The sequence below is a fragment of the Belliella kenyensis genome (genome assembly GCF_022549675.1).
Lineage (GTDB): Bacteria > Bacteroidota > Bacteroidia > Cytophagales > Cyclobacteriaceae > Belliella > Belliella kenyensis.
This window is the reverse complement of record NZ_JAKZGR010000010.1, coordinates 57,672-115,342: the sequence shown is the minus strand read 5'-3', so window position 1 is coordinate 115,342 and position 57,671 is coordinate 57,672. Positions and strand designations below refer to the sequence as shown.

Here is a 57,671-nt window from a genome sequence, read left to right as displayed (position 1 = left end):
AGAAATATACCAGTAGCTATCCCATAGACCAAGAAGCCAACCAGCCAGTATAACCAACCCACAGTAAGGATAGGTAAAACTATGAATAAGCCTAGGTGGATTAGCTTGAAACCCCAAAAAGAAAGGTGATCATAGATGTTCATCTTTTGAATTGGAATTATACCTACTTTACCCGTGATGTATTTCTTATAATCGGTCACAAAAACCCAGTAAAGATACAAAAGTGAATAGACCATTAAAAAGTACCAATGCTGATACTTATGGATTCCATAAAACTTTTGATTAGGACATAACCTTAGAAAAGGTCTTGCATTCATGTCATCATCTATTTCATCTACATTGGTAAACGAATGATGGACCACATTATGCTTTGTTTTCCACATAAATACATTAGCTCCCAGAAAATTGATTGAATGACCAGCAAGTTCATTGACCCACTTCTTTCGACTAAAGCTACCATGTGCACCGTCATGCATCACATTGAAGCCTATAGTCGCTGCAAGTCCTCCTAAAAAGACCGCACCGATCAATGCAATAGCCCAATGTGGTGTGAAGAATAATAAGATGATGTATGTTCCAATATAAAGCGCAACCAGAATGATAGCCTTGAGATAAAGGCCTAGGTTTCCTGTTTGTTTTAAACTTTTTTCGATAAAGTAATTTTTGATTTTTTGCTTCAGATCAGCATGAAATGAAGAAGCGGTGTTGAACCTTGGGGGACGCATGTATACTGACAATTAATGATAAGCTATTCTTATGAAAAATATTTCTGAATTTTTAGAAACAATTTTCCTGCATTAAAGTTACATCAATTTTATTGACTTCAAAGTGATTTATGCTTTAATCACATCAAAAAATGGGCTGTATTAAGAAACCTTAACACTTACAATTTTTAAAACATTGTTCTTATTTTCATCATAGCTTTTGCAAATCTTTCATCATATGAACCACTTATAATCTCAAAAGGCACTCCTGTACTCTTAATTAATTTTAGATAAATATTAAAAAGCTGTTCTCGCATGTTTTGGTCTTTGTGTTCCCTTTGCGGATCTTCTTCCCAAGGCACATCCACATCAGTAAGGAGGTAAAGATCATATTTCCGATCTAGAAGTTGTTCTTCTATCCATGGGTCAGTTATTCCATATTTGATATCGCTCCATACCTTGATAACATGAAGATCAGTATCAATGAATAACATTCTTTTGGCTCTTTTGACCTTTTCATCTTCCTCTCTCAATTGGCCAGCAGCGATCTGTAACAAATCCTCATAAACATAAGGCCTATCTAATCTTTCTAAATAGACGCGAGCAAACTCCCAAACCCATGGTTCGTCAAAGGCTGCTGCCAAAGCTTGGGTAAGTATACTTTTTCCCGTAGACTCGGGGCCTACGACAACTATTTTTTTGATAGGCATATTTTTGAGGCATTAGCGGATCGGATCCATGATAGCAAGCCTAATATAGCCAAAATAGTAAAGAAAAGAAATTGAAATGAGGTCAAAGGTAGTCCTTTGTACCAATAAAGGGGGATAGACACCAAGTCAGTGATGATCCACGCAATCCAACTCTCTACCTTTTTCTTAGCCATCAGCCACATGGCTACAAATGCAGAAGCAGTAGTGAAAGAGTCCCAATATGGAACATCTGAATCTGTAAAGTGCAGGAGCACATAGTATAATACAGCATAACTAAAAATCAACAGAGCCGCCGATTTCAAAACACCATGACTACTTAACCATGTCACAGGAACTTCTCTATCAGAATCCAGCGGGCGACTCCATAGCAACCATCCGTATAGAGACATCCCGGTGTAGTAAGCATTGATCCCCATATCTGCATAAAGCCTGTACTCCAAGCATATATATATGTAAATGATCGTGCTGATGATTCCTGTCGGGAATACAAGAATGTTTCTTCTAATAGAAAAGATCACACTTACAATACCAAAAAATACCGCCACGGCCTCTAACCAAGACATTTGAGCTAATCCATCTATGATTTGTGCTATACCCCATTCAAAATTCATGGAGCGAATTAAAGCAATATTTCTTTGCATGCAAAGTATGTAGCCCTATAGCTTATCAAAACGCAGCATACCAATTGCATAAAGCGGAACATTCACCAACCAATCTTCTTTTCTATAACCTGACATTGAAGTGCGGATAGCTAATGGAAGCTCATACTTCTCTGTAAAAAACTTGAGACTCTTAGCCTTCAAATTTTCTTCGGCTTTAACTTCTATTGGGTAGATGCGACCAGATGATTGGATCAAAAAATCAATTTCTGCAGTGGACCGTTCAGCTGACCAATAATATGGAGAAATATCATTACACAGCAATTGCTGTAGCACGTACTGTTCCGTCAATGAGCCTTTAAATTCCTCAAAAAGTTTATTACCATCCAGCATAGTTTTAGCATCCATCTCTGTCATTGCTCCCATTATTCCGATGTCAAGAAGAAATAATTTGAAAGCATTGAAATCTTCGTATGCTTTTAGTGGCAACCTCGGTTTTGATATCCTATTGACTTTTAGCGCAAGTCCAGAATCTATCAACCAAGCTAATGCCAATTCAAAATCCTTTGCCCTAGCCCCATGCTTTATCTGTCCATAAATAAACTTTTTATTCTCTTTGGTAAGCTGTGAAGGTATAGCGTTCCAGACCATCCTTATTCTAGGCACAATCACTACAGGGGCATGTTTTGAAAAATCCTGTTGATACGCCTCCAAAATCCCAAGCTGAACTTTCCTCACTTCACTGAAGTCCTCAGTTTTTAACAATACAGAAACAGGTTCAGGCATCCCCCCAACAAAATAATATTCCTTTAATAGACTATTGATTTTATCTTTGAAAAGATTCAAAATTTCCCAATCTGCATTTTTTAATAAAGCAATTATTTCATTTTGCCCCTTTGCCAATAGAAATTCCTCAAAATCCAATGGATACAAAGTCAAAAATTCCACTTTCCCAACTGGAAATGAAACTTGCTGATGCAAAACTACTCCTAGTAATGAACCAGCTGCCAAAACATAAATTTCTGGCTCATTTTCATGGAAATATTTCAATGCTGTTATTGCTTTAGGAGACTCCTGGATTTCATCTATGATAAGCAAGGTTTTCCCCTTCTCCACTCTTACCCCAGTAGAGACCTGGATCCCTAATAAGATTCTATTTAGATCAAAAGTGCTTTCAAAAAGCTCCCTAAGCTCTTTACTTGATTCAAGGTTAATATAGGCTACATCTTCAAACTCCGATTTACCAAAAGACTTCATCAACCAGGTTTTCCCAACTTGCCTAGCACCCTGTATCAATAAAGGCTTTCTGTTCTTATTCTCCTTCCATACAAGCAATTTATCAAACAACTTCCTTTTCATTTTCCTTCTTTTCTTAAACTCTTATCAATAGTACATCAAATCCTTTAATTCAGCATCTGAAAACCTCATATCTGTAAATATACATTTTTTCAAACGTAAAAATGTAATTCAACACATTTTTTCAAACGTAAAAATGTAAAAAAACACACTTTTTCAAAGGAAAATGAATTAAGAGTTCAAGAAAAACAAGACATACAAAAAATCCCCTCCTAAATCAATAGAAGGGGATTATATCAGTTTTTACCTAACAAGGTTTATTAGACCGATTCATTATGTGATTCTTGATGATCAAGTTCCTTTTTTTCCTCGTTCTCTTCCTTAAAAAACTTACTCTGGAAGATCAATATGATCGCAACACCTACAAAAATAGATGCATCAGCAATATTGAAAATAGGCCAAAGTGCTGTATAGCTACCGCCCCACAAGGGAACCCAATCAGGAATGTATCCCTCCCAAATATCTATATAAAACATATCCACTACCTGACCATGAAGCCACGGGGTGGGGGCATTGTATGGTGCATTATTCAGCCATACACCATAGAACACTGAATCCACAAGATTACCGATAGCTCCACCTAAAATCATGGCAATGCAGACGATATAGCCTACATGCATTTTTTTTTCAATGATATAATAAAGATAATAACCTATCCCAAACATGGCAATTAGCCTGAAAGAAGTCAGTATCAACTTCCCGTATTCAGAACCTAGTTGCATACCAAAAGCCATTCCTGGATTGGTGGTATAGTGGAGCTTGAACCAGTCACCAAATATCTTGATCTGACCAGGCGTACCAAAATCCATCTGATAGTGAACCAATAACTTGACAATCTGATCGAGTAAGATCACCCCTAGGGCAATCCCGAAATATTTTAGATACTTCATGTATTCATTTTAAAGCCACAGATTTAAGGAAAATTTCTAATTTATCCCTATTGGAGCCGATATAAATTTGATTACTTATGCCTTGGACACTTTGACTGACAATTCAAAATCATCCATGTCTAGCACTGTAGCATCCGCTACTGAGGGCATCACCGTCAACGTAAGTGCCTGTGTTTCTGTTTTGATATAATCTCCAAAATTCTGAAAAGCTGCATTCACTAGCTCTTCTTGCTCGGCTATTTCGATTTGGATTTTATCCTGAACCTCTAGACCCATATCTTTTCTCAAATTCTGAATCCTATTTACCAAGTCTCTAGCTATCCCCTCTTGCTTCAACTCCTCAGTCAAAGTGACATCCAATGCTACTGTCAGCCCCTGATCTGTGGCTACTGACCAGCCTGGAATATCTTGAGAGCTAATCAATACTTCTTCAAGTAGCAATACTACAGGCTCACCTTCCACGGTAACAGTAATCTCTCCATTTCGCTCGATTTCTGCAATTTGTTCCTTGCCCCAGGTATTGATAGCGGCTACTACATGCCTCATTTTTGGCCCTAGCTTTTTGCCTAGCAAAGGTAAGTTTGGTTTCACACTTTTCACCAATACATCTGATGCATCATCGATATATTCTACCGCTTTGATATTGACCTCTGACTTGATCAACTCTTCGACGTGCTCTATTTGAGTCTTTACCTTTTCGTTCAATACAGGTATCAAAATGCGCTGAAGGGGCTGACGCACTTTGATTCCGATCTTTGGATTCTTTCTTAAAGAATGAACTAGTGAAGAGATACGCTGTGCCATGTCCATACTCGCTTCTAAATCCACATTGATCAAGACCTGATCAGCCGAAGTCCAATTCGTCAAGTGAACAGACTCAGAGGCGCCATCAACTGATGCTGTTAGGTTCTTGTACATCCAGTCTGCATAGAAAGGTGCAAAAGAAGACATCAACTGCGACAAAGACATCAAGCATTCATAAAGCGTCTCATAAGCGGCTTGCTTATCTGCATTCATATCACCTCTCCAGAATCTCTTCCTAGCTAACCTCACATACCAATTGGAAAGCTGATCTACAGTGAAATTCATAATGGCACGAGTAGCTTTAGTTGCATCATAATTATCCATAGCTTGCTCCACTTCGGATATCAAAGTCTGAAGCTTAGATATGATCCACTGGTCTAGTTCAGCCCTTTGAGCTACAGGAACAGCTTTTGATTTATCATAAACGAACGCATCTAGGTTCGCATATAGCGCAAAGAAATTATAAGTATTCTGAAGGGTTCCAAAGAACCTTCTTTGTACTTCTGCAACACCGTCTAGGCTGAATTTCAGGTTGTCCCACGGATTGGCATTGCTAAGCATGTACCATCTCAAAGCATCCGGCCCATATTCTTTCAATGTCTTGAACGGATCCACCGCATTGCCTAATCTCTTAGACATCTTGTTACCGTTTTTATCCAATACAAGTCCATTGGCAATTACATTTTTGAACGAAACCGAATCAAAAAGCATCACTGCAATAGCATGCAAAGTAAAGAACCATCCTCTGGTCTGATCTACTCCTTCTGCAATATAATCCGCTGGATAGTTGGCTTTGAATACAGCTTCATTTTCAAAAGGGAAGTGCCACTGAGCATAAGGCATCGCTCCAGAATCAAACCATACATCTATCAAATCTGGCTCACGATACATCGGAGCACCACTGGCTGACACCAATATTACATCATCCACATAGGGTCTATGAAGATCTATATCTTCCTCATTGATAGGAGATGATTCCATCAGCCCTGAAGCTATGGCTTTCTTGATCTCTGATTTCAACTCTTCTATTGACCCAATACAAATCTCCTCCGAACCATCTTTAGTTCTCCAGATTGGCAAAGGCGTACCCCAGAACCTTGACCGACTCAAATTCCAGTCCACCAGGTTCTCTAGCCAATTACCAAAACGTCCAGTTCCAGTCGCTTCAGGCTTCCAGTTGATCGTTTTGTTCAATTCTACCATCCTGTCCTTGTAAGCAGTAGTTTTGATAAACCAGCTTTCCAAAGGATAATATAAGATTGGCTTGTCAGTTCTCCAGCAATGAGGGTAACTGTGTTCGTATTTTTCTACCTTGAAGGCTTTGTTTTCATTCTTTAAGATAATGGAAATGATGATATCAGTATTTTTATACTCTTTATCACTTTCATCATCCCCAGTATAGTTCTTCACATAGAAATCATCCACTCCAAATTCTTTATGAGCAGTGATTGCATGTTCTTTCATTTTATCGAGTAGGTACGTACCTACTACTGGAAGAAACTTCCCTTGTTTATCTACAACTGGTATCTCATTTCCTTTTTCATCTTGGACAAATACGCCTGGTACATTTTGCTGAACCAAAGTCCTAAAATCATCTGCACCGAATGCTTTGGCCAAGTGAACCACACCTGTACCATCTTCGGTAGTCACATAATCTCCAGAAATCACAGTGAATGCAGGATTCGGAAGTGCCAGCTCCGCAATTGGAAACAATTGCTCATACTGTAAACCTAAAAGATCGGCTCCTTTCATCTCAGCTACGACCTCATAAGGGATTAATTTATCCCCTGGATTATAGTCAGCAATTGCAATTTCCTTTGCTTTTGGATTGAAATATGCGCCCATCCTAGATTTGGCAAGGATCACATGCTGTGGCTCAAATGTATAGGGATTGAAGGTCTTTACTTTGACGTAGTCCAGCTTCTCGCCTATTGCCAAGGCAGAGTTGGAAGGCAAAGTCCAAGGCGTGGTGGTCCAAGCCAAAATGTATGTATTATCTTCACCCTTGAGCTTAAACTGAGCGGTGATAGAAGTATCTTTCACATCTCTGTAGCTACCTGGTTGATTGAGTTCATGAGAGCTCAATCCAGTGCCGGCAGCTGGAGAATATGGCTGAATGGTATAGCCTTTGTAAATTAAATCCTTTTCGTAAAGTTTTTTGAGCAAATACCAAAGTGTCTCTATATACTTGGCATCAAAGGTGATATATGGATCATCCAAATCTACCCAATAGCCAATCTTTTCTGTCAAATCATCCCATTCATTTTTGAATCGCATCACTGTCTCACGACATTTTCTATTGTACTCTTCGACAGTTATTTTCTTACCTATATCTTCCTTGGTGATACCAAGCTCTTTCTCTACTTGAAGTTCTACAGGTAGACCGTGTGTATCCCATCCACCCTTACGCTTTACTTGAAAACCTTGAAGTGTCTTGTATCTACAGAAAATATCCTTCAGCGTACGTGCCATCACGTGGTGAATCCCGGGGGTTCCATTAGCAGAAGGAGGCCCTTCAAAGAATGTAAAAGTTTCGGCACCATCTCTTTGTGACACTGATTTCTCAAAAATCTTATTCTCTTTCCAGTATTGCAACACACTATCCCCTATCCCGGGATAATCTACTTGTTTAAACTCTTGATATTTTTTCACGGTTTTTTAAAGATATTTATAAAGGGAAAAACCCGAATTTTATTGATACATTGTTCGAAGAAGCGACCACGCATTCTCTATTAAAACAGAAACTTTCCGAGAAGGAAAGTCTCCACCACTTACAAACAACTTGCTGACAACAAGTGTTAATAAGTAGAATCATTTCAAGGCATATCATTTTTCTTGATAGAATATGAGCACACCTTTTGGAATGAAGTCACAAAGTTAAGATATTTTGCAGGAATAGGGTTAAATTATTATACGATTATATTTGGGAAGATTTTTAACTATGCAATAAGCAAAATGGCAAAAACTATCTATACTTCAGGGACTATAGACGCTTTGATTCAAAGAGTAAGTAGGCTTTCCAAAGATCAAGAGCCTTTTTGGGGGAGTATGAATGCTACAGAAATGCTGCACCACTGTAACCTCGCAAATGATGCTATCCTGAATGCGCCAAAAGCTATTTTGAAACCAACTTTGAAGCAGCGAATGAAGAAGCTGGCATTTTTTCATATCAAAAAAGATTTCCCAAAAGGCGCTCGAGGTGCCAAAAAATTCAACACAAAAGGATTGGTTGATTCAGGAGATTTTGAAAAAGAAAAAGAAAAATTCATAGAAATCCTCAACAAGTTCAAGACACTTGAGCATGAGCTTGGAGGAATTCACCCAGTATTTGGATCACTTGATCATTACTATTGGGGCAGATTTGTATGGAAACATATGGATCACCACATGAAGCAATTCGGAGTTTGAGTTTTTTACCAAACCCCAAACTCATGCACCTGGGAGGGATATCCCTTTCACCCTTCTGTAAAGGTTGAGGGCATATTTATCAGTCATTCCAGCGATAAAATCCATCAAAAAGCGCAGCATAGGATAAGGGTTGATGCTAGAATCCCAACCCTCAAGTGGAAAATCCTCAGGTAATAATCTCAATATGCTTTTATCTTTTCCTGAGTAAAGGTCAGTCTGATAGAATTTATGATTCAGTGCTTTGGAAAAAACTTCCAACAAGCCTTCCAATACTTGATAACCCGCAGCCTCTTTTTCAAGGACTAATTTAGACCTATAAATTTTTCTCACTGACACCTCTGCGATTACATCTAATGCCGTTGCAGAAGGAATCTTGGAAGTCAAAGCTTGATCAAATTCACCTGCTAGCATAGCCTCTTCATTGTCTTCAAATGCACGCACAACTTCTTGAATAAGTTGGTTGATAGCCATTGCTCTCAAAATTGCGAGCTTTTGTGCTTGCTTAGTGTAGGTTTGCAATTTATCTGAATCAAAGCGCTCTTTCAGAATCGGAGCGATCAACTCAACAACCTCTTCGAGAGAAACTAGCCCCAAAGTGCACCCGTCTTCCAAATCGATAATACTATAACAAATATCATCTGCCGCTTCTACCAAGAAAGCTAAAGGATGCCTCAGGTAGCAGCCATTTGGTGCATTTTCTATTCCTAGAATCTGGGCTAACTGTCCATAATCTTGTACTTGATCTGAATAGTAACCAAATTTTTTCTGACTTCTTCGTTGAGGGTCAGCCTCAAAAACATGCGCGAGCCTCGGGTACTTCGTAAACGCCGCCAAAGTTGTATAAGAAAGCTTAAGACCATTGTTTTGTGATACAAGCATCCTAAATCCTTGGGCATTGCCTTCAAAGTGACATAAATCTTCCCATTGATCAGGAGTGACGTATTTTTGCCAAGCTTGGCCATATTCATGGAACCTGAAAAAATCTGATATTGCTGTCTCTCCTGCGTGTCCGAATGGAGGATTCCCGATATCGTGAGCTAAGGATGCTGCAGCTACTATTGCGCCGATCTCCGCTGCTTGCACACCTTGCTGAGAAAGGTCAGGATACTTTCTGAGAAGGTATTCACCTGCTGATTTTCCGAGCGTCCTTCCCACTGAAGAGACCTCCAGACTATGCGTCAATCTGGTATGTACAAAATCATGCTCAGGCAAAGGAAATACTTGCGTCTTATCTTGAAGATTTCTAAATGGCGCAGAAAAAATGATTCGATCATAATCCCTTTCAGACTCTGTTCTTATCTGACTATCTGACGATTGATGAGTTTTTTTCGGGTCGAATCTTCCAGCGGTGAGTAGTTTTTGCCATTGCATCATGTCCAAAATTACAACCTATTTGACAAAATTAGGTAATTCTTATAGGACAATTTAGGAAAAATCAACACACAGCTAATCAGTGGCACAATGATTGGAAATGGGAAAATGAATCAAACCAACTATCCATATGAAATATTTACCAAATAAAATTATTGGTGCTTTGTGGGCTATAGTAGCTACATTCGCCATTTCATGTAGTGTAAATGAAGAAGACGCCAACATTACAGAGGGTATGGCTAAAGTAAATGTGTACCTAATTGATGCCCCAGCTGACTATGATGCCGTATGGGTGGAGGTATTAGGAATAGAAATCCTGCCTAAAGGTGAGCAAGAAGACAATGGGTCTGCTTGGATCAACTTAACCAATGAAGCTTCAGAAGATCGAATGATCAATTTACTAGAACTTAGTGGTGGAGCTTCTGCAAGATTAGGTGAAGTAGAGGTGCCAGCTGGAGAAATCTCCCAAATCAGGCTGTTACTGGGTGAGAACAATTACCTACTTCAAGGTGACAACAGAATAGACCTCACGACACCTAGTGCCCAGCAAAGTGGACTAAAAATCAAAGTCGACAAACCTGTACAAGCTGGGATCTCCTATGATTTGATCATTGACTTTGATGCGGGCAAATCCATCGTCCGAGCAGGGAATTCGGGTCAATATATTCTTAAACCTGTACTTAGAGCTGTTGCAGAAGAATCAGCTACTATCGAAGGTGTGGTACTTCCTCTAGATGCTTATCCAGTGAATGTAGCTGCCATCATTGGAACTGACACAGTCTCCACATTTGCTGCGGATAATGGCAGGTACATGCTCAGAGGTCTCAAATCTGGAAGCTATAAGTTGGTTTTCACACCAAATGCAGCCTTTGAAACGTTAGAATTAGAGGATATTGTAACCTCCTCAGGGGAAGTAACTGAATTAGAAAGTATTGAACTGATCCCCATAGAGGATTAAATCATTCTATTGCTGAGAAGCTAGGTACAAATCAGCTTCACTCTCCTAAATTGCCTCGATATTAGTCGGGGCATTTTTTTATATTTGAAAAAAAGTAAAAATCCGAAATGAAAAAAGTAACTGTCTATTGTGGCTCTAACAAAGGAAAAAACCCAATTTACGCTCAAGCAGCTGAATCACTAGCAGATGAGATGATCAAAAGAAATTTGGGATTGGTGTATGGAGCCGGCAATGTAGGACTCATGGGGGTGATAGCTGACAGGATGCTTGCCGCTGGCCAAAACGTCTATGGGATCATCCCTCAGAAACTCGTAGATATCGAAGTAGCGCATCAAGGCTGCACAGAACTCACTGTAGTAGAAACCATGCGAGACCGCAAATGGCTCATGGCAGAGCGTGGGGATGGTTTTGTGGCCATGCCCGGTGGAATTGGCACTTTTGAGGAACTTTTCGAAATCATGACCTTGAATCAACTTGGATACATTCAAAAACCGCTGGCACTCTATAATGTCCAAGGCTATTATGATAAGCTTCTTGACTTTTTGAAGCACAGCACAAGTGAAGGATTTCTTCATCAAGCACAGCTTGACCTGCTCATCGTCGCTTCAGACCCAATCGAAATGCTTGATAAAATGCAATCCTTCGAGCCAAAATACATTGAAAAGTGGGAGGTGAAATAAAAATCAAAAACTCGAATCCCAATCACCTTTCAAAATGCATATCCAGAGGCCTCTATTGAAATTATCCACAAAGAGAATTTCGAAACCTTTATTATCTAATCGCAAAAATTATACAAAATCAGCGATCGTAATCGCAAAATTTATAGTATTTTTGCGATTATGTTTATAACCAGGCAAATACAGCATAGAATTACTCATAAATTACAGGACGAAAAAGCTGTAATTATATTTGGTCCAAGACAAGTAGGGAAGAGTACTTTGCTAAAAAATCATAGGGACCAATTCAAATCTCCAATTCATTGGTGGAATGGAGATGATGCTGATATCAGAGAAATGCTATCAAATCCTAGCTCAACAAAACTCAAGACTTTGATAGGAAATGCCAAGACGATTGTAATAGATGAAGCACAGCGTATTCAGAATATAGGAATATGCATCAAGATCATCGTAGATAATTTCCCTGATGTGAAGGTTCTAGCAACAGGATCATCTGCATTTGAACTTTCCAACAGTATACGTGAACCTCTCACTGGCAGAAAATGGGAATACTATTTATTTCCATTTTCATTTGCTGAAATGGTGAATCACAGTAGTTTTATTGAGGAGAAAAGAATGATCACACATAGAATGATCTATGGTTATTATCCTGAAATCGTACTAAACCCGAATGATGCAGAAGATAGATTAAAAATGATTTCAGACAGTTATCTTTTCAAAGACGTATTTGCACTCAGCAACCTACGAAAGCCTGATCAAATTTTGAAGTTGCTACAAGCATTGGCCTACCAAGTGGGAAGTGAAGTCTCTTACAATGAACTCGGAATGATCACTGGTCTGGATAATGAAACTGTGGAAAAATACATCACCCTCATGGAACAAACATTCATTATATTCAGAGTTGGGTCCTATAGTAGAAACTTACGAAATGAATTGAAAAAAGCAAAAAAAATCTATTTCATAGACAATGGTATCAGAAATAGCCTGATCAACAATTTTGTACCTCTTGAAAACAGGACAGATGTAGGTGCTCTTTGGGAAAATTTTCTAATGTCTGAAAGATTGAAAAAAAATGCGCTATCTGGAAAGTATAATATTGGGTATTTTTGGAGGACACATGCCCAACAAGAAATCGATTACATTGAAGACAACTTTGGGCAAATTTCTGCATGGGAATTCAAATGGAATCCAAAATCAAAAACTCGAATCCCAATCACCTTTCAAAATGCATATCCAGAGGCCTCTATTGAAATTATCCACAAAGAGAATTTCGAAACCTTTATTAGCTAATCGCAAAATTTATATAAAATCAGCGATCGTAATCGCAAAATTTATATATTTTTTGCGATTACATGCTTTTTTCCAATATACTCATCAACTTTTCTAAATAAATCTGATCTGTATCATCGAAGTCTGCCAATTGGTCAGAATCCACATCTAACACACCTACCACCATACCATTTTTAGAAAATGGAACTACAATCTCAGACTTTGAAGCAGAGCTACAAGCAATGTGACCAGGGAAAGCTTCTACATCTGGGACTAGTTGCGTCTGATTTTCCTTCCAAGCTGTGCCACAAACACCCCTTCCCAGATTGATTCTAGTACAAGCAATAGGACCTTGAAATGGGCCAAGTACTAGTTGATCATCTTTGACGAGGTAAAAACCAACCCAAAAGAAGCCGAAAGTTGTCCTAAGCACTGCTGCAATATTTGCCAAATTAGCTACCAAATCGGTCTCTCCAGATATCAGGGCCTCTATCTGAGGCAGAATAGCCTCATATTTTTTTGCTTTATCAGCGTCTGTTGGGATATATAATGTCTCTGCCATATTTTATCGTTTTCTTATCCAAAGCTCAAGGGTATCTCCCATCACATCCAGTCGATCTTTCCTCACACCATTGATTTTTGGAGCTGGTATTCCTTTATTAAAATGAACTTGTCCTGTAAACACTCGCGCCTCATCCCAAAGTTCGGCTTCTATGATTTTATTGAGTAAAAAAGTACCTCCTTCTATCAATACAGATTGTATTTTCCTCTCATAAAGCACTTTGAATATGTCTGCAACTTGAAAATCAGGTTCAAGTTTGACATACTCCAAATTTTCAAAAACAGCATCTTCAACAATATTGAAACAAATTGTAGGTTGCTGTTGATCAAAGAGTGCCAAACCTTTATCCAACTGTAGCATCCGATCCACAACGATCCTGATAGGATTATTTCCATCCCAATCTCGGACATTCAGCTTTGGGTTATCATATCTTGCGGTATTGGTACCTACCATGATTGCGTCCTCTTCTGTTCTCCAGCGATGAACAAGCTGACGACTGTATTGATTGCTGATCCATTTGGAATCAAAGTTCTCTCTAGCTACAAAACCATCGATACTTTGCGCCCATTTGAGCGTAATGTAAGGTCTCTTTTGTTCCATAAAGGTAAAAAAGCGACGGTTTTGTAAGCGAACTTCAGGCTCTAGTATCCCATGTATCACTTCTATTCCCGCATTTCTCAGGATAGCAATACCTTTACCCCCGACTAGAGGATTGGTATCTACAGCGCCTATGACTACCTTTTTTACTCCTTTGTCCACGAGAAGATTTGCACAAGGTGGGGTTTTACCAAAATGAGCACATGGCTCTAAAGTCACATAGACCGTAGACTTTTTAAGCAACTCAGGATCATCTACTTTGGCTATTGCATTAGGCTCAGCATGAGGACCACCGTAGTACTCATGGTACCCTTCAGCTATGATCTGACCTTCACATACTATTACACAGCCCACCATGGGATTGGGACTAACTGACCCCATGCCAAGATGCGCAAGATCCAATGCCCGACGCATATAGAAGTGATGCTTTTCCATAATCTTCCTTTACTCTCTTGGTCTCAAGGTAATAGTTCCCAAATCTGTGGTTTGTTGGCTTTGCACGATGACCGTACGTATGGTGTCGGCTAGAAAGGAATTATTTTTGGGTATCACAAATACGGTGTAGGTCCCTTCCAGACCTTTGAACCTGAAAGTCCCATTTCCTCTAAAATTAACACCCGTGGAAATCGTATCTCTTTGCTGCACTGCGTATAGGTATGCATTCTGTCCACTTGGTCGCAAGACTCCTGATATATTTCCAGTATTCGCTTTAGAAAAAGCTCTCAACTTCGGGCTAAAAGTGAATCCAGAAGTCCCGTTTTGCCTCAGTGAATTTAAAATATCAAAATCAATATAGATATCATGAGAAATACCTGGCCTCAAAGTAAAATCTACATCTATACTCAAGCCTTCTTCTTGCTCCGAATTAAGTGTCAAGTTTGTTCTTACACCATTTTTCATTACATACTTTTCAGCACCTAGTCGCAAAGTAAGCTTTTGCAAAGTTCCAGAATTGACTTCCCCTCTTCCTATAAGTAGCTCTTGATCACCTACAAGCTGAGCAATGTCTACCCTTTTATTTCCCGCTTCATAAGGAAAGTATTGACTTTCCCCATTTGCATTGTCTCCGAAAGTGGCCGTTTGTAATTCCACACCAAGAACCTCAACCCATAAGGCATCAATATCTGCTGGCGCATCTACTAAGAAAACATTCACCAGCGACCTGGTCCTTTCTTGATCAGAAGTACAAGAATTCAGGAATGGTAGTAGCAATAATAATATGCAGTATTTTTTCACGTCCTAAATTTAGGAAAAGATTATAAAACCACCGATGAATCTAATGGAAGGATTGGACAGAGGCTTTAGAAAATTGAGTATTTGGAACTTTGTAAGCAATCCATACCATAAGAATCCTAACTTGGCATTGATAATGAAAGGCATACGATATTCATGGATAATTTGTATTATTGGGTAATCGCTATTTTTTTGAATATTTAGAATTTTATAATTTAGTCACTAGTTATTCATTATCAAAATCAATAAAAAATGGCATTTTCAAAAGAATTTATAAGGTTTTGCTCTTGATAAAAAAATTTCACCCTGACTATAGACTAGAATTCCACGACCAGCTTCACCAGCTAGGAGAAACAGTAGCGGACAATCCTAAACTGATGCATACTGCAATACACAGTGCCCTTGATGTAAACTGGTTGCTCAAAAACCAAATTCCTGAAGACATAGAGCATATTTACAAAGAAGTAAAAGCCATGGGTTTCTTAAGGTAAATTAGATGCATGGTTGAATTTCTCGTCCTTTTTTTGGATTGATTCGGGGTACTTAAAAATATTTGTCTAAATTTGCACCAATTTAGCCATAAGTATTTTACACCTCTTAAACCCTCACTTATAATGCCTAAGGATAGTAGTATCAAGCACGTCCTCATCATCGGATCAGGCCCTATTGTAATTGGCCAAGCATGTGAATTTGATTATTCTGGATCTCAAGCAGCAAGATCTCTCAGAGAAGAAGGAATCATCGTCACATTGATCAATTCCAATCCCGCCACGATCATGACTGATCCAGTGACAGCAGACAACGTGTACTTGCTCCCACTCGAAAAGAAATCAATCATTCAAATCCTCAAAGAAAACCCAACCATAGATTGTGTATTGCCAACAATGGGTGGTCAGACAGCACTGAATCTTGCCATAGACTGTGAAGTTGCAGGAATATGGAAAAAGTTTGGCGTCAGAATGATCGGAGTGGATATTGATGCGATAGAGACTGCGGAGAACAGAGAAAAGTTCAAGGCATTGATGGAAAAAATTGGCGTTGGAGTGTGTAAGGGTGATACTGCTACTTCCTTTTTGCAAGGAAAAGAAATTGCTCAAGAAATTGGCTTCCCTCTGATCATCAGAGCATCTTACACGCTTGGTGGAGCAGGTGGCGCATTTGTAGAAAAAGAAGAAGACTTCGAAAGGCTGCTCATGGCAGGACTAGAAGCTTCTCCAGTCCATGAAGTATTGATCGAGCAGAGTATTCTTGGATGGAAAGAATACGAGCTGGAAGTGATGCGGGACAATATCGGGAACATGATTGTGATCTGTTCTATAGAGAACTTTGACCCAATGGGTGTCCATACGGGTGATTCTATCACAGTGGCTCCTGCCATGACTTTACCCGACACGGTGTATCAAAGAATGAGAAATCATGCTATCACCATGATGAATAGCATTGGAAACTTCGCTGGAGGATGCAATGTGCAGTTTTCTGTAAGTCCTGACAATAAAGACATCATTGGTATAGAAATCAATCCAAGGGTATCGAGATCATCAGCTTTGGCTTCCAAAGCCACGGGATATCCTATTGCCAAAGTAGCAGCAAAACTCGCTATAGGTTACAACTTGGATGAATTGACTAACTCCATCACTGGAACCACCTCAGCATTTTTTGAACCTTCAATAGACTATGTGATCGTAAAGATACCAAGATGGAATTTTGATAAATTCAAAGGTTCTGACAAAAGACTTGGTCTTTCAATGAAAGCTGTAGGTGAAGTGATGGGTATAGGAGGCAACTTCCAAGAAGCGCTTCAAAAAGCTTGTCAATCACTTGAAATCAAAAGAAATGGACTTGGTGCAGATGGCAAAGAGCTCAAAAACCAAGAAGAAATATTATACAGTCTAGCAAACCCAAGCTGGGACAGACTTTTTCACGTGTATGATGCATTCAAGCTAGGCATATCCTTCCGAACGATTCATGATCTTACTAAAATCGATAAGTGGTTCCTGAAACAAATCGAGGAACTGATCCATCTTGAGCGTGAGATTGAAAAATATGAACTTGACACAATTCCTCAAGACCTGATGTCAACTGCAAAGCGCAAAGGCTATGCTGACCGACAACTAGCTCATATGCTAGGATGCTTGGAAAGTGAGGTATTTGATAAGAGGTATTCAGAAATGAATATCAAAAGAGTCTACAAGTTGGTAGACACATGCGCAGCTGAATTTGAAGCGCAAACTCCCTACTATTATTCTACCTTTGGAGAAGAAAATGAGTCAGAAGCTTCAAATAAGAAGAAAGTGGTCGTATTAGGCTCTGGTCCAAACAGGGTAGGTCAAGGCATTGAATTCGATTACTCTTGTGTACATGGCGTACTTGCCGCCAAAGAGTGTGGTTATGAAACTATCATGATCAACTGTAATCCAGAGACTGTATCGACAGATTTCGACATTTCTGACAAGCTATACTTCGAACCAGTATTCTGGGAGCACATCTACGAGATCATTCTTCAAGAGAAACCAGAAGGCGTCATCGTTCAGTTAGGTGGACAGACTGCGTTGAAACTAGCTGAAAAGCTTGATAAATATGGTATCAAAATCATAGGTACCAGCTTTGAGGCATTGGATTTGGCAGAAGACAGAGGTAGGTTCTCTACCTTACTCAAAGATAATGATGTTCCGTATCCGGAGTTTGGTACCATTCACAATACTGATGAAGCACTTGAACTTTGTAAGACGATTGGATTTCCACTTTTGGTAAGGCCATCATATGTGCTAGGAGGTCAAGGAATGAAAATCGTCATCAATGAGAAAGAGCTTGAAGAGCATGTAGTCAACGTACTTCGAGATATACCAAACAACGAGATCCTCCTAGATCACTTCCTAGAAGGAGCGATCGAAGCAGAAGCTGATGCAATATGTGATGGAGAAAATGTCTATATCATAGGCATCATGCAGCATATCGAGCCAGCTGGAATCCACTCAGGTGATTCTTATGCTGTGCTACCTCCCTACAATTTGGGAGACTTGGTGATCAGACAGATCGAAACGTACACCAAAAAAATCGCTTTGGCTCTCAAAACTAAAGGACTGATTAATATCCAGTTTGCAATAAAAAATGATAAAGTTTATATCATAGAAGCGAACCCTAGAGCCTCGAGAACCGTTCCTTTTATCTGTAAAGCATATCAAGAACCTTATGTCAATTATGCTACGAAGGTAATGCTAGGTGAGAAAAAAGTCACAGACTTCAATTTCAACCCCACAAAAAATGGATATGCGATAAAAGTCCCTGTATTCTCATTTCATAAATTCCCAAATGTAAACAAGCAGCTTGGACCTGAAATGAAATCTACTGGAGAGGCGATTTATTTTATAGAAGATCTGATGGACGATTTCTTTTTGAAAATCTATGCTGAAAGAAATCTATATCTAAGTAGATAAAAATTTAAAACATACCCTAGGCTAGAATACTAGCTTAGGGTAATAAATATTGAAGGTTTGGTTAAGTTTATTGTAATCACTTTAGGAATTGGCTGGTTGCTGATACAACTCATGAGGTTCTTTTTAAGGACTAAGCTGGCTAAGTTTGTACAGCAAGTAAATCAAGCTGCTAGAGATCAGCAGCAGGGTCATTATCATCAACACAACAAAACTGGGGAGGTGCGAGTAGATCATGTGCCAGATAACTTCAAAAAAAGCAAGCAGAAAGACCAATTAAAAGGTGGTGAGTATGTAGACTTTGAAGAAGTAAAAGACTGATTATTGAATTGATTTTCAAAAGTTTCTGGATCTGTAGAGTAACAAGCTTTCAAGTCTCCTATCTCCTATGCAAGGGCAAAAAAAAGCCGACTGAAAAATCAGTCGGCTTTTTTTTATTTGACTTTCAATGACCTTCCAAACTTAGTTGTCTTGAAGGACATTGCAGCGGTCGTAAGCTGGATCGATATCAATAAAAACATCTTCTTTGGCTGTAAGAAACCACCTGCTCAATATATCGTCTTCCTTCTTTCTTCTTGTAGCAGCTTTGAGCTTTTCAAAATCATCGTTGAGATTTGCTCTATGTGCTGGATATCTGTCTTTGTAATACAATATCCTCACCTTAGTACCTTCTCGCGGATCCTCGAATCTCATCGGAGTAGTAATCCCACCTACTTTCATAGAATCAATGGTAAAGTAAAGCACTGGGTCTTCAAGAGTCCTTAATGTTAGCCTATTAGATCCAGATCCTTGGTCTGCAAAGAAGCCTCCATTATCAGAAGTCTCTCTATCTTCAGAATATTCTTTGGCGGCTTTTGCAAAATCTATCTTCTTATCTAAAATCACAGTTCTCAAACTATCCAAATACCTTTCCGTTTTTTTGATATCCTCTTCACTTGGTTGAGGTTTTATCAAAATATGTCTAGTATTAAAAGTATTTCCTCTTCTTTCTAACAATTGGATCATGTGAAATCCAAACATAGTTTCTACTGGATCAGATATCTCTCCTGGTCTAAGTCCGAGAGCTGTAGCTTCAAATTCGGGTGCAAGTTCCCCTCTTCTGAAGAATCCAAGCTCACCTCCTTGTATAGCCGATCCTGGATCTTGCGAATACTCTTTTGCTAATGTAGCGAAGTCAGAAGTACCATCATTGATTTGTTTTTTTAAACCTGAAAGGAAATTTGCAACCTCTGTTTTTGCCTTTTCATTCACTTGTGGTTTTCTCACAATTTGCCCTACGGTAACTTCAGCTGAGAAAAAAGGAAGTGAATCCCTGTGAATAGAATTGAAGAACCTTCTTACTTCTGCGGGAGAGACAGTGAGACCTTCTGTGATCTTTCCTTGCATACGTTGAACGATCATTTGTTCTCTCAGGGCATCGTTGATTTCAGATTTTAGTTGATCACTTGTTTTTCCATAGACCTCCACCAAAGTAGATTCGTCTCCACCGAACTGGGACATAATCATACTGAATCTCTGATCGGCTTGAAGCATCACCTCTGCATCACTTACTATTACTGAATCTATCTCTGCTTTGGCCACCATAAGTTTATTGATCAAGAGTGATTCAAAAATATCACAACGTGAAGGAGCTTCGAAACCTTGCTGTGAATTTGAAATCGCCTCCAAATAGGTTTTTTGAACATCAGATTCTAGCAAAATGTAGTTATTTACTTTTGCTACAATTCGGTCGATCACTTGACCCGTTGCGGGTGTGGTAGTGGTGGGTTTCTTTTCTTCCTCCTGGGCAAAAACAACACCCACAAGTACCATCAGACATGAAGTGATAGAAAGAAACTTATTTGCTTTACTCATATATTTTAAACTCATTATTTTCCTCTGCTCTAGTATAAATTTCCTTTTGAAGCTTTTCTACAAGCTCCAATCTTTTCTTATTTCTTAGTATAGCTGAAATTTCATCCTTTACAAATTCAACTGGTGGAACTTGGTCTTGCAATTTATATTCCAAAATCTTGAAATAATATGTAAAGGTATCGTCTTCTGCTTTAATTAACTTATTATTTCTTAAAAGCTGAACTTTGTTATTATTATCACTAATTGGGGTGCCTACGATGATCTCATCAAATATTACCCAAGTAGAATCTTCCAAGTAATAATTATCTGCATGATCCAAAGCAAATTGCTTCAAATCAGACGGATCTTCGGCATTTCTGTTCAGCAACCTTTCTAGGTTTCGCTTCTGATTGGAGTTTTTCTCCAATTTGAAATAATTAGCTCGAACTATGATTTCCTTTAAGTTGAAATTCTCTTTGTGGCTCTCATAGTATGCAAGGATATCTTCTGTATTGATCTCATCAATACTGTGAGATTCAACGTAAGATTTTTCATATTCATATACCATCAAGGCATATCTATAGTCTAGTAATTTACGATTGAGTTCTGCTTCATCAAAAGCCATAGACTTTCCAGCCTCTTTGATCATCAGCTGTTTTTGAACCCAATTTTGAATATACTTCCTTGAAATGTTCATACTATCTTGTACATCATTCCCTTGAAAGGTCAAAAACTTCAACTCAGATCTTTTCAGCTTTTGGTTTCCAACTGTCGCTACAATTTGATCATCCAAGTCCTCTTCAGTGACTGTCTTGAACTTAAAAAAGTCACAGGCACTTAGCGACAAACTAATGATCAATACAGGTAGAATTTTATTTTTTTGTAACAAGCTCGTAAACTCTGTTTTTTTCTTCTTCGTTTATCCTGACAGTATAATTCGACTTCAAGGTATCTAATAAGCTTTGGTCTAAGTACTCTTGAAAATCTTGTATAACTTTGCCTCTAGTCTCTTCAAATTTTTTGTTTCCAGGCGGTAATTTATTTCCTAACAAGACAAAGTATATAGCATTATTTGCTTTGACTTCTTGAAATGCTTTATTGGCAATAGCACGACTCAAGATTGGATGTGATTCCATTTCAAATACATCCTTATCGATTGTAAATGCAAGGGGATTGTCATTTAGGAAAGTGTTTTCCAATCTATTCACCAAATTGTCTTGATACTTTTTGTCTGACAAGAATCGTCTCACAGATGGAGTGAACTCATCCTTGGTCATCTTCACTATGATGGCCTCAGTTCTTTCCTTCCATTGATACCTATCTTTGTGCTTTTCATAGAAATCCACCTGACCTAGGCTATCTTCAAGAGCTTTCTGCCAGACGTTTTCATTCATCAAGGTAAATAGCATAATACCATCCCTGTATTCCTTTAGTGTCAATTGATATTCTTTGTTATTAGAAGCAAGGTCATTTTCCTCAGCCTGATTGAGCATATTTTCAACATACTTTTCATACCAAGCCGTCAATAAATTCTTATTCCCTACTCTAACTATCTGACCACTTGTCAGCATGTAATCAAGTAGGTCTTGAACTGTCCTATCTACACCTCCAGCTGAAAATATAATGCGATCATTAAGCTGAGCATTATTTACTTTTTCAATAGCTTCATTCCTTGAATTTTTATCAAACAACGTCTCCAAACTATCAACAAGAGTCTCGTTTTCAGAGAATTGATACCTTGCTTTTTGGATGGAAGCAACCTGAGACTGAATCAATGAAGATCTACTATCTCTTAAAATCTTGGATTTGATCAGAGCCTCCATCTCTTCGAATGGAGGAAGAGGTCTTTTCTCTTCTAACCTAATTATATGATAACCATATGGCGTCTTGGCAGGAGGCGAGATTTCACCTATCTCATTCAAGCTAAAAGCCACCCTCTCAAACTCAGGTATAACTGAACCGATACCAATAAATGGAAGAAGTCCCCCAGTATTTCTGGTTCCTTGGTCTTCTGAATATTGCGCACACACTTCCTCCCACACACTCTCGGGCTTCTGAAGTTCTTGGTAGATTTCTGAGACTTTTCTTAGAATACGCTCTTCAGTAACAGGGTCAGAAGATTGTGATCTAATCAAAATATGTGATACTCTGATCTCTCCTGGATTTGGTTTTCTATCTTCCAGTCTGATGATATGATAGCCGTAGTCGGTAAGAATAGGGTCGGACACCTCTCCGATTTTCAATCCATAGGTCGCATCCTCAAATTGATGAACCATTTGGAGTGCTGTAAAATAGCCTAGATTGCCTTTGTTCTCCTTAGCAGAAGGATCTTCTGAATGTACAAAAGCCAATTCATTAAAATCCTCTCCTTCATCAGCTTGATTCTTGAGCTTTTGAGCCATTCTATAGACAGCGATGGTGTCTTCTCTAGTGGCATTTGTAGGAAATTGAAGAAGGATGTGGCTAGCTTTGACTATTTCCTGCATCCTATTATAGGCTTTCATCAATTCACCTTCCTGCAAGGAGTTTTTGATCAAGTAAGGCTTTATCAGGTCTTCTTTAAACATAGAAAACTCTCTATCAAACTCCTCTGTTTGATGAAGCCCCCTATTTTCAGCTTCTTTTACTTTAAGTTTGAAATTGACAAAAAGATCAAAATTTTCTTCAAAATCAGCTTTTGAAATCGTCCCTTCTTTTTCTAAAAATGAGCGATTTTTGGAAATAATATGCAAAAATTCATCTGCATATACTTCCTCATTACCTATTGTCATCAAGGAGACTGGAGCATTTGACATGTTGTCTTCAGACTTCATGGTAGTTTTGGGACTACAAGAAAATGCTACAACCAGTATGTATAAGTAGAAATATTTGAAATTCATATTTATAGCTTGCCGAAAATTCTACTGCAATGTTACAAATTTAAAAGTACAATTATTCGGCTGAACAGCATAAAGAATGAGAAATTAACAATTATTTGGATTTTAGAATCTTAAAAAGTCTACAAGTGTTTTGAGTTCCTATTTTTTCGAATTCGATTCTATCCATAATTCTTTTGACTAAAATTATGCCCAGACCACCTTTCCTTTTGGTAGCTTTTACATGAGAAATTTCAGGCTCTTTATACTCTATTATATTAAATCCTTCACCACGATCTACGATTTCTATCTTTAAGATACCATTTTCTTTTTCTACTTCTACCTTGATAAATTCTTTGGCATTGCATCCATGAGAATGAATGATCAGATTGGCGCATACCTCATCCACTGCCAATGTAACTTGGTGCTGTTCGATATCGGAAAGAGAAGTGTTTTGAAGAATGTCATTCAAAAATTTCCTTAAATCCGCAAGCCTCGTAGTGTCACAATATAGTTTGAGCTCGTGCTTCATTATCATACTCGCAATGCTTCTTCTTTGTCGGACTTGATTTTTATCAACTGGTCTAAGCCCAAAATTCTAAATACTTGATATACTCTTTCATTGAGTCCATAAATGACCAATGAAATCTCATTTTCCTGAAAGTCCTCAATGTAGGACATAAAGACTCCAAGACCTGCTGATGAAATATACTCTAGCTTCGTACCGTCTACGAGTATTTTTTTCGCACCGCTTTCCACCAATCCAGTGATCTGCTCGTCAAGCTCTATGGAATTACTCGCATCCACTTCACCTATCAAATGCAGTGTTGTAAAATTGGAATCGTGTGTTGTTTCGATCTTAAGCATGTTGTATTATACGCTGTTAGGGTTACTGAGGTTTCTGTAAAAACTTTATTACCAGAAGTGAGTAGTCATCATCGGGCAAAGATGATGATCCTATGAACTCATACATATCTTCTATAATCTTCTGTTGGATTTGACTTGCTGTCAACTCATGACTACCATTTACGGACTTTTTCAATCTTTCGTATCCAAACTCCTCACCTGATTGATTCTTGGCTTCTATGATACCGTCCGTGAATAATATCATAATATCCCCTGGCTCATAAGAGACGACTTTTTGATGCACATACTTTTCATATAACTTACTCCTCAATACACCCAGACCCATCCCATCGATGCTCAGATACTCCGACGCATTTTCTTTAGCTTTGAAAAATAACGTGGGACAGTGACCTGCCCTTGAATAAGTAATCTCTTGAGCAACAGTATCAAGGACATAGTAAGATGTGGTGATAAAATGATTCCTCTCCAAGCAGTGGCTCAACGCCGAATTAGCTTTGATCAAAAATTCACTTGGGCTAGGATTCAATTGTACTAAACTATGAAATACACCTTTCATTTGAGACATATTAAAGGCTGCTGAAGTACCCTTGCCCGAGACATCTCCTATGATGATGGCATATTTCCCTTCACCCAATGCTTGTGTTTCGTAGTAATCTCCCCCAACTTCATCTGCTGCCTCAGAGAATCCATGGATTTGGAAGGAATCATCATGATGTAGCTTGGATGGTAGTAAGCTTCTTTGGACTCTCTGTGCAATTTGTAACTCTTCTTTGTACCTTTCATTTTTCAATGCCTCATTGAGGAGTCTATAGTTTTCTACGGAGATACATGCTTGACCTACAAATGTTGCAATGATATTGGTCATTTCTTTATTGAATCCATCTTTTACCTCTTTGACAAGATATATTTTACCCAAGGTTTTTTTGTGAATCACCAATGGTATGATCATAGCCGACTTGTATTTGAAATCAGTCAGCTTGCCTATGAATGTCTTGCTGTCGTTTAATTTACTGTCCCAAATGAAATCAGAAAATGGCTTTGTTTCTTCTATTAATTTCTGAAGCTCTTTCCTTTCTTTATTTCCTATAAATCTTTGATGAATGACATTTCTGTTTCCTTTCACATCCAAAATTTCCATCCACGCCGCATCTACATATGCTGCACTCATGCAAGAATCCATGAGAATATCTAGCACTTGATTTTCATTTTGCCCTGGTTTTATGGACTGACTGAGACGCTGGAAATTGATCGCTTCTACGAGTTTTTGCTCAAAAACAGATGAGGTGGGCAAGTTGAAGAGTGTTACTAAGAAACTAAAAAGTGAATAGATAAATACAAAAGCGAAAAGTGCTAGCAAAAACAAATTATCTGTCAAATTCAGGTATGGGGTTAAGCTAGAACTATAGGATAGAATCTGTATAAAAAGATATGAAGAGGAGATAAGAATAACTACCAAGTATAAAATCGATTTCCATTTCTCTTTGAAAGTAAGATAGGGTATCCACTTGAGATTCACAGAGAGAGAGATTCCAAATATCACCAATACTCCAAGCCCAAAGAGAAAGCTATAATCTAAGGAGTTTTGATTAAAGAAAACAAAAAACATACTAATCAATAAACCAACCTCAAAACCTTGCCATTGATTGACTATTCGCTTGTTTTTCTGATAAAGGATCAGATGCTTCCACAGTAAGGTACAAGAGACAAGAAAAAGCGTAATGAACCCAAAATCTATATGATAAAACACGTTTTTCAAAATTGGGTCAGAAGCAAGCCTGCTATCTCCCAACATATAATAAAAAAGGGAAATCAATAGGGATACAACAGTAGCCAATAAACCAGTACTTGCACCACGCCAAATCAGGTCTAAGAAGTTGCTTTTTTCACTCTTTTGGATAGAATGGTGAAAAAAGAGGTACACCATGATAAAAAAAATAATTTGTAAAATATAGGAAATTTCTGGAGCAATTGAAGAATCTAATTGATTAATTTTGCCGAAAAGTCTTGTAATATCGACAAAAAGTAGGGCTAGCCAGGTCATTATTGCGACCAAAAGACTTATCTTGCCGATATTTAAGTTCGGGAGCTTGAGCATTTTCTATAGTAGGGTACAATAATACACAATACAATGCAAACTTCCTGATAGAAACTCGATGCTTTCAACAAAATTGTTTTAAAAATCTAAAAAAATTCATGAAAAAATTTACTTTACGTTTTTCGATCATTGTGCTGATTTTGGCAACATCATGTACCGCAGCAGACATCAATCGCGTACTTCAATCCGCTGGTCAAGGGGGATTGACTCAACCTGAAGTATCCGCAGGGCTCAAGGAAGCCTTGATACAAGGGATTAGTAAGGGAGCAGACCAAGCATCAATGGTGGATGGGTTTTTCAAAAATGAGCTAATCAAAATTCTACTCCCAGAAGATGCAAGAAGAGTGGAATCGACCCTTAGACAGGTAGGGCTTGGTGCTGAGGTAGACAGAGCTCTTTTGGCGATCAATAGAGGTGCTGAAATGGCAGCTAAAGAAGCAAAACCTATTTTCATCAGTGCCATCAGGCAACTCACTATCCAGGATGCATTCAGTATATTGAGAGGAGACCAAGATGCTGCCACTCAATTTCTGAGAAGAACCACTGAAAATCAACTGATTGAACTATTTCAGCCAAGAATTCAGGAATCACTAAATGAAGTGGGAGCAACAAAATTTTATGGAGACATAGCAAATACTTACAATGCTATCCCTCTTACCAATAGAAAAATCGATCCAGACCTGAATGCTTATGTTACCAATCGTGCAATTGATGGATTATTTAAATTGATCGCTGAGGAAGAGCTTAATATCCGAAAAGATCCAGTCTCTAGGACTACCGCTTTGATGAGAAGGGTGTTCAGTGCCCAAGATTAAATTCCATTGGGTGTGATTACAAGAAAACTAATTCTGTAATCACACCTTTTCCAAACTTCTGCTCAATGATGTCTATAATTTTTGACTTATTCATTGACATTTCATTTTTTATAGCTCCCGAAGTCACTTTTACGAAAAGCTTTTTATCCTTGATATACACTGATGTAGTCCTACTAGCCACCGTCTTTCCCATCATCTCTGGCCAAGCTTGTATCAAAAGCCTTTCATCATATTTATCCTTCAACCTGTAAGTTTTGAGCAATTCTTCAAAAGCTTCCTGAAGTGGGGCCGTCTCCTTTTTTCTTCCTGAGTTATCTCTATACTTTTCCATCTATGCTCAAAGTTACTCCTTTTTGTCTATATAAATAATGCTGATGCTATGCTATCCGCAAGTAGCCGACCCTTTTTTGTAAGTGTTAGAGCTTGGCTTTCGATATGAATCATCCCTTCTCTTTCAAGCTGGTCAACCATGTCCTTTTTCAACGACAGTAAATCTACCTTGTACTTCAGCATCAACAACCTAAGGTCTACCCCCCAGATAGTTCTAAGACCAGTCAGGATATATTCATTGAGCAGATCTTCTTCGTTCATTTCTTCTACTGCAAAAGCTCCTCTTCCAGATTTGATAGCTGTGATATAGGCATGATTGCTAGATACATTTGCTCCACGATTACTCCCATCAAATGAATGGGCACTTGGACCGATACCAAGATAGGGCACTCCCTTCCAATAATTGGTGTTGTGGACAGCAAAATTACCTTCCTTTCCAAAATTGGAGATTTCATATTGAATATATCCTGATGCGGTCAACTTTTCCAGCATCATTTCAAACTGAATAGCTGCAAACTCATCTGTGGCTGGTTCAAATTTCCCCTTTTCTACCCATGTCCCCAGAGCCGTCTTAGGCTCTACCGTCAGACAATATGAGCTAATATGGCCAGGATCAAGAAGCAATGCTTGTGATAAATCCTTCTCCCAGCTATTGTGAGTTGCACTCGGGAAACCATAGATCAAGTCTATAGACAACTTTTGGAAACCAGCTTCTTTGGCCAAGTCAATAGCATTCAGAGATTCTTCTGCAGTGTGGGCTCGATTGTAAAACTCCAAGATCTCTTCTTGAAAACTTTGGATTCCAATACTCATACGATCAAAACCAATAGACTTCAATGCTAGCAACTTCTCTTTCTTCAGATCATCAGGGTTCGTCTCAATCGTAAGCTCTAGCAAATCTATCTTATAGTGCTTGGCTATAGTACCCAATATTGATTCCAAATGCTTTGTCGAAAGCAGTGATGGCGTGCCACCTCCAAAGTAAATCGTATGGATAGACTGTCCTGCTGGAAGATAATCAACTCTCTGGATCAGCTCCATGTTGATCATTCTCACCATATCATCCATATATGACAGATTAGTACTAAAATGGAAATCACAATAATGACAAGCTTGCTTGCAATAAGGAATATGAATGTAAATACCAGCCAAAGATTTTTTGTTTTGAATGGATAAAGATAGCTGAGATGCGAAGAAGTATCAAAAACTCCCTTAATTTTAAAATTCAATTGTAAATATCATCTAGTAAAAAGATGAAGTATATCTCGGGTCTATTGCTGTATTTCTACTTAATCCACCTTTGTCAGGCTCAGGAAAAAATAAATTATGTAGCTTATCAAGTACAGGGTACAGCACAGCTTCACGGAGTGATTTCGATTCAAAACAGCAAAAACCATATATCTGAGGTTCAGACTTTTTTATCAAAACTTCATGCAGAGGGATACCTTACAGCATCTTTAATCTACGATCAAATAAAATCCGACACTTTGCATATAAAAGTAAACTCTGGGGAGAAATTCACATGGATAAGTTTAAAAAAAGGAAATATTCCAGACCAAATTCTATCGAAAGCTGGATATGATTCTCGATCATTTGACAATAAAAACATTCAATATCCAGCAGTAGCTAGGCTTTTTGAAAATATCCTTACAGTGGCTGAGAACAACGGCTTCCCTTTTGCATCAATCAAACTTGATAGCTTAGAAAGGGAAAATTCAGCATTTAAAGGGTCGCTGAACTTAGACCTTGGTCCAAAAATCACCTTTGATACCCTGAAGATCACTGGAAACTCAAAGACAAAAAGTAAATATTTAGCAAATTATTTACAAATAGTACCTGGTGAAGCATTCTCCCAAGCAAAGGTAAACCAAGCAGTACGTCAGGTAAGAAATCTACCTTATGTAAGGTGGACAGCTGAGCCCGAGATCAGTTTTCAAAATCAAGAGGCTACTGTTTATTTGCCGATCAGTGATAGGAAGGTGAATACCATAGATGGAATTGTGGGTTTTTTACCAAATGAAATTGAAGAAAACAAATTATTGGTCACGGGGCAATTCGATCTTAGTCTATATAATGTAGGAGGGAGAGGTAGAAACTACACGCTTAACTGGCAAAGACTGAGTCAGTATACTCAAAATCTAAAAATATCGGCTCTAGAGCCTATGATATTAGGTTCTAATATCGATATGGGGGCCAGCTTTTCCCTTCTAAAAGAGGATACCACATTTCTAAATAGAGACTTCAGGGTTGATTTTGGCTACAGAATCGCAAGTGATCATTACTTAAATTTCTTTAGTCGTAGACAATCAGGAGATCTTCTAGCAACCTTTGCTTTTCAAAACTCCGAATCTTTACCAGAATTAGCAGATTTTAGATTCAACAATTACGGCATTCGATATCAACTCACACTACTAGACGATATTTTTTTTCCAAGGCGAGGACTAATCGGACAAGTCGAATTTGCGATAGGCAACAAGAATATTTTAGAAAATACTGGATTACCCCCAAGAGTCTATGAAGGTATAGATTTAAGGACGATTCAATACTATGTAAAAGGCGATATTGAAAAACATTTCTATCTCAGGTCTCAATGGGGAGTGATGATGTCATTATCTTCTGGTATGATGGAAAATAAAAATTTACTTGTGAATGATCTCTATCGTATTGGAGGGTTGAGGAGTCTAAGAGGCTTCAATGAAAACTACTTTTTTGCTAACAAATACGTGTATTTCAACATAGAACCTAGATTCTATTTTGATACCTACTCATATTTTATGATTTTTGCCAATGGAGGGAGGCTAGAGAATCGTGTTCAGAGGCTTGATACTGATTTCCCATTAGCTACTGGACTGGGTTTCAGTTTAGAAACAGGCAATGGCATTTTCAATTTCATTTATGCAATAGGAAGAGCAAACGGACAAGATTTTAGTCTGAATTTATCCAAAATTCACTTTGGTTATACAGGAAGGTTTTAAAAGTAGTATGAAGCAATATTTTCGATTTTCATTTTTAATAATCATGATGCTGGGCATGATAAAATTGGCTGAAGGTCAAGTGCTAGAAAATTATGACAAACTCCTTACTTATGATCGCCAATCGGGTTGGTTTAGTTCTTCGGATGTGATAGCGGTAGACTTAGAGCTAAGTCAATTCCCATCCTCAAGCTTTCAGTTTGGATTTCCAAAAGGATCTACCATATTCGTAGGTGACGTTTTATGGTTTCAAGTAGAAAGCGACACAGTATTTAGCTATCCTTTAAAATCGTTCTTAGATAAATTTGAGTTAAAGGATAAAGCAAAAATTTCTATCCTAAGGAAGGGCATTACCAAAGATGAGGTCGTCATCAGAAAAGGGTTCTTTGCCAAATCATCCGAAGTCCATTCACTTGATATTGTAGAAAATAGCTTAGAAGAAAGAAAGGTCAGTTCATTTTATGATTTTTATTTCACTGCTTTGATGGTGATCATGCTATTGGTAGCCTTGTACAAATTGATATATCCATTGGTATTGAAATATATTGTAGATCCTCAGTCCTTGTTCACTGCGGAGGATTTTTCTGAGAGCAATGCCTTGCAAAAATTCTTCACTTTAGACATTATATTTTTCATACTTATCATCAACTTGCTATTGGCATTGGTCATGATGGTAGGCATCAAGGAAACTGGATGGAGCAAATCCTTACAGTTTACGATTGAAGGAAAACCTAACGAATTGTTTTTCTACTGGTTAGTAATTACACTTTTGCTTTTTGTTGCTACGATTTTGAAATTTTTGTTTATCAAATTCATCACTTTCGTCTATGATTTAGGTAAAAAAGAGTTCTCACACTTCTTTTATTTGTTGAGAATTGTATCGATTTTATTATTGGTTTTGACATTAATAATAACATTGGTAGCACTAAACTCACCAGAAAGCATGAATTCAGTCCTGCAATACTCATTATATATTGCATTTTGGGCATATATCATTGGAGTTTTCTTTTTGATGCTCATAATGATGAATAAGGTATCATTTAATAATTATCATTTATTTGCTTACATTTGCACCGCGGAATTAGTGCCTTTTTTGATAATTTCAAAGTTCATCATAGGGTAGCGTGTTCAGAATAGATTTAAAATAGAAAAGCAAAAATGAGTAAATCTACCAAAGACAGATTCAATCCAGTAAAAAGCATATTAGTCTCCCAACCTAAGCCTAGTGACGAGCGATCTCCTTACTTTATGTTGGCAGAAAAATACAATCTTAAAATAGACTTTAGGCCTTTTATTCAGGTAGAGCCTGTATCTATTAAAGATTTTAGAAAGCAGAAGATAGAGATTTTGAAGCATACTGCCATTATTTTCACAAGTAGAAATGCAATAGATCACTTTTTTACCATCTGCAAGGAGCTCAAAATAGAAATGCCAGCAGATATGAAATATTTTTGTATCTCAGATCAAACAGCACATTATCTTCAAAAATACATAGTAATTAGGAAGCGAAAATTATTCGTCGGCTCAAAAACTGCATCGGATCTATTTGATTACTTCAAAAAGCACAAATCTGAAAAATATCTTTTCCCTTGCTCGGATATTAGAAAAGACGAAATACCAGCATATCTATCCAAGAGCAACATAGAATACACTGAAGCAATCATCTATCATACTGTGGCTGCTGACTTATCAGATCTGAAAGACATTAAATACGACATACTGGCATTTTTCAGTCCATCTGGCATCAAGTCATTAATGACTAATTTCCCTGACTTCAAACAAAATAATACAAGGATTGCAGCATTTGGACCTACTACAGCAGAGGCTGTGAGAGAGCAGGATCTAATACTTGATATAGAAGCTCCTATGCCAAATGCTCCAAGTATGACAGGTGCACTCGAACTTTATATCAAAAAGGCGAATAATTTATGATTTCTTTTCAATCATTTGTGGTGTTTTTCAGTTTAAATGTGTAGAATAGATTCTGAAAAAGAAAATCTTGTCAATACATGGGTAATCAGAAAAACATCACACTTAGATTTTTACCATTTTTTGCGATGGTTGCTTTTTATAGCTCATCACTATTTGCTCAGCAAGACGCAAAGTTTACTCAATACATGTACAATGGTCTTTTTTACAATCCAGCTTTTGCAGGAAAAGAAAAAGGTTACCAATTTTCTGCTTTGCACAGAACACAATGGGCCAATTACTCTGGAGCTAACGGTCCCGCACCGATCACTCAATTATTAACAGCATCTGGATCAGTAGCAAATACCAACATCGGGTATGGATTGAATTTTGTGAACGATAACATAGGTGCTACGAACAATCAGGAAGTCAATCTTTCTTTGGCATACCATTTTAGACTAAGAAGAGGTACATTGAGTATCGGAGCATCGGGAGGCATGTTTTCAAGCACACTGAAATACGATGAATTGAATCTTGTGAACCCCGACCCTTCGGTTCCTGCAGGTGGAAGAGAAACACAAATGAACTTAAACTTTGGTGGTGGAGCGATATACGACCAAGGCAAATTTTATGTAGGATTGAGCACCCGAAATATCAATGAGCCAAGTTTTGACTTTGGAGATGGAGCCATTGCAAACCCTTTACTTAACCATAGCTATCTCAACGCAGGTTATAGAATTAGGACTTTTGCTTTCTGGACGTTTGAACCTAGTTTTCTATTAAAAACCGTATCGTTCAATAATTTTTCATATGACTTGAGCGTTATAGCCACACACAATCAAAAGGTTAGTGCAGGTTTGGCATATAGAGGAGAAGAAGCTGTTTCACTTTTAGTGGGATATAGTGTTTTAAGAGACAACTCTTTGAAGATAGGTTATGCATTTGATTTGGTAGTGGGCGGACTAGAGGCCAAGTCTCCTACCAGTCATGAGTTTATGCTGAGGTACAACCTACCTCAAGTATCGAGAGATTTTCAGCGTGTAATCCAAAGGACACCACGCTATAGGTTTTAAACAAAAAGTTGAAAATTTGATTAATGATTAGTGTTTTTGCTAAATTTTCCATTAAATTTCGCTTTCGTTGTGATAAAAAATAAATAGTTATTTATATAACTTAATTACTGTCATTTATGTGTAAAAAAATGATTTCAAGGTTTTTCCCCCTACTCACGTTGGTTTTAATAGCCTCGTTATTACAGGGTTGTGGCCTTTTTGGAAAAAAGGGGACTGCAAGTGAAAAAGATAACAGGCGCGGGGAAGTAACTGGTGTGGCTAAGCGAGTAGGCTGGCAACAAAACTTGCCCATAGACATGGTAGCTGTGAAAGCGGGTACATTTTGGATGGGACAAGCAGATGAGGATATTGGAATCACCCAGTCAGCTTTCAACAGGCAAGTAACCATTTCAGAGTTCTATATGGACAAATATGAAGTGTCAAATAATAAGTATAGGCAATTTGTCGAAGCTGTGAGGTTAGGCGAATATTCCTACTCCACACCCACTACACTCAAAGATCCTCCTCAATTCAACCTGAATGAAGTACTTCCAGATACTACAGTTTGGAATACGAGCTTTTCTTATCACTACGGAGATCCATTGATGGAATTTTATTTTGACCACCCTGCATTTGACAATTATCCTGTAGTAGGCGTGAGTTGGGAACAAGCCAATATGTATTGTCAATGGAGAACATATCACATGAATGCCAATGATAAGTCCAACTTCGAAATGCCTCCATTCAGACTTCCTTCTGAAGCAGAATGGGAATATGCTGCCAAAGGAGGAAAAGATGTTGCAAAATATCCTTGGGGTGGACCTTACCTCAAAAACAAAAGAGGCTGTCTAATGGCAAACTTTAAGCCTGGCAGGGGTAATTACATCGACGATGGCTTTTCCTACACAGCTCCAGTGGATGTATACGCTCCTAATGGTTTTGGATTATACAATATGGCAGGAAACGTTTCTGAGTGGGTTTTGGATGACTATAGTGAAGTAGGGACAGCTTTGACTTGGGATTTGGATCCTGTATACAAGAAAGAAGGAGAGTCTAGAAAAGTGGTAAGAGGTGGATCATGGAAAGATATCGCCCATTACTTGGAGACGAGTACCAGAACCTACGAGTATCAAGATGTAAAAACTGCACATATTGGATTTAGAACCACCATGACCTTCATTGGAAGATCAGGATCTATGGAGGTAAATAACAACAGAAGAAGACAAAGATAAAAACACAACAACTTAATCCCTTACATTTCACTTTTAATAAAAATGGAAAAGAATAAACAATCATTCAAGTATAAGTTTTATGGCACTATCATGCCAAAAATTTACGGTATTGGAGCCGCAGTAGTTATTTTAGGGGCAATGTTCAAAATTCTAGATTGGCCATTTGCCAGCTTGATGATTGGAGTTGGTCTATCTACAGAAGCGGTGATATTTTTTCTTTCAGCGTTTGAACCTCAGCATGAAGAACTAGACTGGTCAAAAGTATACCCGGAACTAGCTGGAGCGGAGCCTGTGGAAAGACGACCAGCAGCAAGAGTAGCTACTGGACCAAGCGCTACCCAACAACTTGATGAAATGCTTGAAAAAGCTAAAATTGGACCAGAACTGATAGAAAGCTTAGGTAAAGGAATCCAAAACCTAGCTACTTCAGCTGAGAAAATGGGGAAATTATCAGACGCTGCTGTTGCCACCAATGAATATGCCGAAAATGTAAAATCAGCATCTAGGACATTGGTCGATATCAATCAGTCTTATGGAAAAACTGCCGCTGCGCTTACAGAAATGTCAAATGCATCCACTGATGCGAAAGAATACCACGCTCAGGTAGTCACAGTAACCAAAAATCTTGCTGCTCTAAATAATGTTTACGAAATGGAGCTTCAAGATGCTAACGCTCACGTGAAAACTTTGAACAAGTTCTATGCTAACATGACTTCTGCACTTGAAGGATTGAATGAAGCTGGAAAAGAAACTGAAGCTTTCAAGAATGAATTAGCAAAACTAAACTCGAACGTAAGTTCACTAAACAAAATCTATGGTGGTATGCTATCAGCCATGAAAGGTTAAGCCCCATTTTGTATAAAAATGTTTAATCTTTTAGAGAAATAATATGGCCGGAGGTAAAGAGACACCTAGACAGCGGATGATCGGGATGATGTATCTCGTGCTGACTGCATTGTTGGCACTACAGGTATCTAATCAAATCCTACAAAAATTTGTATTGATCAATGATGGTCTTGAAAGAACTTCAAGAAATTTCATCCAAAAAAATGAATCCGCAGTAAATTCTATAGCTGGGACAGTAGAACAACAAGGGAATAATGAAAAAGATGTCCCTAAAGTAAAAGTAGCTCAAGATATTAGAAAAAAATCTGCTGAGATATTCACATACTTGGAGTCCATGAAACAAGAATTGATCACGCAATCCAATGCAAAAGATGATCAAGGACAATTCAAAACTTCTGCACTGAAGAACGTAGACATTCCAGGCAATATCTTCAATAACAACAGAAAAGGATATGAGATGCAAGATGCACTCAACAAATATCCACAAGAAATATCTGCATTGCTTCGAGAAGTTGGGATAGACATGAACTTTCAGCCTATCGCCAAAGATGCCAGCGAAATTGATCTTTTCAAGAATGATCCTGATGTAAGATCAAAGGACTTCGTGAATTTGACATTTGTAAAGTCTCCTATAGGAGCTGTATTGACATTGATTTCTCAATTTCAGAATGAAGTGCTCAATGTAGAAAGTGAAGCATTGAATGCAATTGCAAATACGATTGGTTCGTTCTTTTACAAAGCAGATATTGTTCAGGCAAGAATCTCGGCCTTATCAAATGTAGTTGCAGCAGGTACAAAGTTCGAAGCAGATATGTTTATTGCTTCAAGTTCGTCCTCTGATGCTCCCCGTATGCTGTTAGATGGCAAAGATGTTCCAGTATCTGAGGGATTCGGTAAGATTGAGTTTACAGCGACTCCAGGACAATATGATGATAGAGGTCTATCACGAAGGGTTTTGAAAGGAGAGATCATTACTAATGTGGGAGGAGAAGATCAAGTTCTCCCTATAGAATATGAATACTTCGTAGCACAACCTGTGATAAGAGTTACCTCTGAGGTTGTGAATCAGCTTTATGCTGACTGTGCTAATGACTTGATGATAGATGTACCAGCTCTTGGCAACAGCTATGCCCCTTCATTTGCGGTGCAAAATGGTCAAGCTATACAAGGCGCTAAGCCTGGACAAGTGACGATCATTCCAGGCTCATCAGGGAAAACAGTCATTGGAGTAAGTAGTGGTGGCAATAGAATCGGAGATGTATCATATGATATCAAACCAGTACCTATGCCAACTATAGTTCCAGCTACTAGCTCTGGACCGATAGACTTGAGTCAAGGTATCGCTCCGATTCAAAGTATCTTGATCAGAGCAGAAGCAGAACCTACCTTCGCAAGAACAATGGCAAGAGATGCTAAATTTGAAGTAACAGGCGGTGAAGTTACTTTGGTAAGGAGTGAAGTCCCAAGAGGGTCAGTAAATATCTCTGGAGAAACAGTCGGAATCAGAAATCTTGCAGAGCAAGCTAGAGGTGGTGATCAACTTATCGTAAGGGTAACAGAAGTAACTAGAACAAACTTCCAAGGAAGAAAAGTGAAGATGCCTATGTCATCTCCACAGATCATAAGGATAGCAATAAAGTAATCATGCGCTCAAGCGCCAAATTGTAAGCATATGAAAAAACATGCTAAAATATTAAGTCTTATCATTCTTTTGGGCCTTGTAGTTCAAATCGATGTGATGGCGCAAGTGCCTACAAGCATGAATCCATCAGGTTCTGGCGACAGGCAATTTAAGCAGGACACAGTTTATTCCATCAGACCGATAAGAGAAGATGATAAAATGTATCAAATAGCAGTGTGGAGAAGAATAGATTTGAGGGAAAAATTCAACCAACCGCTTTATGGTGCAGGAGATTCCAAATCTAATGGAATCATGTCCAATATCTATAAAGCAGTAGTGGAAGAAAATGCATTAGAGGTATTTGAAGATGAGCAATTTACAAAGCCTATGTCCATCGCTGAATTCCAAAATAGATTTTGGATGGCAGCCAATGGCGACAGCATTTTCATGAAAAACCTCTATTATCTAGATTTTAGAGAAGACTTCTTGTTTGATAAGCATCATTCTCAGACTAAATTTGATGTGAAGTACCTTGAGATTGTAATGCCATCTGAGACCAATGCCAACGCAGGTCAAAAAACAGTAGCATTTATTAGATTCAAAGATTTTTACAATCATTTCACAGATCATCCAGAGGCCAAATGGATCAATTTCCAAAATGCTTCAAAAGATCTTGGATACGATCAAGCTTTTGATTTGAGGCTATTCAGATCAGTAGTGAGAAAATATGCCAACAAAGATGACGCACTTATAGTGGATATGGTAAGTCTAAGTCATCCTAATCCTGAATTGCAGGCGTTCTTGGACGCATTGGAGTTTGAATACAAGCTCTTAGATTGGGAAAATTCTCTTTGGGAATGGTAAAAAAAAGCAGCGGTTGATAATTCAATCGCTGCTTTTTTCATTTAAAGCCTGATAGACCTTTTCTGCTCTATGCTTGCCTACCACTGCCTCTATCTCTTCTATACTGGCTAGTTTGATTTTCTTGACAGACTTAAAGTGCTTCAATAATTTATCAGCAGTCTCATTTCCGATTCCTTCGATAGATGTCAGCTGTGTGCCTATAGCATTTTTGCTTCTGATGTCTCGGTGAAATGTAATGGCAAACCTATGTGCTTCATCTCTGACTCTTTGTAAAAGTCTAAGGGCTTCAGATTTCTTATCGATGTGAATAGGATAAGAGTCTTCTGGGAAATAGATTTCTTCAAGTCGCTTAGCAATACCTATGATCGGTACTTTTCCATAAATCCCAATTTCCTTTAAAGCTTCTACAGCAGACGACAATTGCCCCTTACCACCATCTATCACGATCAGCTTAGGAAGTGGCTTATTTTCTTCTAATAGCCGCTTGTAGCGCCTTCCCACCACTTCGGTCATTGAAGCAAAGTCATTGGGACCTTCTACGGTTTTGATATGGTAGTGTCTATACTCTTTTACTGCAGGCTTACCATTTAGAAAACAAACCATTGATGCCACTGGATGTGTCCCTTGGATGTTTGAGTTATCAAAGCATTCGATATGATCTGGAAGCTCTTGCAAAGAAAGGTCTGCTTGAAGCTGCTTGAGAACCCTTGACTTTTTATCCTGCACTTCTCCTAGTGCCAACGCTTTTTCCTTTTTATAGAATTTGGCATTTTTCAATGAGAGATCTATCAGGTGCTTTTTGTCACCGATTTTAGGGGTTGCTATATTCAATCCTTCGATTTCCTCTTCTAGCTCAAGATTGATCAGTATCTCTGGTGACTCACTTTGGAATTGATCCCTAAGTCTTATAATAGCGGTAATGAGCATCTCCTCTTCCGACTCATCCAGGCGCTTTTTTAGCTCCACTGTTTTGGTAAGATGAATACTGCCATTCTTGATCTTAAGATAATTTACAAAGGCAAGCTTTTCATCTGTCACAATCGTGAACACATCCAGGTCCTTGATACTTGGATTCACTACCATCGATTTGGCCTGATACTTCTCTAATAGATCATACTTATCCTTGAACCGCTGAGCCAACTCAAATTCGTAACGCTCAGCTGCCTCTTGCATCCTGGTTTTAAAAAAGCCTTTGGGTATTCCCAAATTTCCTTTCAATATTTGTTTCGCCTGCTCAATATCGCGCAAATATGCAGGCTCTCCTTGCAGCCCCTCACATGGGCCAAGACAATTTCCTATATGGAACTCTAAACAAACTTTATATTTCTGCTCTGCTATTTTGTAAGGACTCAGGTCAAGTTTGCAGGTACGGATAGTGAAAAGATTACGAATAAGGTCTAAGACATTGTTCATAGCCTTGACACTGGCAAAAGGCCCAAAATAAGTCCCTCTACCTTTGATCATCTTTCTGGTAGGAAAAATCCTAGGGAAATTCTCATGAGTCAACAATAAGTATGGATATGTCTTATCATCACGAAGGAGAATATTGTACTTTGGGTGAGCTTTTTTGATGAGGTTGTTTTCCAAAAGTAGGGCATCAAGCTCAGAGTTGACTAGGGTGATCTCTATCTTTCGAATCTCCTTTACCATTCGTCTGGTCTTATAATTCACTCCTGAATTCTTGACAAAATAGCTAGCCACACGTTTTTTGAGACTCTTCGCTTTACCTACATAAATCAGCTCTTGATCTTCATTGTAGTATTTGTAGACACCTGGGGCGTCTGGCAGTTGTGAATATGCTTCTGGTGAATAAAAGGATGCTTCCATGTCTTTGCAAATATAAAAAAATGAGCTGATCAAGATTGCCTAATTGATCAAGGATTCTCAAGATATTAGCTCATGGTCACTCATTGATCGGAGAATTGATTAACCAATTGCCATGTCAAAAGCAGGGTTATAATAAAAAAATCCCTGTCATATCATTTCTTAAACAATAGAACAGGGATTAAATCCTCCACATACATCAGCAAAAGCCAAATCAGAATTTCAATAAAATGATGGCAGGCCTATGTAACTAAATTTCTCTAAAAGATGATTTCAAAATATATCACTAAAAATCATTTCTTCTAGCATCATAGTCATAGTCACTGAATCGATTACTTTGCATCTCATATTGATCACAATTGATCTCTATACTTAGTGGTCTCTCTGGTCTTGGGAAAGGCCCTTTGGTAATCCCCAAAGAAGGATCTGCATACACCTTCTCCATATACTTGACCCAAATAGGTCGAGCCGTACGTCCACCTTGACCATTGATCCAGCTCCTGAAGTGTATCGCTCTATCATCACCTCCTACCCATATTCCTGACACCAAATCCTTACTTATCCCCATATACCATCCATCAGAAGCATTCTGTGTAGTTCCAGTCTTTCCTCCAAGTTCATTTCCTCCGTCTCTGAGTGTGTACGGCACACCTTGAGAAGTGCCTCCTCCTTCCTCAAATCCTCCTCTCAGCATATAGACCATCAAGTAAGCATGCTCCTCAGAGATCGCTGGTCTTTTCTTGGGCGTAAACTGATACAAAAGGTTTCCATTCTTATCTTCTATCCTATCGATATAGAAAGGTGTGATGTGCTCGCCTTTGTTGACAAAAGTACCAAAGGCACCTACCATTTCATAAATCGAAACATCTGTGGTACCAAGAGCCAATGCAGGGACTTCTTCAAGTTCGCTGGTGATTCCTAATCTTTTTGCAGTCTCTATCACAACTTTAGGGCTAAGCTTCTTCATCATATAGGCCGTCACCGAATTGACAGATTGTGCCATTGCTTTTCTGATGGTCATCTTCTGATAAGAAAACTTGTTATCCGCATTTTTTGGACTCCATGTAGGCTGGCCAGGGATGTTGATTTCCACAGGTTGATCTATGACAGTATAGCAAGGACTGTAACCATTTTCTATAGCAGCAGCGTATACAAATGGCTTGAAAGTAGAACCAGGTTGTCTTTTACCTTTCTTGACATGATCATATTTGAAATATTTTTGATTTACACCACCGACCCATGCCTTGACATGCCCAGTAAGCGGATCCATAGACACAAATCCAGTCTGTAGGTGCTTCTTATAATATCTCAAAGAATCCATCGTACTAAATAGGGTATCCAACTCTCCCTTATCCCAAGAAAACACCCTCATTTTCTTTTTTTCATTGAGTTTGATATCTATTGAATCTGTGTTTGACCCATATCTCTTCACCAAGTTCCGGTAGGCTTCTGTTCTTTTGACTTGAGTCTCGAGGAAATTAGGAATAACCCTCCCGTTCGAATCAATCCAGGGGTCTCTAGTCCCCATCTCTTGTTCAAAACGCTTCTGAAGATCCCTCATATGCTCGTCTACAGCCTCCTCGGCATAGCGTTGCATACGGCTGTCTATTGTGGTATATATTTTAAGACCATCTCCATATAGGTCATAGCTAGTACCATCAGTCTTGAGGTTTTCTTTAGTCCACTTGATCAGATCCTCTTTGATGACCTCCCTAAAGTATTGTGCTTGACCTTGATTGTGACTCTGCACCCTATAGTCAAGCTCTATGGGCAAAGCTTTCAATGAATCTAGTTCAGGTTTAGACAAATAATCGTACTTGTACATTTGGGTAAGCACTGTATTCCTCCTTCTCAGAGAGTTATCAGGATTGAAAACTGGGCTGTAGTAAGTAGGTGCTTTGAACAAACCGACTAGCACTGCTGACTCTTGCAAGTTCAAGTCATTTGGGGTTTTGTTGAAAAATGTTTTTGCAGCTGTTTTTATGCCATAAGCATTACTACCAAACTCCGAGGTATTCAGGTACAATGTCAAGATCTCATTTTTGGTGTAGGCCTTCTCAAGTTTTGCTGCAACTATCCATTCCTTGGTCTTGATAATGAGCATCCTTAGACCAGGAATCCTACTCAATAATCCTTGAGATTCTTGTGTTCTAGTTTTAAATAGGTTTTTGGCTGTCTGCTGAGACAAGGTGCTTCCTCCTCCCGCACCTTGGCGCAGGATGAGAGATTTGAAAAGAACCCTCCCCATACTTTGGAAATCAATCCCCGAGTGATCTTTGAATCGGATATCTTCAGTAGCGATCAGGGCGTTGATGATATTTGGAGAAAGATCGTTATAGGTGACTGGGCTCCTATTTTCTCTGAAATAAGTACCCAACAATACGCCATCCGATGAGTAAAGCTCGGAAGCTAATTCACTTTGAGGGTTTTCTAAAGTTTTGAAATTAGGCAATTCTCCATAGAGTCCGAGAAAGTTTACACTTACCGACCAAATGAAGATGATAAAACCAAAAAATCCAGCTAGGAATATGATCCAGATATACTTAATTAATTTTTGGGTCATTTTTATGATTGAGATATATTATTTGTACGTTTTTTTGTAGAAAGTTCTGTAATCTTCTATGTTTTTCTGCTTATTCAACTCTTGGAAATTCTCTATTGAAATGAGAAAAGTATTTGCTTTCTCTATTTCTGTGAGTGAAGACGATTCAAAACTTTCCAGGAATTTTTTTCTATAATCTACTGCCTTTTCGGCATTATTGAATGGACTTACGATGTAAATGGCATTATCTCTGTTAAGGTTCATATTTCCCGTCCTCAGACGAGCGTTTGCAAAATTAGCTTTATGGAAGTTTTCTAAATCTGCTAAGAGCCCTTTGGCTTCCTTGGATTTTTCTGCCTCCAATACGATTACAAAGATATGGGTTTGATTAGGATTTTCTTTGTAGGAAGTAGTAGAAGCATCACTAGTCTCTTCTTTTGTAGCATTTTCACTACCCAGATTAGCATCTTCGTCTTGACTTTCAGCCACATTGTCTACAGGTTTTTCCCCTGTAAGGGCAATTAGCATATTCCTTGCCATTTTTGACAATTCAGGATTTTCAGTGCTTTGAATGTAGTTTTCCAATCTACTTTGATAACGATCCCTTTCATCTATCTTTCCAGAAATCATCACATCTAACAACAAAATTTTATCGGTATTTCTAGTCAATGGATATTCTTCTAAAGTATTCCTCAGAATACTTCTTGCATTTGAGTATTCACGCATTTGATACAGTTCATAAGCTTTTTTGTAGTTCTCAGAAGAGGCTAAATATGCTTGATTTCCAGACAATTTGTTGGGGTTGTTTACTGAATAGGTGAATGGGGACTCTGGAAACTCTCTGTTCAATCTTTGACTGTAAAGTTCTGCATTTCCGCCTTTTTCCTTTAGCGCAAGGTGCAAAATATAATAAGCCTCAGGTTTTTTATTAGTATTAGGATATGTAGTAATCAGTCTTTCTAAATTTTCCACCGAAAACTCTGGTTCCTTAAAGTCAAAGAATAGCAATTTCCCTAATTCAAAATAAGCCACCTCTAGTTCATCATTCAATTTTTTGATATCATCCTCTGTTTTTGGAATAGCACTAAGGAGTGAGGCTTTGGAAGGTATTTCAGAAAAAACACTTTCCTCTTTGACCTCATCATCAATAGGAGTATTCTCTTCCAGCTGATTCATGGATGATGTAGCAAAGCTTTGTGAACTCCTTCTCCAATTATCAGTGAGTGGCCTATTGCCCCAGTTTCTGGCAAAATCTATTGTTCCTTGCTGCATAGCTCCTGGATTATCAAAATAAAAACTCTCCCCAGAGCCTGAAGACTTACCGCTAAAAGCCAGCAGGTTATCAAATATCTTATTGCTATTTTTCTCTTTTTCTTTGGAGGCCGCTAGTTGGATCAGTCTATCCTCTTCTGCTTTTATAAAATTTTCTGCTATACGCTCTTGCTGTTCTGGAGTAAGTTTAGAAAGATTGATTAAGCTGTCATTGGTAATGATCGTTTCAAAATGGATGACATATTCGTCCAAAACACCTTTTTGCTTACTGATCTGATCATAGGCGACATCTTTGGGTCGGAAATTCATCAAAGCACTATCCAAATAATATTTAGCAGTCCTATAGTCTTTTTCATCCTCAAGGCTAATTTCAGCGAGTTTTCTGTAGATATATCCTTTTTGGATTGGATTACTACCTTCTTCTTTGGTTGCTTTCTTGAGCAAACTAACAGCCTCTTCTTTCTCTTCCTGCTTCAATTCGAACAAAGCCTTTTCATAGAGAATTACATCTCTGAGATCCTTGTTTTTTGAATTTTTGTACAAGTCATCGTAATAAGCTCTTACTTTCTTGATATCCTTTGACTTGTTCAGTTCTGCCACTTGCTGAGAATAAAGTTGAGCATAAAAACTCCTCTCATAGGGTGGATTTCCTTTCAATGACTCCTGATAATAATCATAAGCCAAAGCATCTAAGCCTTCTTGCTGATAAAGTTGAGCCAAAATGAAGTTTAGTCTCGATTTCACTTTCTTGTCCTTGGCATATCCTACTGCCCTATCAAGGGCTCCAATTTTACTTTCTGTATCTTCTTGAGCATGATAATAATGTCCCAATGTTTGGAATAAAAGAAATCTATTCTCTGCACTTATTTTTTGCTCTTTGGACAGGTAATCGATGACATATACTACATCATCGTACTGTTTGAGATCTACAAAGATCCTTAGAAGTTGAATTAAGCTCCTGTGTCTTAGATTACGGTCTTTACTGTTTACATTTAGGTACTTAAAGGTATTGATGGCATCATCAAAGTCCGCCTTATAGTACTCTACCATACCAATCAAAAAATAATTATCATCCACCCATTTACTGATCCTATGCCAATCTATGGCTTTAGATGAAAATTCTCTTGCCTCTTTCAACAGTTCTTTGTTTTCATCAATCAGTGCACTATCTATAGGATAAAATATGGGAAGCACTTGACTAAAGTCCTCTTTGTGTTTTTTCTCTATAGCTTGCTCTAGTTCTTGAATTTTGAGATTGGATAGGTAATACGCATTGTATCTAGAGGTTGTGTTATGATACATTCTATTGGTAAAAGTGTTCTTTTCAGAGGAACAGGCTGAAAAAAACAGCAAGAAAAATAAGAATAGGCCGTAATAGTGCGTTTTCATTGCTGAGTTCAATAATAATAAGTATCCAAAGTAAAGGAAATCAATCAATTTATTAAACGGTTTGGATTAATATTATATTTTTGAAAAAAAGAAAATCATTTAAATTAAAAGAAATTGGGTTTAAGAGAGCAATCAAGGAGTTGGTTAAAAACAAAGTTTTTATTCGTAATTAGAAAAGAAGAGGACTTTTCTGTGATCACCTCCTTGAGTATAACCAAGCTGAAATTAGGTCTAATTTTAATTCTCTTTTTTTTTATAAGTATTGGATTTTCTTTGATAGCCTCTAGGACATTTCTGAAAGCTTGGTTTGATCCTGAATATTTGGAAACCGAGAACACAGCTAGGATATTGGAACTGGCTGATATAGTAGATTCACTTGTAGTAGAAGTACAGCAGAGAGACCTGTATGTGAAAAATATCCAAAGAGTAATCTCAGGAGATACTGAACAAGCTGCTGATATAGATGAGAGCACAACAAATTCACAAAGGAATACAACTAAGGAAATTGATCTTTTTGAAAAAAGTGAAGCTACCAAATCCATAGAAAGTGAATTTAGGGGTATAGCTATGGATTACAATAACTCAAAAAGTCTAGTTTCTACTTCCTTTTCTGACGCCTATTTTTTCCCCCCATTGAGAGGGGTGGTGGTCTCTGCATACAATCCCCAAATGGGACATTTTGGAATAGACATCGTAGCTTCAGAGAATGAGCCCGTCAAGGCTATCGCAGCAGGGACCGTCTTGATAGCATCATGGACTTTGGAGACCGGCTATGTCATCGGTGTACAACATGCCAATGAATTGGTTTCATTTTATAAACATAATTCCGTATTATTGAAATCTGTAGGAGATGTAATAAAAGGTGGAGAAATCATCTCGATAATAGGAAATACTGGAGAACTTACCACAGGTCAGCACCTTCACTTCGAGCTGTGGTACAAAGGAAACTCACTTAATCCCCAAGAATTCATAACATTTAATTAAACATGTTTAAGAGACAAGACGACAAATCTGTTGTTGAAATGGTCAATTCTAGTAATGTAATTTCGAAGGAGACCGTAATCAAAGGTGATATCAAAGCACAAGGAAATATCAGGGTAGAGGGAAAAGTAGATGGAACTTTAGACTCTAAAAATAAAATAGTAATTGGAGAATCAGCATTTGTAAATGGCAATCTTTATTCAATTGAAGCTGAAATCTCAGGAATAGTCCACGGAGAAATTCATTGTAAAGGAATATTGTTTCTCAAAAAAACAGCACAAATTCGGGGAGACATTTTCACACAAAAGCTGGTCATAGAAAACGGCGCATCCTTCAATGGAGCCTGCCACATGGGAGATACGATTCAAGCTACTAATCAAAATCTAAAAATTGGAGCACCTAAAGAAAAAGTCCTCATCGAGCAACGATAATGGCTATATAAAATACATAGGTTTGTCTTTTCAGCTATGTGGGATCATCGGCCTTGGCACATGGATAGGTTGGCTGATTCAGAAGAAAAGTGAGCAAGATTTTCCTGTTTGGCTGTTACTTTTTTGTTTTTTATCTATAGCAATAGCCTTTTATCAACTTTTTCAGTCACTTAAAAATGAAAATAAGATAGAAGATAAGAGAAAAAAGCCTTAATTTTGCGCCTTCATTCAGAGAGGCATGTCTAGTATCAAAACATTCACAGTAAGGATTATCGCTTTAACATTAGTTTTGGCGGGATTGATTTATATCCTTCAGAATCACATACAGCCAACCTGGGTGCATGATACAATCTGGAAAATTCTATCTTTTTTTGCTTTATTGACTTGGGTAACGGGTGCATTTGTCCAATACTTAATGAAAATTAGCAAAGAAAATTCATCTAATATCCTCTTAGGAGCTACAGCGATAAGATTTATGGCAAGCTTAGGCTTTGTAGTGATATTCTTGCTTTTGGATATCGAAAATATAATTCTGTTTGTAGTTAATTTCTTTGTCATTTATTTGTTCTACTTAATATTTGATATATACGGGTTAATAGCTAATTTGCGCCCGCATTCAAAAATAGGTCATAAAAATACGATTTGATGTTCCGTAAGTTTCTTTGCTTAAGCGTTTTATTCTCAGCTCTTTTGCTGACATTCTCCACCCCAACATTCGCTTCGGGTGACGAAGAAGATAAAACTAGTTTTATCATGCACCACATAAAAGACTCCTATGAGTGGCACTTCACCACCTTAGGACATACGCATGTTACACTTCCCTTACCTGTGATTTTGTATTCGTCTGATAGAGGACTTGAGTTCTTCATGTCATCAGATTTTCAAGACCACGAAACACACAGATTCGGAGAGGCACATGGTCAGGGCGTTTATTATATAGATGCTCATGAACATTTACACAGAGCAGACGGAGGGTCTTTTGTAGATTTATCTATCACCAAAAATGTGGCCATGCTGTTTTTAGTAGTGATCGTAATGGGATTCCTAGTAATATCGGCCTCCTCTCACTACAAGAAAAATGGAGTAAAAGCACCTAAAGGTGTAGCTTCGTTCTTAGAGCCTATCGTAATATTCGTAAGAGATGAAATTGCTTACAAATCTATAGGGCCGAAATACAAGAAGTTCGTCCCATATTTGTTGACATTATTTTTCTTTATCTGGATAGGAAACTTAATGGGATTACTCCCAGGTGCAGCTAACTTGACAGGTAACATCGCTGTGACTGCTACCCTTGCTGTTTTGACATTTATCATTGTCAATGTGAATGGAAATAAAGAATACTGGAAGCACGTATTCATGACGCCAGGAGTTCCAGTTCCATTATTGTTGGTAATTGTACCTGTAGAAATCATCGGTTTATTTACTAAGCCATTTGCCTTGATGGTCCGTCTATTTGTAGCGATCACTGCGGGTCACATTGTGATATTAGCTTTTATCGCATTGGTTTTCATCTTTGAATCTTATGCGATAGGCGTAGTGAGTACTTTGATGGTGACATTCTTGAATGTAATCGAACTCTTGGTAGCCACTATCCAAGCTTATGTATTTACGCTATTCACTGCCATGTATATTGGTGGGGCTGTAGCTGAGCATGAGCATCATTAATTAGAAATTTCTTTGTTCAATTTATAAATAATACACACGTATGTTAACTTCATTATTATTGTCTGCTGGATTAGCACTTATGGGTGCAGGTATCGGTGCTGGAATTGTAGCGATTGGCGCAGGTCTAGGTATCGGTAGAATTGGTGGTCAGGCTATGGAATCTATTGCTCGTCAGCCAGAGGCTGCTGGTAAAGTTCAGACTGCCATGTTGATCATTGCAGCTCTTATTGAGGTAGTATCCCTGTTTGCGGTAGTAGTTTGTCTACTTATTGCATTGAACGCAGGAGGTCTTACTTTCTAAGAACAAAAGAAAAGAGGGATTGGCGATTGGCCAATCCCTTCTCTTGATTTGAACAAATCCGAAATTATAACATAAAAATAAATGGATCTTATAATACCTAGTTCTGGACTTATATTTTGGCAATTGATTGGATTCCTTGCCTTGCTATTCATCTTAGTAAAGTTTGCTTGGAAGCCGATATTGAGTGCTCTTGAAGAAAGAGAAACAAGCATTGAAAATGCTCTCAAAGCAGCTGAGCAAGCTAAAGCTGAAATGGCAAACCTTAAGGCTGAAAACGAGAAACTACTTCAAGAAGCAAGAATTGAAAGAGATAACATCTTGAAAACAGCCAATGATGCTGCTGCCAAGATGATCGAAGATGCAAAACAAGCCGCTGCTACTGAAGGTGCCAAGATGATCGAATCAGCAAAAGGAGTAATCGAGAATGAGAAGAAAGCTGCCCTCACTGAAGTGAAAAATCAAGTAGCACAGCTTACTTTAGAAGTAACAGAGAAACTATTAAGAAAAAATCTTGCTACCGACGCTGCTCAGAAAGCTTTGGTAGACGATATGGTAAAAGATATAAACCTGAACTAAGATGTCTGAATTCAGAGTTTCCTCCAGATACGCCAAGTCTCTAGTAGAGCTTGCCATTGAAAAAAACGCCTTAGATGAGGTGCTAGCCGATATGAATCAGCTGGTCAAAATGGCAAGTGACAACAGAGAGCTGGCTCTTTGCTTGAATAGTCCCATCGTGACTTTTGATAAAAAATTGAAGGTATTGAAAGCGCTTTTTGAAAAGTCAGGTAATGCTTTGACTTTAGCTTTTTTCGACATCGTAACTCGAAAAAACAGAGCAAATCTTTTGCTGGATATCGCTAGAGAATTTCAAAAGCAGTATAACCTACACAATGGTATTCAAGTAGCTGAATTGACTACAACTTTCCCGATCACAGAGGAGCTGAGAGAAAAATTCATCGCTACTGTCAAAGAAATCTCTGGATTGGAGAAAGTAACATTGAACGAAAAAATCAACAGTGATTTGATCGGGGGATTTGTACTAAAAGTCAATGATAGACAACTAGACGAATCACTGAGCAGCAAACTGAAAGCTTTGAAGCTTGAGTTTTCTCAAAATCACTACGAAAGTAAAATTTAAAAATCATAGCAATAACATTTAATCATATTCAATAATGGCAGAAGTAAGACCTGATGAAGTTTCGGCGATATTGAGAGAACAACTCTCTGGAGCTAGAACTGAGGCTGAACTGGAAGAAGTGGGTACCGTCCTTCAAGTAGGTGATGGTGTAGCCCGTATCTATGGACTTTCCAAAGCTCAAGCTGGTGAATTGCTTGCGTTCGAAAACGGACTAAAAGCAATGGTACTTAACCTTGAAGAGGACAATGTGGGTGCCGTATTGTTCGGTGACTCTAAGCAAGTAAAAGAAGGTGACACTGTAAAAAGAACCAAGCAAATCGCATCTATCAAGGTAGGTGAAGGTATGCTAGGTAGAGTAGTAGATACCTTGGGTAACCCAATCGACGGTAAAGGCCCTCTCGCAGGAGAACTTTATGATATGCCATTGGAAAGAAAAGCTCCAGGTGTGATCTACAGACAGCCTGTGAACGAGCCACTTCAGACTGGCATCAAGTCTATTGACTCTATGATTCCAATCGGAAGAGGCCAGCGTGAATTGGTAATCGGTGACCGTCAGACTGGTAAGACAGCTGTTGTGATCGATACCATTATCAACCAAAAAGAATTTTACGACAAAGGTGAGCCTGTATTCTGTATCTATGTAGCTGTAGGACAGAAGGCTTCCACAGTAGCGGGTGTGGTAGCAGCTTTAGAAAAAGGTGGCGCTCTTCCTTATACTGTTGTAGTATCTGCTGCAGCATCTGATCCTGCTCCTATGCAATTCTTTGCACCATTTACAGGTGCAGCTATTGGTGAGTTCTTCCGTGATACCGGACGTCCAGCATTGGTAGTATATGATGATTTGTCTAAGCAAGCAGTAGCTTACCGTGAAGTATCTCTACTATTGAGAAGACCTCCAGGTCGTGAAGCGTACCCAGGTGATGTATTCTACCTTCACTCAAGATTGCTTGAAAGAGCTGCAAAAATCAATGCTTCTGACAAGATCGCTAGTGAAATGAACGACCTTCCTGAATCTATCAAGCATTTGGTAAAAGGTGGAGGTTCATTGACTGCACTTCCTATCATTGAAACACAAGCGTCTGACGTTTCTGCATATATCCCGACTAACGTGATCTCTATTACAGATGGTCAGATTTTCTTGGAAACAAACCTTTTCAACTCAGGTATCAGACCTGCGATCAACGTAGGTATCTCTGTATCTAGAGTAGGTGGATCTGCTCAGATCAAGTCTATGAAAAAAGTAGCGGGTACATTGAAGCTTGACCAAGCGCAATTCCGTGAATTGGAAGCTTTCTCTAAATTCGGTTCTGATCTAGATGCATCTACTAAGAGAACGATCGAAAGAGGTAGAAGAAACCAAGAAATCTTGAAGCAAGCTCAATATGCTCCTGTAGCTGTAGAAAACCAAGTTGCAATCATCTATGCTTCTACCAAAGGTTTGATGGATACAGTTCCTGTAGAAAGAGCTAGAGAATTTGAAAAAGAATTCTACAACTTGCTAGCAGCTAGCTATCCTGAAGCGCTTACAGCTATCAAAAAGGGTGATCTAGATACTGCTGGTAAATTACTAGAATCAGCAGCTAAGGAATTATCTCCTAAATACGCAAAATAATTATAGATCATATCAACCTTGGAGGCTAAGGTCTCCGAGGTTGCTTATATAAAAAATACCCCTCCATATCAATCTAAAGTATGGCTAACTTAAAGGAAGTAAAGGAAAGAATCAATTCAGTAGTGTCTACTCAGCAGATCACCAAGGCTATGAAAATGGTTGCGGCAGCGAAGCTAAGAAGAGCACAGGATAAGATCACACAAATGCGACCATATTCGCAAAAGTTGACGAATATTCTGAACAATGTATCTGCCGCTAGTGAAGGTCAGGCTGATATCGCTTATGCTGAAAAACGCGAAGTCAGGAGTGTTTTAATCATCCCTGTGACTTCAGATAAGGGTCTTTGTGGTGCCTTCAATGCCAATGTATTGAAAGCTACTAGCCTTACTATACTTCAGGATTATGCCACAGCTCAAGTGACTGTGCTCCCTTTAGGCAAAAAAGCTTACGAGTTTTTTAAGAAGAGAGAATTGAATGTTATTGCTGACTATTATCAAGTATTCTCTGACGTAAGTTTTGACAACGTAAAGTTCGCCGCTGAATATGCTATGGGAGCTTTCGCCGAAGGAAAATACGATAAGGTGGTATTGGTGTACAATCATTTCAAAAATGTAGCTACCCAAGAAGTAATCACGGAGCAGTTTTTACCAATGTCTTCTGAAGAATTAGCGTCAGACGTAAAAAAATCAGAAACGGATTACATCCTTGAACCTTCTAGATCTTACATCATAGAAGAGCTAGTACCTACTTCATTGAAAATCCAATTCTACAAAGCCATATTGGAATCCAATGCCTCTGAACATGGCGCTCGTATGACTGCGATGGATAAAGCTACTGAAAACGCTGGTGAACTACTGAAAGACTTGAGGCTTATGTATAACAGATCTCGTCAAGCAGCTATTACCAACGAGATCCTAGAGATCGTAGCTGGTGCCAATGCACTTGGAGGAAAGTAATTTTAGAATTATGTCCCGAAAGCTATCGGGAAGATTTACATACATAAAAAACCACAAGCTGAGGAGTTTGTGGTTTTTTTTATGAATTTACACTACTTTTTGTTCAAAAACCTACCCTTTGGAGCCACCTTTATTTTCTTCACTGAGTTTTTTTCCCGAAGATAAAGATCAAATTCAAAGTAATATCGAAGGTTAATCAATCTCGTATCTCATAAATAGAAATTAGAAATGTATTTATTCAACTAAGGTCTTGTATTTTTCTATTTTTCTATTTTTCTATTTTTCTATTTTTCTATTTTTCTTAGTATAACCTTATTTATTAATAAAACATTTAAGGTAATTCATTATTCACAACAAAACCAAAAAACAATGAAAAACCATTTAAAAACAAGTAAATTGCTACGTTGGACAGCTGCGTGCGCATTTAGTTTAATGCTGGTACTGAATATTATGGTCAGTTTAGAATTTGAAGAAGGAAAAGTTCTTCCTTCTATTACACTGATTGAGTTAGGAAATGTTGCAATGGCGACAAGACTCGAGAGTGTAATGATAGGAGAAAAGTGCAAGCAAGGCTCAAGATGTACTCATAGCAATTATAGGTATTGTGGTTATTCTTCAACTGGCGATTCGTGCGTTTGTTATAATTGCAATTGATATTTTAAAACTGAGAGGTGTTTCCTCTCAGTTTATTGATTTTTTATGATTAAATCACGTATATGTACTCTGTTAAAATTATGTATAATAAATTTATTGCTTTTATTCTATTGGGATTGTTTTTTGGTTGTCAAAGGTTGCCAAATGAGTATTTAATTGAAAATTCGTCTTCAGATAAGGAAATAGTATCTCTTGAATATGTTAGGGATTTAGTGATCCCTTTAGATTCTATAGGTTCACCTATTTATAATTTGTTTTCTTTATACACTCATGGAGGTGACGAGTTTTACATAGGTCATAACGAACGTTCTTTTACTTTAGATCTCATTAATTTGAGTAAGGGGAAGGTAATTCAGTCTACCTCCTTAAATAGGGAAGGACCTGATGGAATTCCGAGTAGAATTTCCAAAATGCTTGTGCATAATCTTGATTCAATTTTTGTGATACAAGATCAAAAGATGAGAATTATCAATATTGATGGTAGGATTTTAAACGAGTATGAAACAACCATAAAAGGAGAAGATGGCTCTGAAATTGGATTTATGATTAATTATAACGACGCAAGTATTCACTATGACCCTAGAGAACAGGCGGTTTATACTCATTATTTTGATTATGGTATTTATAATGGGGTCGAGAAATCTTTGTCGCATCCAATAGTACTCAAATTTTATTTGAAAAATGAAAATTTTGAATTTCTACCAGTATATTTTTCAGAATTTATTCAGTCCAAAAAAGGTAAAGTTGGAGAGAGAATGCCCAATCTTTCATATATAGGAAGCAAATTGATCTACGGATTTCCTGTAGAGTCTAACATTTATTCTTATGATATTAAAGAAGGAATTACAGCAAGTTATGGAGGAAAAAGTCGTTTTTCATCTAATATAGAGCTAAGTCAAAATGATCCAGAATATAACTTTAGGGCTACAGAAACATGGTTTCTTCATGTACAATACGACAAGCAAAGTGGATTATATTTTAGGACTCATTGGGGAAGTCAGCCAAAGAAAATAGATGAATTCACTTATTCAACAGCCTATAGCAAACCTGGTTATCTTATTTTTTTTAATGAGAATTTTGAAATAATTGATGAGATAGAATTGGATTCAAAGTATTGGGTTGAGGAATCATTTACTAATAGCTTGGGATTGTTTTTCACTAAAAAGGACTTGTACGTCGATAATGATTTAAATTTAGTTTTCGGAGTATTTAAAGCAGTAAGAAAATGAAATATTTATTTAGTTACATTGTATTATTATTAGCTTTGAAATCATGTGAGAATAAAAATAGTTCTAATAAACATGAGAATATTTCTGCTTTAATGAATAAAATTGAAATCCCAAGAAATAATCAATTGCTAATAATGTTATTCAATGATTTTTGTGATCCCTGCATAGAGGAAATAGGGTTTTTAATAGATTACCTGGATTCTATTAAAATCAATAAAAGAAAAACCATTTTATTTGCTAAGAATACGGTTTATAAAAACAGAGATATTAATAAATTTGAGTTTTATGAAATCCATAGAGAAGTAGTTGAAAGTGTAGGCTTAGCAGCAAATGTAAATTATCTAGTAGAGTTTGATGAAAATGGAATAGTTACAAATTTTTGGGAACTTAATAAGGAAACAATAAAAGAGATCATAAGTTTTTATGCCCAATCAAAGTCATGATTTTCAGGCAAAAAAGAATTTTTGACAACGCAAAACTACACCATATGTACAAGCGTGATTAATCCCACAAAACGCTTGACATCAATAATGTCCTAGATTAATCGTTAACTACCAGTTCTTATCCTATAACCTTCTCTAAATTTGCAATTGTTGCAAGAATAGGTTCCGCAATTTTATCAGAAAGTTTATCTAAAAGTTTTTGGGCTTTTCTAGTTAATACAATTGTATACTTAGGCATCTTTTGTTTTTCTACTTTTCAAGTACTCCGAAAATAAAATACGTTCACCTGTATCTTCACTTTTCGCTTTATCATAAAGTTTTACATCTTCCAATTCTTCTAACTCTTCCAAAAGAGCATTGAATTCATTGATAGGCAGTACGACAGAAACTTTCTTCCCTTTGCTGTCAGTAATACATTATGGATTTACAATAAGCATCGTTTATATCTTTTGAAAAAAATAAAATTAAAAGAAAAAGCAATTCAATCACAGCAAGGTTTCAAAAATCACCTGTTATTAGTTTAGAAGCTCTAAACAAAAATAAAAGCTGACCCTGAGCGTCAGCTTTTATTTTTTCACCATATATATGTAACAACCTACTTCACCCCTACCAATCTCACCTCTAACGTCACCTCATCATAGATCACTTTATCTGCAAGATTTTCGAAGTAGTTGCCAGACCTGTATTTGATATCATACTTAGTTCTATCAAACTTGATCGTACCTGCTGCAATTACTTTGTTGCCTTCTTCGCTTACTTTGACAGGAAAAACCACTGGATGAGAAATTCCTTTGATCGTCAAATCACCCTTGATTTCATAGTCTTTTCCATTGCTTGACTTGGCTTCTGTAATCTTCAGGGTAGATTTTTTATGCTTTTCTACGGAGAAAAAATCATCCGACTTCAAATGATCCACAAGGCGCTTATTGGAGTTGGCATCTTTGATGTCTTCCACGGTGATGGTGGTCATATCGATCTCGAAGCTTCCTCCTAGAATTTTACCATTTTCATAATCTAGCTTTGCATCAGCAATGCTAACTTTACCGTAATGCTCACCAGTGACCTTTGCCGCCTTCCAGTCCACTGTACTTTCTGATTTGTTTACAGTCAAATCTTCAATAGGATTTGACAAAAATAATGAGCCCACTATTCCAATGGCTAGGCTCAATGTAGTGAATAATTTCATATTTTGTGATTGGTTTTAAATTAATGGTATTTAGACAGGTAATCCCATGTAGGGTTTAGCCCAAATCCTGACGAATTTATGTATTTTAAAGTAATTATCATTACTATCTAATAAACTCAAAATGAAAAAGCTTCATCAATTTTCACTAATTGCAATACTACTATTTCTTGCCTTTCCAATTACGAGTTTTATCTCCCTTGAGAAAAAGGTCAATGTTATAAAAATCCTAGCTATTGGAAACAGTTTTTCTGAGGATGCCATAGAAAACTATCTATATGATTTAGCTGCATCTGAAAATATTGAACTTGTCATAGGAAATCTATACATAGGTGGAGCATCACTGGATTTGCATTGGCAAAATGCGCAAGAGAACAAGGCCGCTTATGAATACCGCAAAGTAACTAAGCAAGGCAAAGTCGTTTTGAAAAGTACTAAAATTGAAACTGCAATATTGGATGAAGATTGGGATTACATTAGCTTTCAGCAGGTCAGCAATAACTCAGGAAAATATGAAACGTACATAGAGCCTCTATCCAATTTGCTAGCATACACAAAAAGTTTAGCTACCAATTCAGAAGCAAAATATTGGCTACATCAAACTTGGGCATACGCAGAGAACTCTACACATGATGGGTTTTCTAACTATAACCATGATCAGGAGACAATGTATGCGGCAATTACAAACACTGCAAGAAAAGTGAGTAATGCTTTAGGGCTAGATTATGTCGTCCCTTCAGGCACAGCGATTCAAAATGCTAGAAAAACTTTGCTGGGCGACAATTTCACAAGAGATGGTTATCACCTTAGTTATACTATAGGAAGATATACCGCAGCTTCTACTTGGTTTGAGGCTTTGACAGGAATAAGTGTAGTTGGAAATAGTTTTGGCCCAAGCGATATGGACGAAACAGCCTTGAAAATCGCTCAACTGGCAGCGCATGGTGCTATTCTAAATCCAGATGAAGTTACACTGTTAGAAGAATATTTGCCCGAATTAGTTGTAGATTAAAATCTCTCCTGAAATTCAGAAAAAGCTTAAAGCCTTTTTGCTTCTTCCCAATACACATCCATTTCTGCCAGGGTCATGTCTTCGATTTTCTTGCCCGAGGCTTTCGCCGCTTGCTCTAAGTATTGAAAGCGTTTGATAAATTTTAAGTTCGTTTTCTCCAAAGCTTCCTCCGGGTTGATATCAATAAACCTGGCGTAATTGATCAAAGAAAAAAGCAAATCTCCAAATTCTCCTGTAGCCCTTTCTCTATCAATCTCCTGCTCATCTACTGCATTAAACTCAGCTTTGAATTCTTGCATTTCCTCTTCTACCTTTTCCCAAACTTGAGCTTTCTCTTCCCAATCGAACCCTACTCCCCTAGCTTTCTCTTGGATTCGCATGGCTTTGATCAATGCTGGAAGAGATCGAGGAACTCCTCCAAGGACAGATGTATTGCCTTTTTCCTTCAATTTGATTTTTTCCCAATTCTGCTTGACCGCTTCTTCGTCATCTGCTATGGTATCTCCATAGATATGTGGATGTCTCCTGATGAGTTTTTCACAAAGGCTATCGATAACCGTACTGATATCAAACGCCTCCTTTTCCGAACCGATTTTCGCATAAAAAACAATATGCAACAGAATATCTCCGAGCTCCTTTTTGATCTCCTCAAGGTTATCATCTAGAATAGCGTCAGAAAGCTCAAATGTCTCCTCAATAGTCAAATGTCTGAGACTTTGGATAGTTTGCTTTCTATCCCATGGGCACTGCTCACGCAACTCATCCATAATGGTCAGTAAGCGGTCAAATGCTTGCAATTGGGCTGTTCGTGAAGATATTTGATACATAGTGGGGAAACTAATTCGAAAGTGTGGACGTTTGGAAAGTTATCTGTAAATTTGTGCAAATTAATTTGATATGGCAACTTTGTATTTAACTTTGGGATTCATAGCATTATTCTTCATCATGATGTCTGTGAGACTTATATTTCTCAAAAATGGGGAGTTCAAGGGTACTTGTGCTTCGCAGAATCCTTACCTCAACAAAGACGGAGGAACTTGTACCTACTGTGGAAAAACTGTAGATGCTAATAGCAGCTGCGGTAATCCAGACAATGAGGTAGACAAAGTCTTGGCGAAATTCAAATAAACTTTAAGCTTGGTTTTTCAACCCCGAATTTATCGGGAATTTTATACTTTAA

Annotated in this window: 53 protein-coding genes (1 of these 53 only partly in view); 30 read left to right on the top strand and 23 right to left on the bottom strand. The window is 37.9% G+C overall.

The genetic code is table 11. The annotated features are described in order from the left end of the window. The 6 genes from MM214_RS12000 to ileS form a co-directional block, all read right to left on the bottom strand. Positions 1-725, bottom strand: partial view of a fatty acid desaturase family protein gene (locus MM214_RS12000; protein ID WP_241295767.1) — the 5' portion only. It extends 340 nt beyond the left edge of the window; only the first 725 of its 1,065 coding nucleotides appear in the window; its start codon is at positions 723-725; its stop codon lies off the left edge, out of view. Between the two features lie 167 nt (positions 726-892). Next, positions 893-1,414: an AAA family ATPase gene (locus MM214_RS11995; RefSeq protein WP_241295765.1), complete on the bottom strand. Its 522-nt coding sequence runs from the start codon at positions 1,412-1,414 to the stop codon at positions 893-895. Next, complete coding sequence (gene pnuC, locus MM214_RS11990; RefSeq protein ID WP_241295880.1) at positions 1,396-2,025, bottom strand: nicotinamide riboside transporter PnuC; 630 nt, start codon at positions 2,023-2,025, stop codon at positions 1,396-1,398. The genes MM214_RS11995 and pnuC overlap by 19 nt, the downstream gene beginning before the upstream one ends. Before the next feature lie 45 nt (positions 2,026-2,070). Next, a complete protein-coding gene (locus MM214_RS11985; protein ID WP_241295763.1) occupies positions 2,071-3,372 on the bottom strand; it encodes an ATP-binding protein in 1,302 nt (433 codons plus the stop codon). 257 nt (positions 3,373-3,629) lie between these two features. Beyond that, complete coding sequence (locus MM214_RS11980) at positions 3,630-4,259, bottom strand: lipoprotein signal peptidase (RefSeq protein ID WP_241295761.1); 630 nt, start codon at positions 4,257-4,259, stop codon at positions 3,630-3,632. A 75-nt stretch (positions 4,260-4,334) separates the two neighbouring features. Continuing rightward, positions 4,335-7,715, bottom strand: coding sequence for an isoleucine--tRNA ligase (gene ileS / locus MM214_RS11975; RefSeq protein WP_241295759.1), 3,381 nt, complete (start codon positions 7,713-7,715; stop codon positions 4,335-4,337). 303 nt (positions 7,716-8,018) lie between these two features. Between ileS and MM214_RS11970 the strand changes: the two genes are divergently transcribed. Next, positions 8,019-8,471: a DUF1569 domain-containing protein gene (locus MM214_RS11970; protein ID WP_241295757.1), complete on the top strand. Its 453-nt coding sequence runs from the start codon at positions 8,019-8,021 to the stop codon at positions 8,469-8,471. Positions 8,472-8,492: 21 nt separating this feature from the next. Here the strand turns inward: MM214_RS11970 and dgt are convergent, their stop codons facing one another. After that, the gene (dgt, locus tag MM214_RS11965) at positions 8,493-9,845 is read right to left on the bottom strand and encodes a dGTP triphosphohydrolase (protein WP_241295755.1); all 1,353 of its coding nucleotides are present in this window, start codon (positions 9,843-9,845) and stop codon (positions 8,493-8,495) included. 127 nt (positions 9,846-9,972) lie between these two features. Between dgt and MM214_RS11960 the strand changes: the two genes are divergently transcribed. The 3 genes from MM214_RS11960 (at position 9,973) to MM214_RS11950 (ending at position 12,767) form a co-directional block, all read left to right on the top strand. After that, complete coding sequence (locus tag MM214_RS11960) at positions 9,973-10,800, top strand: DUF4382 domain-containing protein (RefSeq protein ID WP_241295753.1); 828 nt, start codon at positions 9,973-9,975, stop codon at positions 10,798-10,800. A gap of 107 nt (positions 10,801-10,907) precedes the next feature. Beyond that, positions 10,908-11,480, top strand: coding sequence for an LOG family protein (locus MM214_RS11955; RefSeq protein ID WP_241295751.1), 573 nt, complete (start codon positions 10,908-10,910; stop codon positions 11,478-11,480). A 159-nt stretch (positions 11,481-11,639) separates the two neighbouring features. Further along, positions 11,640-12,767 (top strand): ATP-binding protein, encoded by a 1,128-nt coding sequence (locus MM214_RS11950; protein ID WP_241295749.1) that lies wholly within the window; start codon positions 11,640-11,642, stop codon positions 12,765-12,767. Between the two features lie 58 nt (positions 12,768-12,825). Here MM214_RS11950 and MM214_RS11945 read toward each other — a convergent pair whose 3' ends face one another. From MM214_RS11945 to MM214_RS11935, 3 genes are read right to left on the bottom strand one after another with little or no spacing between them, the layout of a single operon-like run. Then, a complete protein-coding gene (locus MM214_RS11945; RefSeq protein WP_241295747.1) occupies positions 12,826-13,308 on the bottom strand; it encodes a GAF domain-containing protein in 483 nt (160 codons plus the stop codon). A 3-nt stretch (positions 13,309-13,311) separates the two neighbouring features. After that, a complete protein-coding gene (ribD, locus tag MM214_RS11940; protein WP_241295745.1) occupies positions 13,312-14,340 on the bottom strand; it encodes a bifunctional diaminohydroxyphosphoribosylaminopyrimidine deaminase/5-amino-6-(5-phosphoribosylamino)uracil reductase RibD in 1,029 nt (342 codons plus the stop codon). Between the two features lie 9 nt (positions 14,341-14,349). Next, entirely contained in the window at positions 14,350-15,141 is a 792-nt protein-coding gene (locus MM214_RS11935) for a DUF4382 domain-containing protein (protein ID WP_241295743.1), read from the bottom strand. A gap of 284 nt (positions 15,142-15,425) precedes the next feature. Here MM214_RS11935 and MM214_RS11930 point away from each other — a divergent pair, with 284 nt between their 5' ends. The 3 genes from MM214_RS11930 to MM214_RS11920 all read left to right on the top strand — a co-directional run bounded on the left by MM214_RS11930 (position 15,426) and on the right by MM214_RS11920 (position 18,890). Next, positions 15,426-15,629, top strand: coding sequence for a hypothetical protein (locus MM214_RS11930; protein WP_241295741.1), 204 nt, complete (start codon positions 15,426-15,428; stop codon positions 15,627-15,629). Between the two features lie 123 nt (positions 15,630-15,752). Continuing rightward, positions 15,753-18,572 (top strand): carbamoyl-phosphate synthase large subunit, encoded by a 2,820-nt coding sequence (carB, locus tag MM214_RS11925; protein ID WP_241295739.1) that lies wholly within the window; start codon positions 15,753-15,755, stop codon positions 18,570-18,572. Between the two features lie 57 nt (positions 18,573-18,629). Beyond that, complete coding sequence (locus MM214_RS11920) at positions 18,630-18,890, top strand: DUF4834 family protein (RefSeq protein ID WP_241295727.1); 261 nt, start codon at positions 18,630-18,632, stop codon at positions 18,888-18,890. Between the two features lie 141 nt (positions 18,891-19,031). Here the strand turns inward: MM214_RS11920 and MM214_RS11915 are convergent, their stop codons facing one another. The 6 genes from MM214_RS11915 to MM214_RS11890 form a co-directional block, all read right to left on the bottom strand. Continuing rightward, the gene (locus MM214_RS11915) at positions 19,032-20,423 is read right to left on the bottom strand and encodes a peptidylprolyl isomerase (RefSeq protein WP_241295725.1); all 1,392 of its coding nucleotides are present in this window, start codon (positions 20,421-20,423) and stop codon (positions 19,032-19,034) included. After that, a complete protein-coding gene (locus MM214_RS11910) occupies positions 20,416-21,291 on the bottom strand; it encodes a peptidyl-prolyl cis-trans isomerase (protein WP_241295723.1) in 876 nt (291 codons plus the stop codon). The genes MM214_RS11915 and MM214_RS11910 overlap by 8 nt, the downstream gene beginning before the upstream one ends. After that, positions 21,275-23,281, bottom strand: coding sequence for a peptidylprolyl isomerase (locus tag MM214_RS11905; RefSeq protein WP_241295721.1), 2,007 nt, complete (start codon positions 23,279-23,281; stop codon positions 21,275-21,277). The genes MM214_RS11910 and MM214_RS11905 overlap by 17 nt, the downstream gene beginning before the upstream one ends. A 91-nt stretch (positions 23,282-23,372) precedes the next feature. Next, positions 23,373-23,789 (bottom strand): ATP-binding protein, encoded by a 417-nt coding sequence (locus MM214_RS11900; RefSeq protein ID WP_241295878.1) that lies wholly within the window; start codon positions 23,787-23,789, stop codon positions 23,373-23,375. A gap of 2 nt (positions 23,790-23,791) precedes the next feature. Further along, positions 23,792-24,124: an STAS domain-containing protein gene (locus MM214_RS11895; RefSeq protein ID WP_241295719.1), complete on the bottom strand. Its 333-nt coding sequence runs from the start codon at positions 24,122-24,124 to the stop codon at positions 23,792-23,794. A gap of 22 nt (positions 24,125-24,146) precedes the next feature. After that, positions 24,147-26,219, bottom strand: coding sequence for a GAF domain-containing SpoIIE family protein phosphatase (locus MM214_RS11890; RefSeq protein ID WP_241295717.1), 2,073 nt, complete (start codon positions 26,217-26,219; stop codon positions 24,147-24,149). A 98-nt stretch (positions 26,220-26,317) separates the two neighbouring features. On the opposite strand from MM214_RS11890, the gene MM214_RS11885 reads away from it, so the two are divergent. Then, positions 26,318-27,034 carry a DUF4197 domain-containing protein gene (locus MM214_RS11885; protein ID WP_241295715.1) on the top strand — a complete coding sequence of 239 codons (717 nt, stop codon included), beginning with the start codon at positions 26,318-26,320 and terminating at the stop codon, positions 27,032-27,034. Between the two features lie 16 nt (positions 27,035-27,050). Here the strand turns inward: MM214_RS11885 and MM214_RS11880 are convergent, their stop codons facing one another. Both MM214_RS11880 and hemW read right to left on the bottom strand, forming a co-directional pair. Beyond that, positions 27,051-27,365 carry a DUF721 domain-containing protein gene (locus MM214_RS11880; protein ID WP_241295713.1) on the bottom strand — a complete coding sequence of 105 codons (315 nt, stop codon included), beginning with the start codon at positions 27,363-27,365 and terminating at the stop codon, positions 27,051-27,053. A 26-nt stretch (positions 27,366-27,391) separates the two neighbouring features. Then, positions 27,392-28,516 carry a radical SAM family heme chaperone HemW gene (hemW, locus tag MM214_RS11875; protein ID WP_241295711.1) on the bottom strand — a complete coding sequence of 375 codons (1,125 nt, stop codon included), beginning with the start codon at positions 28,514-28,516 and terminating at the stop codon, positions 27,392-27,394. Positions 28,517-28,617: 101 nt separating this feature from the next. Here hemW and MM214_RS11870 point away from each other — a divergent pair, with 101 nt between their 5' ends. The 8 genes from MM214_RS11870 to porN all read left to right on the top strand — a co-directional run bounded on the left by MM214_RS11870 (position 28,618) and on the right by porN (position 37,859). Further along, positions 28,618-30,339, top strand: a complete 1,722-nt coding sequence (locus MM214_RS11870; protein WP_241295709.1) for a POTRA domain-containing protein — start codon at positions 28,618-28,620, stop codon at positions 30,337-30,339. A 55-nt stretch (positions 30,340-30,394) separates the two neighbouring features. Further along, positions 30,395-31,459: a DUF4271 domain-containing protein gene (locus MM214_RS11865; RefSeq protein ID WP_241295707.1), complete on the top strand. Its 1,065-nt coding sequence runs from the start codon at positions 30,395-30,397 to the stop codon at positions 31,457-31,459. Between the two features lie 35 nt (positions 31,460-31,494). Next, positions 31,495-32,268, top strand: coding sequence for a uroporphyrinogen-III synthase (locus tag MM214_RS11860; RefSeq protein ID WP_241295705.1), 774 nt, complete (start codon positions 31,495-31,497; stop codon positions 32,266-32,268). A 125-nt stretch (positions 32,269-32,393) separates the two neighbouring features. Continuing rightward, on the top strand, positions 32,394-33,317 hold the full coding sequence (locus MM214_RS11855; protein WP_241295876.1) for a PorP/SprF family type IX secretion system membrane protein: 924 nt from the start codon (positions 32,394-32,396) through the stop codon (positions 33,315-33,317). Between the two features lie 116 nt (positions 33,318-33,433). After that, a complete protein-coding gene (gene porK, locus MM214_RS11850) occupies positions 33,434-34,528 on the top strand; it encodes a T9SS ring complex lipoprotein PorK/GldK (protein ID WP_241295703.1) in 1,095 nt (364 codons plus the stop codon). 42 nt (positions 34,529-34,570) lie between these two features. Then, the gene (porL, locus tag MM214_RS11845) at positions 34,571-35,374 is read left to right on the top strand and encodes a type IX secretion system motor protein PorL/GldL (RefSeq protein ID WP_241295701.1); all 804 of its coding nucleotides are present in this window, start codon (positions 34,571-34,573) and stop codon (positions 35,372-35,374) included. Positions 35,375-35,417: 43 nt separating this feature from the next. Further along, positions 35,418-37,016 carry a type IX secretion system motor protein PorM/GldM gene (porM, locus tag MM214_RS11840; protein WP_241295699.1) on the top strand — a complete coding sequence of 533 codons (1,599 nt, stop codon included), beginning with the start codon at positions 35,418-35,420 and terminating at the stop codon, positions 37,014-37,016. A gap of 30 nt (positions 37,017-37,046) precedes the next feature. Next, positions 37,047-37,859: a type IX secretion system ring subunit PorN/GldN gene (gene porN / locus MM214_RS11835; protein ID WP_241295697.1), complete on the top strand. Its 813-nt coding sequence runs from the start codon at positions 37,047-37,049 to the stop codon at positions 37,857-37,859. A 21-nt stretch (positions 37,860-37,880) separates the two neighbouring features. On the opposite strand, the gene uvrC is transcribed toward porN, so the two are convergent. The 3 genes from uvrC to porW form a co-directional block, all read right to left on the bottom strand. Next, the gene (gene uvrC, locus MM214_RS11830; RefSeq protein WP_241295695.1) at positions 37,881-39,686 is read right to left on the bottom strand and encodes an excinuclease ABC subunit UvrC; all 1,806 of its coding nucleotides are present in this window, start codon (positions 39,684-39,686) and stop codon (positions 37,881-37,883) included. A gap of 283 nt (positions 39,687-39,969) precedes the next feature. Then, positions 39,970-42,246: a penicillin-binding protein 1A gene (locus tag MM214_RS11825; protein WP_241295692.1), complete on the bottom strand. Its 2,277-nt coding sequence runs from the start codon at positions 42,244-42,246 to the stop codon at positions 39,970-39,972. An 18-nt stretch (positions 42,247-42,264) separates the two neighbouring features. Next, complete coding sequence (gene porW, locus MM214_RS11820) at positions 42,265-44,886, bottom strand: type IX secretion system periplasmic lipoprotein PorW/SprE (RefSeq protein WP_241295690.1); 2,622 nt, start codon at positions 44,884-44,886, stop codon at positions 42,265-42,267. Positions 44,887-45,000: 114 nt separating this feature from the next. Between porW and MM214_RS11815 the strand changes: the two genes are divergently transcribed. The 12 genes from MM214_RS11815 (at position 45,001) to MM214_RS11760 (ending at position 54,296) form a co-directional block, all read left to right on the top strand. Next, positions 45,001-45,870, top strand: coding sequence for a M23 family metallopeptidase (locus tag MM214_RS11815; protein ID WP_241295688.1), 870 nt, complete (start codon positions 45,001-45,003; stop codon positions 45,868-45,870). Between the two features lie 2 nt (positions 45,871-45,872). After that, positions 45,873-46,298, top strand: a complete 426-nt coding sequence (locus MM214_RS11810; protein ID WP_241295686.1) for a bactofilin family protein — start codon at positions 45,873-45,875, stop codon at positions 46,296-46,298. Continuing rightward, on the top strand, positions 46,258-46,512 hold the full coding sequence (locus tag MM214_RS11805; protein WP_262916630.1) for an AtpZ/AtpI family protein: 255 nt from the start codon (positions 46,258-46,260) through the stop codon (positions 46,510-46,512). Before MM214_RS11810 ends, MM214_RS11805 begins: the two co-directional genes overlap by 41 nt. A 24-nt stretch (positions 46,513-46,536) precedes the next feature. Next, complete coding sequence (locus tag MM214_RS11800; RefSeq protein ID WP_241295683.1) at positions 46,537-46,944, top strand: hypothetical protein; 408 nt, start codon at positions 46,537-46,539, stop codon at positions 46,942-46,944. Next, complete coding sequence (gene atpB / locus MM214_RS11795; protein WP_241295682.1) at positions 46,944-47,963, top strand: F0F1 ATP synthase subunit A; 1,020 nt, start codon at positions 46,944-46,946, stop codon at positions 47,961-47,963. Before MM214_RS11800 ends, atpB begins: the two co-directional genes overlap by 1 nt. A 40-nt stretch (positions 47,964-48,003) precedes the next feature. After that, positions 48,004-48,264, top strand: coding sequence for an ATP synthase F0 subunit C (atpE, locus tag MM214_RS11790; protein ID WP_014771320.1), 261 nt, complete (start codon positions 48,004-48,006; stop codon positions 48,262-48,264). Between the two features lie 81 nt (positions 48,265-48,345). Continuing rightward, positions 48,346-48,840 (top strand): F0F1 ATP synthase subunit B, encoded by a 495-nt coding sequence (locus MM214_RS11785; RefSeq protein ID WP_241295681.1) that lies wholly within the window; start codon positions 48,346-48,348, stop codon positions 48,838-48,840. Position 48,841: 1 nt separating this feature from the next. After that, positions 48,842-49,402 carry an ATP synthase F1 subunit delta gene (gene atpH, locus MM214_RS11780; RefSeq protein ID WP_241295680.1) on the top strand — a complete coding sequence of 187 codons (561 nt, stop codon included), beginning with the start codon at positions 48,842-48,844 and terminating at the stop codon, positions 49,400-49,402. 34 nt (positions 49,403-49,436) lie between these two features. Then, complete coding sequence (atpA, locus tag MM214_RS11775) at positions 49,437-51,014, top strand: F0F1 ATP synthase subunit alpha (protein WP_241295679.1); 1,578 nt, start codon at positions 49,437-49,439, stop codon at positions 51,012-51,014. An 80-nt stretch (positions 51,015-51,094) separates the two neighbouring features. After that, the gene (gene atpG / locus MM214_RS11770; protein ID WP_241295678.1) at positions 51,095-51,970 is read left to right on the top strand and encodes an ATP synthase F1 subunit gamma; all 876 of its coding nucleotides are present in this window, start codon (positions 51,095-51,097) and stop codon (positions 51,968-51,970) included. 734 nt (positions 51,971-52,704) lie between these two features. Beyond that, positions 52,705-53,853: a DUF4221 domain-containing protein gene (locus MM214_RS11765; RefSeq protein ID WP_241295677.1), complete on the top strand. Its 1,149-nt coding sequence runs from the start codon at positions 52,705-52,707 to the stop codon at positions 53,851-53,853. Then, positions 53,850-54,296: a hypothetical protein gene (locus MM214_RS11760; protein WP_241295676.1), complete on the top strand. Its 447-nt coding sequence runs from the start codon at positions 53,850-53,852 to the stop codon at positions 54,294-54,296. Before MM214_RS11765 ends, MM214_RS11760 begins: the two co-directional genes overlap by 4 nt. 595 nt (positions 54,297-54,891) lie before the next feature. Here the strand turns inward: MM214_RS11760 and MM214_RS11755 are convergent. Next, a complete protein-coding gene (locus tag MM214_RS11755; RefSeq protein ID WP_241295675.1) occupies positions 54,892-55,482 on the bottom strand; it encodes a YceI family protein in 591 nt (196 codons plus the stop codon). Between the two features lie 121 nt (positions 55,483-55,603). Between MM214_RS11755 and MM214_RS11750 the strand changes: the two genes are divergently transcribed. Next, positions 55,604-56,491: a DUF4886 domain-containing protein gene (locus MM214_RS11750; protein ID WP_241295674.1), complete on the top strand. Its 888-nt coding sequence runs from the start codon at positions 55,604-55,606 to the stop codon at positions 56,489-56,491. Between the two features lie 26 nt (positions 56,492-56,517). Here the strand turns inward: MM214_RS11750 and mazG are convergent, their stop codons facing one another. Continuing rightward, complete coding sequence (gene mazG / locus MM214_RS11745) at positions 56,518-57,318, bottom strand: nucleoside triphosphate pyrophosphohydrolase (RefSeq protein ID WP_241295673.1); 801 nt, start codon at positions 57,316-57,318, stop codon at positions 56,518-56,520. Positions 57,319-57,388: 70 nt separating this feature from the next. Here mazG and MM214_RS11740 point away from each other — a divergent pair, with 70 nt between their 5' ends. After that, a complete protein-coding gene (locus MM214_RS11740; protein ID WP_076497691.1) occupies positions 57,389-57,619 on the top strand; it encodes a hypothetical protein in 231 nt (76 codons plus the stop codon). Positions 57,620-57,671: the final 52 nt, after the last annotated feature.

Bases quoted from the DNA above. Each gene is read 5' to 3' on its own strand.
- MM214_RS11905 (WP_241295721.1), bottom strand. From the start codon at position 23,281: ATGAATTTCAAATATTTCTACTTATACATACTGGTTGTAGCATTTTCT.
- MM214_RS11810 (WP_241295686.1), top strand. From the start codon at position 45,873: ATGTTTAAGAGACAAGACGACAAATCTGTTGTTGAAATGGTCAATTCT.
- mazG (WP_241295673.1), bottom strand. From the start codon at position 57,318: ATGTATCAAATATCTTCACGAACAGCCCAATTGCAAGCATTTGACCGC.
- pnuC (WP_241295880.1), bottom strand. From the start codon at position 2,025: ATGAATTTTGAATGGGGTATAGCACAAATCATAGATGGATTAGCTCAA.
- MM214_RS11785 (WP_241295681.1), top strand. From the start codon at position 48,346: ATGGATCTTATAATACCTAGTTCTGGACTTATATTTTGGCAATTGATT.
- atpH (WP_241295680.1), top strand. From the start codon at position 48,842: ATGTCTGAATTCAGAGTTTCCTCCAGATACGCCAAGTCTCTAGTAGAG.
- MM214_RS11900 (WP_241295878.1), bottom strand. From the start codon at position 23,789: ATGAAGCACGAGCTCAAACTATATTGTGACACTACGAGGCTTGCGGAT.
- MM214_RS11895 (WP_241295719.1), bottom strand. From the start codon at position 24,124: ATGCTTAAGATCGAAACAACACACGATTCCAATTTTACAACACTGCAT.
- MM214_RS11865 (WP_241295707.1), top strand. From the start codon at position 30,395: ATGATAAAATTGGCTGAAGGTCAAGTGCTAGAAAATTATGACAAACTC.
- uvrC (WP_241295695.1), bottom strand. From the start codon at position 39,686: ATGGAAGCATCCTTTTATTCACCAGAAGCATATTCACAACTGCCAGAC.
- MM214_RS11885 (WP_241295715.1), top strand. From the start codon at position 26,318: ATGAAAAAATTTACTTTACGTTTTTCGATCATTGTGCTGATTTTGGCA.
- MM214_RS11825 (WP_241295692.1), bottom strand. From the start codon at position 42,246: ATGACCCAAAAATTAATTAAGTATATCTGGATCATATTCCTAGCTGGA.
- MM214_RS11870 (WP_241295709.1), top strand. From the start codon at position 28,618: ATGAAGTATATCTCGGGTCTATTGCTGTATTTCTACTTAATCCACCTT.
- MM214_RS11750 (WP_241295674.1), top strand. From the start codon at position 55,604: ATGAAAAAGCTTCATCAATTTTCACTAATTGCAATACTACTATTTCTT.
- MM214_RS11985 (WP_241295763.1), bottom strand. From the start codon at position 3,372: ATGAAAAGGAAGTTGTTTGATAAATTGCTTGTATGGAAGGAGAATAAG.
- porL (WP_241295701.1), top strand. From the start codon at position 34,571: ATGGAAAAGAATAAACAATCATTCAAGTATAAGTTTTATGGCACTATC.
- dgt (WP_241295755.1), bottom strand. From the start codon at position 9,845: ATGATGCAATGGCAAAAACTACTCACCGCTGGAAGATTCGACCCGAAA.
- MM214_RS11915 (WP_241295725.1), bottom strand. From the start codon at position 20,423: ATGAGTAAAGCAAATAAGTTTCTTTCTATCACTTCATGTCTGATGGTA.
- porK (WP_241295703.1), top strand. From the start codon at position 33,434: ATGTGTAAAAAAATGATTTCAAGGTTTTTCCCCCTACTCACGTTGGTT.
- ribD (WP_241295745.1), bottom strand. From the start codon at position 14,340: ATGGAAAAGCATCACTTCTATATGCGTCGGGCATTGGATCTTGCGCAT.
- porN (WP_241295697.1), top strand. From the start codon at position 37,047: ATGAAAAAACATGCTAAAATATTAAGTCTTATCATTCTTTTGGGCCTT.
- MM214_RS11945 (WP_241295747.1), bottom strand. From the start codon at position 13,308: ATGGCAGAGACATTATATATCCCAACAGACGCTGATAAAGCAAAAAAA.
- MM214_RS11765 (WP_241295677.1), top strand. From the start codon at position 52,705: ATGTATAATAAATTTATTGCTTTTATTCTATTGGGATTGTTTTTTGGT.
- porW (WP_241295690.1), bottom strand. From the start codon at position 44,886: ATGAAAACGCACTATTACGGCCTATTCTTATTTTTCTTGCTGTTTTTT.
- MM214_RS11980 (WP_241295761.1), bottom strand. From the start codon at position 4,259: ATGAAGTATCTAAAATATTTCGGGATTGCCCTAGGGGTGATCTTACTC.
- MM214_RS11860 (WP_241295705.1), top strand. From the start codon at position 31,495: ATGAGTAAATCTACCAAAGACAGATTCAATCCAGTAAAAAGCATATTA.
- MM214_RS11995 (WP_241295765.1), bottom strand. From the start codon at position 1,414: ATGCCTATCAAAAAAATAGTTGTCGTAGGCCCCGAGTCTACGGGAAAA.
- MM214_RS11755 (WP_241295675.1), bottom strand. From the start codon at position 55,482: ATGAAATTATTCACTACATTGAGCCTAGCCATTGGAATAGTGGGCTCA.
- carB (WP_241295739.1), top strand. From the start codon at position 15,753: ATGCCTAAGGATAGTAGTATCAAGCACGTCCTCATCATCGGATCAGGC.
- MM214_RS11760 (WP_241295676.1), top strand. From the start codon at position 53,850: ATGAAATATTTATTTAGTTACATTGTATTATTATTAGCTTTGAAATCA.
- atpB (WP_241295682.1), top strand. From the start codon at position 46,944: ATGTTCCGTAAGTTTCTTTGCTTAAGCGTTTTATTCTCAGCTCTTTTG.
- atpG (WP_241295678.1), top strand. From the start codon at position 51,095: ATGGCTAACTTAAAGGAAGTAAAGGAAAGAATCAATTCAGTAGTGTCT.
- MM214_RS11970 (WP_241295757.1), top strand. From the start codon at position 8,019: ATGGCAAAAACTATCTATACTTCAGGGACTATAGACGCTTTGATTCAA.
- MM214_RS11855 (WP_241295876.1), top strand. From the start codon at position 32,394: ATGGTTGCTTTTTATAGCTCATCACTATTTGCTCAGCAAGACGCAAAG.
- porM (WP_241295699.1), top strand. From the start codon at position 35,418: ATGGCCGGAGGTAAAGAGACACCTAGACAGCGGATGATCGGGATGATG.
- atpE (WP_014771320.1), top strand. From the start codon at position 48,004: ATGTTAACTTCATTATTATTGTCTGCTGGATTAGCACTTATGGGTGCA.
- MM214_RS11800 (WP_241295683.1), top strand. From the start codon at position 46,537: ATGTCTAGTATCAAAACATTCACAGTAAGGATTATCGCTTTAACATTA.
- MM214_RS11740 (WP_076497691.1), top strand. From the start codon at position 57,389: ATGGCAACTTTGTATTTAACTTTGGGATTCATAGCATTATTCTTCATC.
- MM214_RS11890 (WP_241295717.1), bottom strand. From the start codon at position 26,219: ATGCTCAAGCTCCCGAACTTAAATATCGGCAAGATAAGTCTTTTGGTC.
- MM214_RS11960 (WP_241295753.1), top strand. From the start codon at position 9,973: ATGAAATATTTACCAAATAAAATTATTGGTGCTTTGTGGGCTATAGTA.
- atpA (WP_241295679.1), top strand. From the start codon at position 49,437: ATGGCAGAAGTAAGACCTGATGAAGTTTCGGCGATATTGAGAGAACAA.
- MM214_RS11955 (WP_241295751.1), top strand. From the start codon at position 10,908: ATGAAAAAAGTAACTGTCTATTGTGGCTCTAACAAAGGAAAAAACCCA.
- MM214_RS11950 (WP_241295749.1), top strand. From the start codon at position 11,640: ATGTTTATAACCAGGCAAATACAGCATAGAATTACTCATAAATTACAG.
- MM214_RS11880 (WP_241295713.1), bottom strand. From the start codon at position 27,365: ATGGAAAAGTATAGAGATAACTCAGGAAGAAAAAAGGAGACGGCCCCA.